This window comes from Mesorhizobium sp. M0244, assembly GCF_040321795.1.
Classification (GTDB): domain Bacteria; phylum Pseudomonadota; class Alphaproteobacteria; order Rhizobiales; family Rhizobiaceae; genus Mesorhizobium.
Genome location: NZ_JAMYSE010000005.1, coordinates 1 through 56,290 on the forward strand (window position 1 = coordinate 1; position 56,290 = coordinate 56,290).

Annotated in this window: 52 protein-coding genes, 1 tRNA gene and 2 pseudogenes; 31 read left to right on the forward strand and 24 right to left on the reverse strand. The window is 63.3% G+C overall.

The window, feature by feature from the left end:
• A partial coding sequence (locus NKJ08_RS05920; RefSeq protein WP_352781529.1) for a 3-hydroxyacyl-CoA dehydrogenase occupies window positions 1-1,522 on the forward strand: 1,522 nt, incomplete at its 5' end.
• A gap of 27 nt (window positions 1,523-1,549) precedes the next feature.
• Here NKJ08_RS05920 and NKJ08_RS05925 read toward each other — a convergent pair.
• Entirely contained in the window at window positions 1,550-2,362 is an 813-nt protein-coding gene (locus NKJ08_RS05925) for a response regulator transcription factor (RefSeq protein WP_352523036.1), read from the reverse strand.
• 113 nt (window positions 2,363-2,475) lie between these two features.
• Here NKJ08_RS05925 and NKJ08_RS05930 point away from each other — a divergent pair, with 113 nt between their 5' ends.
• The 10 genes from NKJ08_RS05930 to NKJ08_RS05975 all read left to right on the forward strand — a co-directional run bounded on the left by NKJ08_RS05930 (window position 2,476) and on the right by NKJ08_RS05975 (window position 13,519).
• Entirely contained in the window at window positions 2,476-3,612 is a 1,137-nt protein-coding gene (locus tag NKJ08_RS05930; RefSeq protein ID WP_352523035.1) for an ABC transporter ATP-binding protein, read from the forward strand.
• Window positions 3,593-4,756: an ABC transporter substrate-binding protein gene (locus tag NKJ08_RS05935; protein ID WP_352523034.1), complete on the forward strand. Its 1,164-nt coding sequence runs from the start codon at window positions 3,593-3,595 to the stop codon at window positions 4,754-4,756. Before NKJ08_RS05930 ends, NKJ08_RS05935 begins: the two co-directional genes overlap by 20 nt.
• Before the next feature lie 75 nt (window positions 4,757-4,831).
• The gene (locus tag NKJ08_RS05940) at window positions 4,832-5,695 is read left to right on the forward strand and encodes an ABC transporter permease (RefSeq protein WP_352523033.1); all 864 of its coding nucleotides are present in this window, start codon (window positions 4,832-4,834) and stop codon (window positions 5,693-5,695) included.
• Window positions 5,695-6,507 carry an ABC transporter permease gene (locus NKJ08_RS05945; RefSeq protein WP_352523032.1) on the forward strand — a complete coding sequence of 271 codons (813 nt, stop codon included), beginning with the start codon at window positions 5,695-5,697 and terminating at the stop codon, window positions 6,505-6,507. Before NKJ08_RS05940 ends, NKJ08_RS05945 begins: the two co-directional genes overlap by 1 nt.
• An 11-nt stretch (window positions 6,508-6,518) precedes the next feature.
• Window positions 6,519-7,280, forward strand: coding sequence for an SDR family NAD(P)-dependent oxidoreductase (locus NKJ08_RS05950; RefSeq protein ID WP_352523030.1), 762 nt, complete (start codon window positions 6,519-6,521; stop codon window positions 7,278-7,280).
• 141 nt (window positions 7,281-7,421) lie between these two features.
• Window positions 7,422-8,627: a 3-oxoadipyl-CoA thiolase gene (gene pcaF / locus NKJ08_RS05955; protein WP_352523029.1), complete on the forward strand. Its 1,206-nt coding sequence runs from the start codon at window positions 7,422-7,424 to the stop codon at window positions 8,625-8,627.
• A 176-nt stretch (window positions 8,628-8,803) separates the two neighbouring features.
• Window positions 8,804-9,835: a BMP family protein gene (locus tag NKJ08_RS05960; protein WP_352523028.1), complete on the forward strand. Its 1,032-nt coding sequence runs from the start codon at window positions 8,804-8,806 to the stop codon at window positions 9,833-9,835.
• A 182-nt stretch (window positions 9,836-10,017) separates the two neighbouring features.
• Entirely contained in the window at window positions 10,018-11,523 is a 1,506-nt protein-coding gene (locus NKJ08_RS05965) for an ABC transporter ATP-binding protein (protein WP_352523027.1), read from the forward strand.
• The gene (locus NKJ08_RS05970; protein ID WP_352781530.1) at window positions 11,523-12,578 is read left to right on the forward strand and encodes an ABC transporter permease; all 1,056 of its coding nucleotides are present in this window, start codon (window positions 11,523-11,525) and stop codon (window positions 12,576-12,578) included. The genes NKJ08_RS05965 and NKJ08_RS05970 overlap by 1 nt, the downstream gene beginning before the upstream one ends.
• Entirely contained in the window at window positions 12,575-13,519 is a 945-nt protein-coding gene (locus NKJ08_RS05975) for an ABC transporter permease (protein WP_352523025.1), read from the forward strand. Before NKJ08_RS05970 ends, NKJ08_RS05975 begins: the two co-directional genes overlap by 4 nt.
• A gap of 14 nt (window positions 13,520-13,533) precedes the next feature.
• Here NKJ08_RS05975 and NKJ08_RS05980 read toward each other — a convergent pair whose 3' ends face one another.
• The gene (locus NKJ08_RS05980; RefSeq protein WP_352523024.1) at window positions 13,534-14,301 is read right to left on the reverse strand and encodes an SDR family NAD(P)-dependent oxidoreductase; all 768 of its coding nucleotides are present in this window, start codon (window positions 14,299-14,301) and stop codon (window positions 13,534-13,536) included.
• A 268-nt stretch (window positions 14,302-14,569) separates the two neighbouring features.
• Here NKJ08_RS05980 and NKJ08_RS05985 point away from each other — a divergent pair, with 268 nt between their 5' ends.
• Together NKJ08_RS05985 and NKJ08_RS05990 are read left to right on the forward strand one after the other, a co-directional pair.
• Window positions 14,570-14,725: a hypothetical protein gene (locus NKJ08_RS05985; RefSeq protein WP_352523023.1), complete on the forward strand. Its 156-nt coding sequence runs from the start codon at window positions 14,570-14,572 to the stop codon at window positions 14,723-14,725.
• 139 nt (window positions 14,726-14,864) lie between these two features.
• Window positions 14,865-15,806 carry an LLM class flavin-dependent oxidoreductase gene (locus NKJ08_RS05990; RefSeq protein ID WP_352523022.1) on the forward strand — a complete coding sequence of 314 codons (942 nt, stop codon included), beginning with the start codon at window positions 14,865-14,867 and terminating at the stop codon, window positions 15,804-15,806.
• Between the two features lie 56 nt (window positions 15,807-15,862).
• Here the strand turns inward: NKJ08_RS05990 and NKJ08_RS05995 are convergent, their stop codons facing one another.
• From NKJ08_RS05995 to NKJ08_RS06005, 3 genes are read right to left on the reverse strand one after another with little or no spacing between them, the layout of a single operon-like run.
• Window positions 15,863-16,810 (reverse strand): dihydrodipicolinate synthase family protein, encoded by a 948-nt coding sequence (locus NKJ08_RS05995; protein ID WP_352523021.1) that lies wholly within the window; start codon window positions 16,808-16,810, stop codon window positions 15,863-15,865.
• On the reverse strand, window positions 16,800-17,795 hold the full coding sequence (locus tag NKJ08_RS06000) for a Gfo/Idh/MocA family protein (RefSeq protein WP_352523020.1): 996 nt from the start codon (window positions 17,793-17,795) through the stop codon (window positions 16,800-16,802). The genes NKJ08_RS05995 and NKJ08_RS06000 overlap by 11 nt, the downstream gene beginning before the upstream one ends.
• A complete protein-coding gene (locus NKJ08_RS06005) occupies window positions 17,792-18,763 on the reverse strand; it encodes a Gfo/Idh/MocA family protein (protein WP_352523019.1) in 972 nt (323 codons plus the stop codon). The genes NKJ08_RS06000 and NKJ08_RS06005 overlap by 4 nt, the downstream gene beginning before the upstream one ends.
• A 105-nt stretch (window positions 18,764-18,868) precedes the next feature.
• On the opposite strand from NKJ08_RS06005, the gene NKJ08_RS06010 reads away from it, so the two are divergent.
• From NKJ08_RS06010 to NKJ08_RS06040, 7 genes are all read left to right on the forward strand, one after another.
• Window positions 18,869-19,582 (forward strand): FadR/GntR family transcriptional regulator, encoded by a 714-nt coding sequence (locus tag NKJ08_RS06010; protein WP_352523018.1) that lies wholly within the window; start codon window positions 18,869-18,871, stop codon window positions 19,580-19,582.
• A 20-nt stretch (window positions 19,583-19,602) separates the two neighbouring features.
• Window positions 19,603-21,183, forward strand: coding sequence for an ABC transporter substrate-binding protein (locus tag NKJ08_RS06015; protein WP_352523017.1), 1,581 nt, complete (start codon window positions 19,603-19,605; stop codon window positions 21,181-21,183).
• A gap of 65 nt (window positions 21,184-21,248) precedes the next feature.
• Window positions 21,249-22,208 carry an ABC transporter permease gene (locus NKJ08_RS06020; protein ID WP_352523016.1) on the forward strand — a complete coding sequence of 320 codons (960 nt, stop codon included), beginning with the start codon at window positions 21,249-21,251 and terminating at the stop codon, window positions 22,206-22,208.
• Window positions 22,208-23,110 carry an ABC transporter permease gene (locus NKJ08_RS06025; protein ID WP_352523015.1) on the forward strand — a complete coding sequence of 301 codons (903 nt, stop codon included), beginning with the start codon at window positions 22,208-22,210 and terminating at the stop codon, window positions 23,108-23,110. Before NKJ08_RS06020 ends, NKJ08_RS06025 begins: the two co-directional genes overlap by 1 nt.
• A 17-nt stretch (window positions 23,111-23,127) precedes the next feature.
• Window positions 23,128-24,045, forward strand: a complete 918-nt coding sequence (locus tag NKJ08_RS06030; protein ID WP_352523014.1) for a dihydrodipicolinate synthase family protein — start codon at window positions 23,128-23,130, stop codon at window positions 24,043-24,045.
• A complete protein-coding gene (locus tag NKJ08_RS06035; RefSeq protein WP_352523074.1) occupies window positions 24,042-25,052 on the forward strand; it encodes an ABC transporter ATP-binding protein in 1,011 nt (336 codons plus the stop codon). The genes NKJ08_RS06030 and NKJ08_RS06035 overlap by 4 nt, the downstream gene beginning before the upstream one ends.
• Window positions 25,052-26,020: an ABC transporter ATP-binding protein gene (locus NKJ08_RS06040; protein ID WP_352523013.1), complete on the forward strand. Its 969-nt coding sequence runs from the start codon at window positions 25,052-25,054 to the stop codon at window positions 26,018-26,020. Before NKJ08_RS06035 ends, NKJ08_RS06040 begins: the two co-directional genes overlap by 1 nt.
• Window positions 26,021-26,346: 326 nt before the next feature.
• On the opposite strand, the gene NKJ08_RS06045 is transcribed toward NKJ08_RS06040, so the two are convergent.
• From NKJ08_RS06045 to NKJ08_RS06065, 5 genes are all read right to left on the reverse strand, one after another.
• On the reverse strand, window positions 26,347-27,078 hold the full coding sequence (locus NKJ08_RS06045) for an ATP-binding cassette domain-containing protein (protein WP_352781531.1): 732 nt from the start codon (window positions 27,076-27,078) through the stop codon (window positions 26,347-26,349).
• Window positions 27,075-28,052: an ABC transporter permease gene (locus NKJ08_RS06050; protein ID WP_352523011.1), complete on the reverse strand. Its 978-nt coding sequence runs from the start codon at window positions 28,050-28,052 to the stop codon at window positions 27,075-27,077. Before NKJ08_RS06050 ends, NKJ08_RS06045 begins: the two co-directional genes overlap by 4 nt.
• Window positions 28,053-28,127: 75 nt before the next feature.
• The gene (locus NKJ08_RS06055; protein ID WP_352781532.1) at window positions 28,128-29,105 is read right to left on the reverse strand and encodes a sugar ABC transporter substrate-binding protein; all 978 of its coding nucleotides are present in this window, start codon (window positions 29,103-29,105) and stop codon (window positions 28,128-28,130) included.
• 35 nt (window positions 29,106-29,140) lie between these two features.
• Window positions 29,141-30,337 carry a mandelate racemase/muconate lactonizing enzyme family protein gene (locus NKJ08_RS06060; RefSeq protein ID WP_352775098.1) on the reverse strand — a complete coding sequence of 399 codons (1,197 nt, stop codon included), beginning with the start codon at window positions 30,335-30,337 and terminating at the stop codon, window positions 29,141-29,143.
• Window positions 30,338-30,411: 74 nt separating this feature from the next.
• A complete protein-coding gene (locus NKJ08_RS06065; RefSeq protein ID WP_352523008.1) occupies window positions 30,412-31,143 on the reverse strand; it encodes a FadR/GntR family transcriptional regulator in 732 nt (243 codons plus the stop codon).
• 119 nt (window positions 31,144-31,262) lie between these two features.
• Between NKJ08_RS06065 and NKJ08_RS06070 the strand changes: the two genes are divergently transcribed.
• Window positions 31,263-32,378 carry a cellulase-like family protein gene (locus tag NKJ08_RS06070; RefSeq protein WP_352523007.1) on the forward strand — a complete coding sequence of 372 codons (1,116 nt, stop codon included), beginning with the start codon at window positions 31,263-31,265 and terminating at the stop codon, window positions 32,376-32,378.
• A gap of 56 nt (window positions 32,379-32,434) precedes the next feature.
• Here the strand turns inward: NKJ08_RS06070 and NKJ08_RS06075 are convergent, their stop codons facing one another.
• Window positions 32,435-32,746, reverse strand: a complete 312-nt coding sequence (locus NKJ08_RS06075) for a DUF167 family protein (RefSeq protein WP_352523006.1) — start codon at window positions 32,744-32,746, stop codon at window positions 32,435-32,437.
• 13 nt (window positions 32,747-32,759) lie between these two features.
• Entirely contained in the window at window positions 32,760-33,050 is a 291-nt protein-coding gene (locus tag NKJ08_RS06080) for a YggT family protein (RefSeq protein WP_023678162.1), read from the reverse strand.
• Between the two features lie 164 nt (window positions 33,051-33,214).
• Here NKJ08_RS06080 and NKJ08_RS06085 point away from each other — a divergent pair.
• Both NKJ08_RS06085 and NKJ08_RS06090 read left to right on the forward strand, forming a co-directional pair.
• A tRNA-Ala gene (locus NKJ08_RS06085) sits at window positions 33,215-33,290 on the forward strand.
• Window positions 33,291-33,863: 573 nt separating this feature from the next.
• Window positions 33,864-34,178: a hypothetical protein gene (locus NKJ08_RS06090; protein WP_352523005.1), complete on the forward strand. Its 315-nt coding sequence runs from the start codon at window positions 33,864-33,866 to the stop codon at window positions 34,176-34,178.
• Here the strand turns inward: NKJ08_RS06090 and NKJ08_RS06095 are convergent.
• Window positions 34,175-36,229: a M3 family metallopeptidase gene (locus tag NKJ08_RS06095; protein WP_352781565.1), complete on the reverse strand. Its 2,055-nt coding sequence runs from the start codon at window positions 36,227-36,229 to the stop codon at window positions 34,175-34,177. The two genes, NKJ08_RS06090 and NKJ08_RS06095, sit on opposite strands and share 4 nt — an antisense overlap.
• A 295-nt stretch (window positions 36,230-36,524) precedes the next feature.
• Here NKJ08_RS06095 and NKJ08_RS06100 point away from each other — a divergent pair, with 295 nt between their 5' ends.
• On the forward strand, window positions 36,525-36,950 hold the full coding sequence (locus tag NKJ08_RS06100) for a hypothetical protein (RefSeq protein ID WP_352781533.1): 426 nt from the start codon (window positions 36,525-36,527) through the stop codon (window positions 36,948-36,950).
• 90 nt (window positions 36,951-37,040) lie between these two features.
• Here NKJ08_RS06100 and NKJ08_RS06105 read toward each other — a convergent pair whose 3' ends face one another.
• The 5 genes from NKJ08_RS06105 to NKJ08_RS06125 all read right to left on the reverse strand — a co-directional run bounded on the left by NKJ08_RS06105 (window position 37,041) and on the right by NKJ08_RS06125 (window position 41,696).
• Window positions 37,041-37,451: a nuclear transport factor 2 family protein gene (locus NKJ08_RS06105; protein WP_352523003.1), complete on the reverse strand. Its 411-nt coding sequence runs from the start codon at window positions 37,449-37,451 to the stop codon at window positions 37,041-37,043.
• A 10-nt stretch (window positions 37,452-37,461) separates the two neighbouring features.
• Window positions 37,462-38,106 (reverse strand): carbonic anhydrase, encoded by a 645-nt coding sequence (locus NKJ08_RS06110; RefSeq protein WP_352523002.1) that lies wholly within the window; start codon window positions 38,104-38,106, stop codon window positions 37,462-37,464.
• Window positions 38,107-38,278: 172 nt separating this feature from the next.
• Window positions 38,279-39,304, reverse strand: coding sequence for a transporter (locus tag NKJ08_RS06115; protein ID WP_352523001.1), 1,026 nt, complete (start codon window positions 39,302-39,304; stop codon window positions 38,279-38,281).
• Window positions 39,305-39,390: 86 nt separating this feature from the next.
• A complete protein-coding gene (locus tag NKJ08_RS06120; RefSeq protein ID WP_352523000.1) occupies window positions 39,391-40,995 on the reverse strand; it encodes an inorganic phosphate transporter in 1,605 nt (534 codons plus the stop codon).
• Window positions 40,996-41,159: 164 nt separating this feature from the next.
• Window positions 41,160-41,696, reverse strand: a complete 537-nt coding sequence (locus tag NKJ08_RS06125; RefSeq protein WP_352522999.1) for a TetR/AcrR family transcriptional regulator — start codon at window positions 41,694-41,696, stop codon at window positions 41,160-41,162.
• A gap of 151 nt (window positions 41,697-41,847) precedes the next feature.
• Between NKJ08_RS06125 and NKJ08_RS06130 the strand changes: the two genes are divergently transcribed.
• Together NKJ08_RS06130 and NKJ08_RS06135 are read left to right on the forward strand one after the other, a co-directional pair.
• Window positions 41,848-43,107, forward strand: a complete 1,260-nt coding sequence (locus tag NKJ08_RS06130) for an efflux RND transporter periplasmic adaptor subunit (protein WP_502904153.1) — start codon at window positions 41,848-41,850, stop codon at window positions 43,105-43,107.
• Window positions 43,104-46,092 (forward strand): annotated as a pseudogene (locus NKJ08_RS06135) (efflux RND transporter permease subunit). The gene NKJ08_RS06130 and the pseudogene NKJ08_RS06135 overlap by 4 nt, the downstream one beginning before the upstream one ends.
• Before the next feature lie 73 nt (window positions 46,093-46,165).
• Here NKJ08_RS06135 and NKJ08_RS06140 read toward each other — a convergent pair.
• Window positions 46,166-46,630, reverse strand: coding sequence for a L,D-transpeptidase (locus tag NKJ08_RS06140; RefSeq protein WP_352522997.1), 465 nt, complete (start codon window positions 46,628-46,630; stop codon window positions 46,166-46,168).
• 800 nt (window positions 46,631-47,430) lie between these two features.
• Here NKJ08_RS06140 and NKJ08_RS06145 point away from each other — a divergent pair.
• On the forward strand, window positions 47,431-47,598 hold the full coding sequence (locus NKJ08_RS06145) for a hypothetical protein (RefSeq protein WP_352522996.1): 168 nt from the start codon (window positions 47,431-47,433) through the stop codon (window positions 47,596-47,598).
• Between the two features lie 81 nt (window positions 47,599-47,679).
• Here NKJ08_RS06145 and NKJ08_RS06150 read toward each other — a convergent pair whose 3' ends face one another.
• A complete protein-coding gene (locus NKJ08_RS06150) occupies window positions 47,680-48,366 on the reverse strand; it encodes a response regulator transcription factor (protein ID WP_023721317.1) in 687 nt (228 codons plus the stop codon).
• Between the two features lie 46 nt (window positions 48,367-48,412).
• Between NKJ08_RS06150 and NKJ08_RS06155 the strand changes: the two genes are divergently transcribed.
• Together NKJ08_RS06155 and NKJ08_RS06160 are read left to right on the forward strand one after the other, a co-directional pair.
• Window positions 48,413-49,192 (forward strand): response regulator, encoded by a 780-nt coding sequence (locus NKJ08_RS06155; protein ID WP_352492215.1) that lies wholly within the window; start codon window positions 48,413-48,415, stop codon window positions 49,190-49,192.
• Window positions 49,193-49,280: 88 nt separating this feature from the next.
• Window positions 49,281-51,314, forward strand: a pseudogene (locus NKJ08_RS06160) (PAS domain S-box protein).
• Window positions 51,315-51,406: 92 nt separating this feature from the next.
• On the opposite strand, the gene NKJ08_RS06165 reads toward NKJ08_RS06160, so the two are convergent.
• Window positions 51,407-51,811, reverse strand: a complete 405-nt coding sequence (locus tag NKJ08_RS06165; protein ID WP_352522994.1) for a hypothetical protein — start codon at window positions 51,809-51,811, stop codon at window positions 51,407-51,409.
• Window positions 51,812-52,231: 420 nt separating this feature from the next.
• On the opposite strand from NKJ08_RS06165, the gene NKJ08_RS06170 reads away from it, so the two are divergent.
• Window positions 52,232-53,434: an aromatic ring-hydroxylating oxygenase subunit alpha gene (locus tag NKJ08_RS06170; protein WP_352522993.1), complete on the forward strand. Its 1,203-nt coding sequence runs from the start codon at window positions 52,232-52,234 to the stop codon at window positions 53,432-53,434.
• A gap of 31 nt (window positions 53,435-53,465) precedes the next feature.
• Here the strand turns inward: NKJ08_RS06170 and NKJ08_RS06175 are convergent, their stop codons facing one another.
• From NKJ08_RS06175 to NKJ08_RS06185, 3 genes are read right to left on the reverse strand one after another with little or no spacing between them, the layout of a single operon-like run.
• A complete protein-coding gene (locus NKJ08_RS06175; RefSeq protein ID WP_352523071.1) occupies window positions 53,466-54,233 on the reverse strand; it encodes a DUF429 domain-containing protein in 768 nt (255 codons plus the stop codon).
• Window positions 54,234-54,280: 47 nt separating this feature from the next.
• Window positions 54,281-55,165: a pyridoxal kinase PdxY gene (pdxY, locus tag NKJ08_RS06180; RefSeq protein WP_352522992.1), complete on the reverse strand. Its 885-nt coding sequence runs from the start codon at window positions 55,163-55,165 to the stop codon at window positions 54,281-54,283.
• A gap of 8 nt (window positions 55,166-55,173) precedes the next feature.
• Window positions 55,174-55,425, reverse strand: coding sequence for a hypothetical protein (locus NKJ08_RS06185; protein WP_352522991.1), 252 nt, complete (start codon window positions 55,423-55,425; stop codon window positions 55,174-55,176).
• 163 nt (window positions 55,426-55,588) lie between these two features.
• Here NKJ08_RS06185 and NKJ08_RS06190 point away from each other — a divergent pair, with 163 nt between their 5' ends.
• Window positions 55,589-56,227, forward strand: a complete 639-nt coding sequence (locus NKJ08_RS06190) for a LemA family protein (protein ID WP_352523070.1) — start codon at window positions 55,589-55,591, stop codon at window positions 56,225-56,227.
• Window positions 56,228-56,290: the final 63 nt, after the last annotated feature.

The following is a 56,290-nucleotide window of genomic DNA, read 5'->3' on the forward strand; positions in this document are numbered from 1 at the left end:
GAGTTTCGCCAGCGAAACGGCCGCGAAAGGCGGTCCGTTCACACCGGTGCGCGACCGCAATGATCGCCTCGACCGGGCCGACTTGCCGGCTTTCGACAAGGAGATGGCAGCGCTTGCCGCCAAAGCGCGAGGCCTCGAAGCGCCGATCGCCGGCGCGCAGTCGGTCCGCAACGCTCTCATGCTGCCCTTCGACGAAGCGCTGGCGGCGGAACGTGCGCTGTTCGTGACGCTGGTCGGAGGCGACCAGTCGCGCGCCCAGCGACATTTGTTCTTTGCCGAACGTGAGGCGGCAAAGATCCCGGGCAAGGATTTCGGCAAGCGCAAGATCGCCCGGGTCGGTGTCATCGGCGCCGGCACGATGGGCGGCGGCATCGCCATGGCGTTCGCCAATGGCGGCTTTCCCGTGACCCTGCTGGAGACAACGCAGGAAGCGCTGCAACGCGGGCTGGCGACGATCGACAAGAATTATGGCGTTTCCGTTACCCGCGGATCGCTGAGCGAAGACGCCAGGCGTGAGCGGCTGGACTTGTTCAGGGGCAGCACCGACTATGCCGACCTCGCCGATTGCGATCTGGTCGTCGAGGCCGTGTTCGAGGAGATGGCGGTCAAGAAGGAAGTATTCGGCAGGCTCGACGCAGTGGCCAAGTCAGGCGCGATCCTTGCCACCAACACCTCCTATCTCGACGTCAACGAGATCGCCGCTTCGGCATCGCGTCCGCAAGATTTCCTCGGCATGCATTTCTTTTCGCCGGCTAACGTCATGAAGCTTCTGGAGATCGTCCGGGCCGACAAAACCTCGCCCGATGTGCTGGCGACCATCGTCGATCTGGCACGCCGGATCGGCAAGGTGCCGGTCGTCGTCGGCGTCTGCCACGGCTTTGTTGGCAACCGCATGCTGGCCGCGCGGGGTTCGGAACTAGAGACGCTTCTGCTCGAAGGCGCAACGCCGCGTCAGGTCGATCAGGCGTTCACCGATTTCGGCTGGCCGATGGGGCCGTTTCGGATGGGCGATCTCGCCGGCCTCGACATAGGCTGGCGCAACCGCAAGGCGCGCCGCCAGACGGCCGTGATCGCCGATGCGCTTTGCGAACAGGGGCATTTCGGCCAGAAGACCGGCAGCGGCTTCTATCGCTATGAGAACGGTTCGCGTGCGGCGCTGCCCAATCCCGAGGTCGAGGCACTGATCCGCGACAAGGCCGCCGAAAAGGGCGTCGCGCTGCGCGCGATCGGCACCGACGAGGTCATCGAACGCACGCTCTATCCGATGATCAATGAGGGCGCCAAAATTCTCGAAGAGGGGATTGCTGCCCGCGCCTCCGACATCGATGTCGTCTGGGTCAACGGCTATGGCTTCCCGGTGGGCAAGGGCGGGCCGATGTTCTGGGCCGGCCTCGAAGGCGTGGACAAGATCACCCGGCGGCTGGACCATTGGCACGGGCAGACCGGCAAGGACATTTTTCGGGTGGCATCCCGGCTCAGGCGGATGGCCGAAACCGGTTCCTGGGACGCCGTTGCCAGCTAGGCTGCTCGAGCGAGGCCAAATCGTGGACTACCGAATCCGCGCGTCCATGATCTCGACGAAACGCGCGAACAGACCGGCCTGCGACTTGATCTTGAGCTTGCGGTAAATATTGCGGCGATGAACCTTTACGGTTCCCGGCACGATGCGCATCGCCCTGGCTATCGATTCCGTGGAATGCCCCTGAAGCACCAGATCGACGACATGCTGTTCGCGCGGCGTGAGCGAAAGGCTCTTCCAGATATGAGCACGCTCGAACTCGTTGACTGGAGCAATCGCTTCGTCCCGCTTCGTCTCTGCCGGTTTGTCGGCCGGAAGGGCCGGCCAGCGCAGCCTGGCGAAGCCGATCACCGCCGGCGCCATGTCGCGCAGCAGCCTGGCATCGGCGGTTCCGAACGGGCCTGAAGCGCGCAATCGCATCAACGAGACGACCAGCGCGTCCTTGCCTGGCAGCGGCACGAAGAAGCCGACCTCCTCGGCCAACTTGGTCTGGCTATAGTACGAGCGATAATATTCGCTGGCATAGAAGCGGTCCGGCGCCAGTTCGCGCATGCGCCAGAAACCTTCCTTGCGCTCAACCGCCGCGTGGTGGAACGGGTCGAGCAGATAAGGCCCTTCCTGATAGAGCGCGACGAAGACGTGGCTTTCGGCCGGCGAGAATGTCTCGAACAGCAACGGCGGGCGGGATGCGCCGCGATAGCCGAAGATCACGCAGTGATCGAAGCTGACATGCTGCCGGAGCCAAGCGACCAGGGCCCTGCCGAAAAGCTCACCGCTCGTCTCCCGGGTCGCCGCGATGAGCGTCGCGAGCTGGCTGTATTCGTCGCTGCGCGATACGCCCAATTTGTACCCCTCCAGACGAGAAAATAGACGAAATATACCACCCGCGAGGTATATACTAGCCGTCATTGGCTCTGATAGCGTTCCGAGATCGTCTTGTTGCTGGAGCCGCAGCTTTGACCGCAGTGCCCGACATCGAGTTTCGCGGGGTCGCCAAACGCTACGGCAGCGTGACCGCGGTCAGCGGCATCGATCTTGCCATCCCGCCGTCTGCCTTTGTCGCCTTGCTCGGGCCGTCCGGCTGCGGCAAGACAACCTGCCTGCGCATGATCGGCGGCTTCGAACAGCCGAGCGAAGGTGCGGTGTTCATCCGTGGCCGCGACATGGCTGGCACGCCGCCTTACCGGCGCCCAGTCAACATGGTGTTCCAGCAATATGCGCTGTTTCCGCATCTGGATGTCGAGGACAACATCGCCTATGGGCTGCGCCAGGCGCGGCCGCGGCTGTCGTCGCGGGAGATCAGCCTGCGCGCCGGCGAGGCGCTCGCCATGGTGCGGCTTGCCGGCTATGGCCGCCGCAAGATCCACGAGCTTTCCGGCGGCCAGCAGCAGCGCGTCGCCTTGGCGCGCGCGCTGGTCAACAAGCCGGCGGTGCTGCTGCTCGACGAGCCCCTCGCGGCGCTCGACAAGAAGCTGCGCACCGACATGCAGATAGAGTTGCAGAACCTGCAGCGCGAGATCGGCATCACCTTCGTCCTCGTCACGCATGACCAGGAAGAAGCCCTGTCGATGAGCGATTTCGTCTGCGTCATGAATGGCGGGCGCATCGTTCAGCTTGGACAGCCGAGCGAAATCTATGACGAACCCGCCGACCTCTTCGTCGCCGATTTCGTCGGCAAGACCAATCTCTTGAGTGGCAAGGTCGCCGGGCATTCGGCCAACCTGGTCGAGGTGGCGCTTGCCGACGGCACAGTGATTGCCGCGCGCAAGCGGACTCCGCTAACTCAGGGCGAAGCCGTTTCGATCAGCCTGCGCCCTGAATCCCTGAGCCTTGGCGCGCCGGGAAGCGGCCGGCTGAACGGTATTGTGCGCAACCGGATATTTCTCGGTTCGACTGCGGAATATGCAATCGAGGTCCAGGGTATCGGGACGCTGCTCGCCAAGGCCGATCACCTGATCGGCGGTGGAAATCTCTTCAAGCCGGGTGAACCCGTTGCCATCGGCTTTACAACCGGAACGCCGCTGGCGTTTCTGGACCCCAAGAATAACGGGACCAACCAGAGGGAAAACAAACATGTCGAAATCATATCGTGACGGACTGCCGATAAGCCCTGAAAAATTCGTCGATCAATTGATGCGCCTCAAGCGCGGTTCCATCGGCCGCCGCGAGTTCCTTGGCCTCACCGGTCTTGGCATCGCAACGGCGGTAATGGCCCGCGAACTCGGCATCATGCCGTCGCCGGCCTTCGCCCAGGCGGGGCTTGGCGACCGGATGTCGATCGCCACCTGGCCCAATTATCACGACCCGGCGACATTCGAGAATTTCAAGGCCGAGACCGGCGTCGCCGTCGAGGTCAATGTGTTCGGGTCAAACGAGGAGATGCTGGCCAAGCTACAGGCCGGCGCCTCGGGCTGGAGCCTTTTCGTTCCGACCAACTACACGATCTCCACCTATAAGAAGCTCGGCATCATCGAGGCGCTCGATATGGCCAAGCTTGCCAATTACGACGGTTCGAAAGAAGACCCGCGCTTCACTGGGGAAGGCACGATCGATGGCGTGACCTACGCGGTGCCGAAAAATTGGGGCACCACCGGCTTTGCCGTAAACACCAAGAAACTGACCAAGCCGATGACGAGCTGGAAGGAATTCTGGGACACGGCCATGGCCGAGGGCGATGGCCGGACCATGGTCCATGACTACCAGCTCACCACGATCGGCAACGCGCTGAAATATTTCGGCTTCTCGTTCAACTCGCTGAAGCAGGACGAACTCGCCAAGGCGGAGGAATTGCTGCTGAAGGTCAAGCCGCACCTGTTCGCTGTTTCCAGCGACTATCAGCCGTCGATGCGTGCCGGTGACGCCTGGATGACGATGTGCTGGACCAATGACGGAGCGCAGCTCCACCGCGACATTCCCGAGATCGCCTATGTGCTTGGCAAGGAGGGCGGCGAGATCTGGACCGACTTCTACGCCATTCCGAAGGATGCGCCCAACAAGCCCGCCGGCTATGCCCTGCTCAATTACCTGATGGATCCGAAAGTCGCGGTCAAGGAGCACCTGGCCAACGGTGCGCCTTCCACCGATGCGCGGGTCAATGCGCTGCTGCCCAAGGAGGTGCTGGAAAATCCGATCCTCTATCCGGCGGCGGATCTGCTGAAGCCGCTCGAATTCGGTGCAGCTGCGACTTTGACCGACCCGGGCCGAGCCGAACTGATGGCACGCTTCAAGTCGGCTTGACCCGTGCGGACCGCAGGTCCGATGCAGGCAACTCACCCGGCGGGCAGATGTCCGCCGGCACCGGGGCGGTTTTCAATGCGCAGCAATGTCTTTCGTCACAATCTCCTGACCGCCTTGCTGCTCGGTCCGGCAACCGCGTGGCTGGTGGTGTTCCTGGTCTTGCCGTTCGTCGCGATCGCCGTCTTCAGCGTCGGCGAGCGGGCGCCGGAAGGTGGCTATCAGGCCGCTTTCACCTTGGCGCAATATGCCAATCTTCCGGCGCGTGCGACCGCCTTCTGGAACACGATGGTGCTGGCGCCGGCGGGCGCACTGGCCTGTCTTCTCGTTGCCTATCCGGTCGCCTACTACCTCGCCTTGCGCGCGCCGGAGCGCTGGCGGCTGATCCTGCTGGCGCTTGTCGTCATCCCGTTCTGGACCAGCCTGCTGATGCGAACCTATGCCTGGATGTATGTTCTTGGCGGGCGTGGCATCCCGGCTCTGCTGGCCTATGTCGGGATCGAGGATGTGCGGCTGATCAACACGCCGGGAGCGGTTCTGCTCGGCATCGTCTATGGCTATCTGCCGCTGATGATCCTGCCGATCTATGTCAGCCTCGAGCGGCTCGACCGCCGCTTGCTGGAGGCCTCCGCCGATCTTGGCGCGACGCCGATCTCGACATTCCTTGGCGTGACGCTGCGGCTGTCGCTGCCGGGTGTGATGACCGGCTTCTCGCTGGTCATGATCCTGCTGCTCGGCGAATATCTGATCCCGACACTGCTCGGCGGCGGCAAGGTGTTCTTCATCGGCAACGCGCTGGTCGATCTGTTCTTGCAATCACGCAACTGGCCGTTTGGATCGGCAATCGCCATCACGTTGGTTCTGGTTGCGGTGGTGGTTCTGCTTGCCGCGAACCGTGTTTCGACCCGGCTTTCGGGTGCCCGCCGGGTGGATCTGATCTGATGCGTGCCTTCGTCGTTTCGGTCTTTGCTTTTCTCTACCTGCCGATCGCGCTGGTGGTGCTGTTCTCTTTCAACGCCGGCCACCACGCCAGCGAGTTCACCGGCTTCTCGGTGCAATGGTACGGCAAGGCACTGGCGAACCCGTTCCTGGTCGAAGCGCTGAAGAACAGCCTGTTCATCGCCACGACCAGCGCCTTGCTCGCAGCGCTGTGCGGCACGGCGGCGGCGCTTGGCCTGGCGCGCGTCGGCGTGCGGACCCGGGCTATTTTCGATGCGCTGCTCGGTGCTGCGATCGTCGTTCCTGGCGTCGTCATCGGCATCTCGACGCTGGTCGCGCTCGTCCAGCTGTTCGCGGTGGTCAACCCGTTTGTCGCTTCATTGTGGCCGAGCGATCAGCCGCCGCGCCTGGCGCTCGGCTACGGGTCGATCATTGCCGCGCATGGCCTGTTTTCGATGGCGCTGGTGGCGATGATCGTCGGTACACGCCTCGGCAGCCTGGACCGCAATCTGGTCGAGGCCTCAAATGATCTCTATGCCACCCCGCTGACGACCTTTCGCAGCATCGTCTTGCCGCAGATCATGCCCGCGGTAATCGCCGGCTTCCTGCTCGCCTTCACATTTTCCTTTGATGATTTCATCGTCGCTTTCTTTGTTGCCGGAGCGCAGACGACATTGCCGATCTATGTCTTTGCCTCGATCCGGCGCGGGGTCACGCCGGAGATCAATGCCATCGCGACGATCGTGCTCGTCGCCTCCGTACTGCTCGTGGTGCTCGCCCAATGGCAGCTGCGCCAACGAAAACCATCACACTGAAAGACAAAAACATGATTCTGAGAGATCGCATCGCCGTGGTGACGGGTGCCGGGTCAGGGATCGGGCGTGCCGGCGCCATGATGATGGCCAGAGAGGGCGCGGTTCTGGTGATCGCCGACAGGGACCAGGCTGCCGGGGAAGCAACGGCGTCAGATATTCGTGCCGCGGGTGGTCGAGCTGAGGCGATCACTACCGATGTCGGCGACGACGCGGCGGTCGAGCGCCTCATTGCGGGAACGCTGGGCCGGCATGGGCGGATCGATATCCTGCACAACCATGCCGGAATCCAGATCGGCGGCACGCTGACCGAAGTCGGCGCCGACGGCATGGATGCCTCATGGCGGATCAATGTGCGGGCGCAATTCCTCGCGGCCAGGCTCGTCATGCCGTCGATGATGGAACAGGGCGGCGGTGTCATCCTGAACACCGCCTCGAATTCGGGTGTGTTCTACGACCGAGAGATGATCGCCTACGCTACCTCAAAACATGCCGTGGTTGCGATGACCCGGCAGATGTCGCTCGACTATGCCAAACACAATGTGCGCGTCAACGCGCTCTGTCCGGGCTGGGTCGACACGCCCTTCAACGAACCGTTCATCGCTCAGATGGGCGGGCGGGCAGCGATCGAAAGCTATGTCCGCACCAAGATTCCCATGCAGCGCTGGGCCAGCGCGGAGGAAATCGCCGAAGCGATCCTGTTCCTCGTCTCCGACCGCTCGTCCTTCATGACCGGTCAGGCGCTGGTGATCGACGGCGGCGAAAGCATCGGCTGATCCGCCGCTCCCGGCGGGCGGGAGCTGAAATTCTCTTTGGCCTAACGGCCGGCGGCGAGATGTGCTTTCGTCTCCCCGAGAATGCGGCCAACATGGCCGCGCCGGGAGCGGAAATCGTCAGTGCAAGAGAGAGGCTGCATAATGGCCGAGGCCTATATCTGCGACTATATCCGCACGCCGATCGGGCGCTTCGGCGGTTCGCTGTCGGCGGTCCGTGCCGACGATCTGGGCGCGACACCGCTGAAGGCGCTGGTCGAGCGCAATCCCGGCATCGACTGGGCTGCCATCGATGACGTCGTCTATGGCTGTGCCAATCAGGCCGGCGAGGACAATCGCAATGTGGCGCGCATGGCGCTGCTGCTCGCCGGCCTGCCCAAGGAGGTTTCCGGCTCGACCGTCAACCGTCTCTGCGGTTCGGGCATGGATGCGGTGATGATTGCTGCTCGCGCGATCAAGGCAGGCGAGGCGGAGTTGATGATTGCCGGCGGCGTCGAATCGATGAGCCGTGCTCCTTTCGTCATGCCGAAGGCCGAGACCGCCTTTTCGCGCAATGCCGAGATCCACGACACCACCATCGGCTGGCGCTTCATCAATCCGCTGATGAAGAAGCAATACGGCGTCGATTCGATGCCGGAGACCGGCGAGAACGTCGCCGAGGATTTTTCGATCTCGCGCGCCGACCAGGACGCCTTTGCCGCGCGTAGCCAGGACAAGGCGGTAGCCGCCCAGGCCAATGGCCGTCTGGCGAAGGAGATCACCCCAGTGACGATCGCGCAGCGTAAGGGCGATCCGGTGATCGTATCAAAGGACGAGCATCCCCGCGCGGGCACGACGGTCGAGGCGCTGGCCAAATTGCCGACGCCGTTCAGGCAAGGCGGTACGGTCACGGCCGGCAATGCGTCGGGCGTCAATGACGGCGCGGCGGCGCTGATCGTCGCCTCGGAAGCAGCCGTGAAAGAATACGGCTTGACGCCGATCGCCCGCATCCTCGGCGGTGCCGCCGCCGGCGTGGCGCCGCGCATCATGGGCATCGGCCCTGTGCCGGCCACGCAAAAGCTATGCGCCCGGCTCGGCCTGACGCCGCAAGAATTCGATGTCGTGGAGCTCAACGAAGCCTTTGCCTCCCAAGGCATCGCCGTGCTGCGCCAGCTCGGCATTGCCGAGGACGCGGAGCACGTCAATCCGAATGGCGGCGCCATCGCGCTAGGCCATCCGCTCGGCATGTCCGGCGCGCGCATCACCGGCACGGCGGCACTGGAACTGCGCGAACGCGGCGGCCGCTACGGCCTCGCCACCATGTGCATCGGTGTCGGCCAGGGCATCGCCGTGGCGCTGGAGAGGTTGTGAGGCAAGCATCATCGCGCCGATCGTTTGAAACGGCGCGATTGCGCGAACGTTTACAGCCGCCTTGCGCGGTCAAATTTGACCATGTGGACAAAAGCCGGGCACCGTTCCATAGTTCCTCCGCTGATATTCCAGAGAAAAGAGCCGGCTCGACACGGCGCCAATCAGAGGGGCATGCAATGGACAACAAAAAGAGCAAAATCCAGTCGAAACGCGAAGGGCTTTCGCGCCGCAATGTGCTGGAACTGGGCGCGCTCGGCTTGGCGGCAGCGATGCTGCCGGGCCGTGCCTTCGCCAAAACCAAGAAGCTGAAAGTGGCGGCGATCTTCGCCACGCCGATCGAGGAGCCGTGGGACAACCAGATCCACGTCGCCCTGCAGAAGGCCGAGAAGGAACTCGGCGTCGAGTACAAATGGTCGGAGAAGGTGCAGACCGCCGATTTCAGCCGGGTCATGCGCGAATATGCGCAAGGCGGCTATGAGCTGGTGCTGGGCGATGCCTTCGCCGCCGAGCGCGAATCCCGCAGGACGGCCAAGCAGTTCCCGAAAACCGCCTTCCTGTTCGGCTCCGGCGCCGGGCCGGCCGAGCCGAATTTCGGGGTCTTCGACAACTGGATCCACGAGCCGGCCTATCTCTCCGGCATGATCGCCGGAAAGATGTCGAAGTCAGGCACGATCGGCGCCGTCGCGGCGATGGGCATTCCGGAAGTGAACCGGCTGGTCAACGCCTTCTTTGCCGGCGCCAGGGAGGTCAATCCCAATATCAAGAAGAAGGTCGCCTTCATCGGCTCGTTCTTCGATCCGCCAAAGGCAAAGGAAGCGGCTATCGCCCAGATCGACGCCGGCGTCGACGTGATCTATGCCGAGCGCTTCGGCGTCATCGAAGCGGCGGCGGAGAAGAAGATCCTCGCCATCTCCAACATGTCCGACCAGTCGAGCCTCGGCCCCGACACGGTGATCACCGGGCCGGTCTGGGACATGTATCCGACGGTCGAGCAGGCGATCAAGCTGGTCAAGGCCGGCGTCTTCACCGCGCAGGACTACGGCGATTTCTCGCGCATGGCCAAGGGAGGCTCCTATCTCGCGCCATACCACAAATTCGACAAGACGCTGCCGGCCGAGGTCAAGGACCTGGTGGAGAAGAAGAAGGCCGAGATCCTCGACGGCAATTTCCGCGTCGATGTCGACGAGAATACGCCGGTTTCGGATTAGGTGCTTGCCCTCCCCCTTGAGGGGAGGGTGGCCCGCGGGGCCGCGTGGGGTCCGCGGCGACGCGCTCCATCTTTTTTCAGTCAGAGGTCGAGGCAGTTGAGGTGACCCCTCCCGCCTCGCTTCGCTCGGCACCCTCCCCTCGAGGGGGAGGGGTATCCGCGCCACTCTCACCAGGAGCACCCTTGCCTACCCCACTCATAGAAATGCGTGGCATCTCCAAGAGCTTCGGCGCTGTGAAGGCGAACGAAGCCGTCGATCTCAGCGTCGCGCCGGGCGAGATTCTCGGGCTGCTTGGCGAAAACGGCGCCGGCAAGACGACGCTGATGAACGTGCTGTTCGGCGCCTATGCGCCCGACGCCGGCGAGATCCTGGTCCAAGGCCGGCCGGTGACGATCAACAGCTCGGCCGACGCGCTTGCCGCCGGCATCGGCATGGTGCACCAGCACTTTCATCTCGCACCGCGGCTTTCGGTGCTGGAAAACCTTTTGATCGGCATCCCCGGCAGATCGGGCCGGATCAACCGCGCCGGCGGGCTGGCGCGGCTCGCCGAGATCGGCCGCCAGCACGGGCTGACGCTCGACCCAGACCTCTCCGTCTCGGCGCTGTCGGTCGGCGAGCAGCAGCGGCTCGAGATCGTCAAGGCGCTGTTTCGCGGCGCGAGGCTGCTGATCCTCGACGAGCCGACGGCGGTGCTGGCGCCGACCGAGGTCGACGGATTGTTTTCGGCGTTGCGCTCGATGGCGGCGCAGGGGCTCGGCATCATCTTCATCTCGCACAAGCTCAACGAGGTGCGGGCGCTGACGCATCGCTGCGTGGTGCTCAGGCATGGGCGCGTCGCCGGCCGCGTCGATGCGCCGGCCAGCACGACATCCTCGGAGATGGCGCGGCTGATGTGCGGCCACGAGATCGTGCCGCCGGCCAGGGGACCGTCGACCCCCGGTGCCGCAGTGCTGACCCTCGACGGCATTTCGACATCACGCCATTCCGGCATGGCGCTGCGCGACGTGTCGCTGTCGGTGCGTGGCGGAGAGATCCTCAGCATTGCCGGTGTCTCCGGCAATGGCCAGCGCGCGCTTGCCGAGGTGATCTCCGGCGTGCGTGCGCCCGATGCCGGACAGATGACCATAGCCGGCAAAGCGGTTTCCCGGTTCTCGCCGCGCGCCGTGCAGGCGCTCGGCCTCGGCCGCATTCCGGAAGACCGCATGACGACCGGGCTGGTCACCAATCTGCCGCTCGCCGATTCGATGGTGCTGCCGCGCATCGGCGCCTACGCATTCAGCCGCAATGGCCTGCTCAAGCCGGATGCGATCCGCGCCTTCACCGAGGCGCAGATCAAGGCCTATGACATACGCTGCCCCGGGCCGATGACGCGCGCCGGGGCGCTTTCCGGCGGCAATCTGCAGAAGGCGCTTTTGGCGCGCGAACTCGCCTTCGATCCGAAGGTGCTGATCGTTTCGCAGCCGACACGCGGCCTCGATATCGGCGCCGCGCGCTTCATCCACGAAAAGTTCCTCGACATGCGTGCCAAGGGCTGCGGCATCATCGTCATCGGCGAGGATCTCGAAGAACTGCTGATGCTCTGCGACCGCGTCGCGGTGATGTATGAGGGGCACATCGTCGGCACGCTGGACAGCGCCGATGCCACCGTCGCCAGACTTGGATTGATGATGACCGGGGCGGAGGCTTGATGTTCCGTCTCGAGGCCCGCACCTCAACGCCCGCCTGGTTCAATCTGGCGCTGCCGCTGCTCGCCATCGGCGCGACGCTGGTGCTGTGCAGCGGCCTCATCGCATTGGCTGGCGCCGGCGTGATCGAGGCCTATGGCGTGATGTTTTCGGCGTCCTTGGGAGACAGCTACGCCATCACCGAAACGCTGGTGCGTGCCGCGCCGATGATCTTCACCGGCCTTGCCGTGGCGGTCGCCTTCCGCGCCAAATTCTGGAACATCGGCGCCGAGGGGCAATTGCTGGCCGGTGCGGTGGCGAGCTGCGCGGTCGGTGCGATCCCGATGCCGGGGCCGCTCGCCATGTTGCTGATGGCGGTGGCGGGCGCTGCCGCCGGCGCTGCCGTCGCCCTGATCCCGGCGACGCTGCGGGTAAAATTCAAGGTCGACGACGTGGTCAGCTCGCTGCTGCTCAACTCGGTCATTTTCTATGCGTTGATGGCGCTGATCGAGGGACCCTGGAAGGACAGTTTCAGCGGCTACCCGATCTCGCCGCCGATCGAGGACACGGCGAATTTCCCGGTGCTGCTCGAAGGCACGCGGCTGCATCTCGGTGTCGTCGCGGGGCGGGTCGCCGCGCCGGTGATCTGGTTCCTGATCGCGCGCACCACGCTCGGCTTCCGGATCAAGGTGACTGGCGAAAATCCCGAGGCGGCGCGCTATGGCGGCATCAATGTCGAGCGGGTGCTGATTTCGACGGCGCTGCTGTCCGGCGCCTTGGCCGGCCTTGCCGGCGTCGGCGAGGTCGGCGGCGTGCATTTCCAGGTGATGAGCGACATCTCGCCGGGCTATGGCTATTCCGGCATCGTCGTTGCCATGCTGGCGAGGCTCAATCCGCTCGGCGTGGTGCCGGCGGCGATCTTCCTTGCCGCCGTCATGACCGGCGCCGAGGCGATGTCGAGGGCCACCGGCGTTCCGGCCTTCCTCAGCGATGTTATTCAGGGAACCGCATTGCTTGCCATGCTGGTGGCGCTGCTGTTCACCGCCTATCGCCTCCGCCGCGTGGGAACAGCCAAATGAGCGTGGTGCTGGAACAGATCTTCCAAGTCGGCTTCCTGGCCGCGATCATCCGGATCGCCACGCCGCTAGCGTTTGCGACGCTGGGCGAGATGTTTTCCGAACGCGCCGGCGTGCTCAATCTCGGCATCGAAGGCATCATGCTGCTGTCGGCGATGACCGGCTTCACCGCGGCGAGCCTCAGCGGCAGCCTGTGGCTCGGCGTGCTTGCGGCGGTGCTGACCGGGGCGCTGATGGGCGCCGTGCATGCGCTGTTCACCGTGGCGCTCGGCCTCAGCCAGCATGTCTGCGGCATCGGCGTGACGCTGTTCAGCTCCGGCCTCGCCTATTTCCTCTACCGGCTGATCTTCGGTCAGCAATCCGTGCCGCCGAACATTAGGGGATTCGAGACGCTGCCGATCCCGATCCTGTCCGACATACCGATGCTCGGGCCGGCGGTGTTCAACCAGTTCTCGCTGGTCTACATGGCGATTTCAGCCATTCCCCTGGCCGCCTTCGTGCTCTACCATACGCCCTGGGGCCTGTCGGTGCGCATGGTCGGCGAAAATCCGCGCGCCGCCGATTCTGCCGGCGTCAGCGTGATCGCGACGCGCCTCCAGGCGGTGATCCTCGGCGGTGCCTTGATGGGGCTGGCCGGCGCCTTCCTGTCGATGGCGCAGTTCAACGCCTTCACCTTCGGCGTCGTTTCGGGGCGCGGCTGGGTGGCGATCGCGCTCGTCGTCTTCGGCCGCTGGGACCCCTGGCGCTCGGCAGGCGCGGCACTGCTGTTCGCCTTCGTCGATGCCTTGCAATTGCGCATGCAGGCAAGCGGGCTCGGCCACATTCCTTATGAGGCGTTCCTGATGCTGCCCTTCATCTTCACCATCGTCGCCATGGCGGTGATGTCGCGCAATGCTGTTGCCCCTTCGGCGCTGCTCAAGCCGTTTCGGCGCGAAGAACGGTAACGGCGCTCCGCCGTTCACATCGCAGTGAAGCCGTTATCGACGAACAGATGGGCGCCGTTGACGAAGCTGGCCTCGTCGCTGGCCAGGAACAAGGCTGCCCTTGCCACCTCTTCCGGCTCGCCGATCCGCCCTTGCTGCGCGGCCATTGCCGCGTCTGAGACATCGATGCCGAGTTTGTCGAGATCGGCGACCTCGCGCAGGCCGTGCGGTGTCCTGATGAAGCCGGGACAGACCGCATTGCAGCGGATGTTGCGGTCGCGGAACTCGACGGCGATGGCGCGCGCGAACATGTGGCAGGCACCCTTGGTAGTGTCGTAAAGCACCTCCATCGGCGTCGCCGCCACCGCCGAGATCGAGGAGGTGCAGACGATGGAACCCCCGCCGGCGGCGATCATGCCGGGCAGCACGGCGCGCGTCATCAGGAACATCGAACGCACATTGACGGCATGCAGCCAGTCCCACTCCTGCAGCGTGGTCTCCAGGAAAGGTTTGATGACGATGGTGCCGGCGTGATTGAACAGCGTGGTGACCGGGCCGAATGTTTCCGTCACGCCCTTCACCCCCGCTTCGACGTGCGCCTCATCCGACACGTCGGCGACCCAGTGCTCGGCGACATGGCCGCGCTCCCTGATCGCCGCCGCGGTGGCGGCGGCCGCCTCGCCGTTGCGGTCGATGATCGCCACCTTGGCGCCCTCGGCCGCGAAAAGCTCCGAGGCCGCACCGCCCATTCCCGTCGCACCGCCGGAGATGATGGCGACCTTGCCGGCCAGTCTTGTGCCCATGTTTTTGCTCCCTGTTGCTCTGCCGTGACGTAGCGGCTTCCGCTCGAGCAGCGATGCTATCCTTCATCCCTTGGATGGCCAAGGAGCCGCAGGTGCATGGACCTGACGTTTTCTGCCGTCATCACGACAGGTCTCAAAAAGGCAGCTCTAAGCCACAAAGGAACCAATTTGTCTTCCGTTTTGAGAAAACTATTCTACGGAGCGCTCGAAAATAGCAATCGACAAAGTCTACTGATTTTATAGATTAATCCGCGAGACGGAGGTCGATATGTCCTACAGCCAGAACACTCAGACTGCCCGCAAAGGCCAAAGGTTGGGTTCCGACCAGGTATGGCGGCCAGCCTATGCCGGCGCTTTCGCCTATCTCGTCTTTGCCCTTGCATTCGTATTCACCGGGGCAGTCGTACTGGGGCTGATCCCCTGATCGTTAAGGCCCTGATTTCATCGAGATAGCGGCCTGCCGCTTGCGAATTCCGGAGTTGGATGAACCGAATGCCGGCGCTTTTGCGCGCCGTGATTGCGACGTGATGTCCATGATTCCGTACGTGAAGGAGGAGATGGCAATGCCGATCGAGTTCACGCATGTTCCCGGTAAAACCCGCCCTGCCGACGCCGGCTTTTTCTACGACTTTGTCGAGACCGCGACGAAGCTGTCGCTGATCGAGGATGCCGGATTCCAGAAGATCGTCGTCGACGACCAGGCCGGGCTGCTGACCAATATGGACCTTGCGGCCCAGGCACTGGATCGCACCTCGTCCCTGGAGGTCGTTCTCATCCATTGGGCGGGTGTGATCGAGCCGATCGTGGCAGCACGGCAGCTCGCCGCGCTTGATGCGAAAAGCGGCGGCCGGCTGTCGCTCAGGATGCTCAGCGAGCCGCTGAGCGACGATGATGCCGAGGCACGTCCGGTCGGCCACACGGTCGTCTGGCAACGCATCGACGAATATCTGGTGCTGCTGAAGCGGTTGTGGTCGAACGACAGACCGTTCGACCATGAAGGCGCCTTTTACAGCATCAAAGGCGGCTATGTGCCGCGCAAGGGGCCGCATGGTGTGACCATCCGCATGGGCGGACAGTCCGGCACGGCGCTCAGGGTCGCGGGCAGGCATGCGGATGTGTTCGAGCTGGCGCCGGGCTCGCTCACCGAAATCCGCCAGTCTATGCAGCGTGTACGCAGCGCCGCCGCCGAACACGGCCGGGCTGGCAAGCTGCGTTTCGCGCTTCCCGTCCGAATCCGTTCGGAAGACAAACCGGCCGTTTCCTGCTGGAAGGCGGTCGAACTTGCAGGGCCGCCAGCGCGGGTCGCGCTGTCGCTGCTACCCTATGCGGCTCTGGGAATCCAGGAATTCATGATCGTCGGCCTCGACAGGCCACGCGAAATCGCCACGGCTGGCCGCGAGGTGGTCGCGCTGCTGCGCAACTCGCTGGCGCGTCGCGAGGCCGATGCCCCGCAGCCCGGGACGTTTGCGTCACGCGCAACACAAGGCGTGCGTGCCGGCTGCTGAAGAAGGCGTGCCGGCAAATGGATTAACACTCCGCCGCAGCCACGTACGTTGGCGGCCTACCGCCATTCCGGGAAAGCCGCGTAAGCGGCCTTGGTCAGTGCCGGGATCTCTCCGTCGGGCACAGAGCTGTAGGGCCAGAGCAGTCGCGGGCCGAGCGGCGCCCAGCCGCCGGCGGCGGCCATCGCCTTGTCGAGTGCTGCATCGCTGACATTGTAGCGAGCGCGAAACGGCAGGACATATGCGGCGAGGAAGGCCTGTATGCGCGCCTCGACTTCGGCAGCGGCGGCCATGTCGGTGCGGATCATTTGCCACCATATCACCGCGCCCTTCGGGTTGAGGCAGGCGACATTGGAATAGCTGCCATGGGCTCCCCCAGCATATCCTGTTGCCAGCGTGTGGCCGGGGACGAAGACGGAGAATCCGTCCAGTTTGCGGCGCATGTCGGCATACCAGTCGGCGTCGCCGCCCGGCAGCTTGGCGCCGACCAGCGATGGCACGGCCGCGCGCAGCCGGGCAATGCCTTCGAGCGTCAGGCGGCGCTTGGCATGCGGCGGGTTGTAAAGCACCAGCGGCGCTTCGGTCGCGGCCTCGCACAGGCCGCCGACAAAGCGCATAACCTCGTCGTCGCTGGGCGGCCACCAGTCGGGCAAGGTGAATTGCACCGCCGCCGGGCGAAGTGCGGCCACCCGCGTCAGCCGCTCCAGCGCGACACGCGGATTGGACTGGCTGATGCCGATCTGGAAGGGAAGGCCCGCGCGACCGGCTATTTCGGCGACCATCTCACAAAGCCGGTCGAATTCGGGTTCGGTCTGGCAATGGAATTCGCAGGCCGTGCCGTTGGAATAGATGCCGTCGACACCCGATGCGCAGAGCCGTGCGATTGTCTCTTCCGTCGCCTCCCAGTCGATTGCTCCGCGATCGTCGATGGCCAGCATCACTGCGCCCCAGACACCGCGCGGTGCGTATGCGGGCAAGCGGGGCAGATGGTCGAGATCAGCGCGCACCGGCGATCTCGTGCTCGCGGCGGGTTTCGTTCGACGCAAAGGCAGCCTCGATGATGGCAATCATCTTGCGTCCATAGACACCGTCGAGCGGCACCGGCTTGTCGTCGGCAATGGCATCGCGCATCGCCGTCCATTCGCGCACCAGCGCGTTCTGCATCCAGTTCGGCTCGAACGAACCGGGCAGCTCGGTCCAGGCCGTGTCGCGGCCAAGCATGGTGCCGCGGTCCATGTCGATGCGCAGCGTTCCCTGTTCGCAGACCAGATCCATGGCGTAGCCGCTCGCGCCGGTGCGGTAGCCGACGCTCTGCACCTGGCCGATGCCGCCGCCGGCGAAGCGCAATCCAAGCAGGGCGCTGTCGTCGGCTTCCTGGTCATGGAACTTGGCGCCGAGCATGGCGCTCACCGACACGACATCGTCATCCATCAGCCAGACCAGACGGTCGAGCGCGTGGATGCCGGCCGTCAACAGCATGCCGCCGCCGGTCGCCTTGCGCAGATGCCAGTCGCGGCGATTGTGCTCCATCCACAGCTTGATGATCCAGCTCGATCCGATGAGTGGCCGGCCGAGCTCTCCTTCCTCCAGCTTCTGCCTGGCCGCCATGCAGGGCAGGGCGAAATGCATGAGATGGGCGACCATCAGCTTGACGCCGCTATCGGCCACGGCGGCATTGATCGCATCGCAGACGGCCGCCGTCGGCGCCATCGGCTTTTCGAGCAGGATGTGCTTGCCGGCGTTTGCCGCGCCGATGGCCATTTCGGCATGGAGATGGTGGGGGCTGGCAATGAGGACCGCGTCGACCTCCTTGTCGTCCAGCAGCTTGCGCCAGTCGGTGTAGCCGCGGCCGCCATGTTCGGCGGTGAATCGCTCCAACGCATCGGTATTTCCCCGGCAGGACGCGACGAGGCGAGTATTTCCAACCTCGCGGATTGCCCGCGCATGGGCCGCGCCGAAATCGCCGGCGCCGATAATTCCTATTCCAATCATGGTTCTGCCTTTTCATAAGCGGCGTCGATCAGCGACATCGCTGCAGCATAATCCTCGATGGACACCGACGGAGGCGCCTTTCTGGCGAGCCGGTCAAGCGTGTCGCGCATGAACAGACGATAGCGGGTTGCCGGCAGTTCGGCCGGCAAATCGACGATTGCCGCGTCGTCGAGCGTGGCGCACATGGCATGATCGCCGTGATCGACCAGGGTCGCATTGGCACTGACGATGCGCCATTCGAAGTCGCCGCCGGGGCGCATCGAGGCAAAGGTGTAACCGGCCTCGACGATGAAAAGCGCGCCGGCCTCGTCTTCCAGCACCAGCAGCGCATGGTCCTCGACCGGGCCGGGATGGATGCGGTTTGCTATCGACACGGTTTTCAGGTCAAGCCTGCCGGTTGCAAGGCTGAGTGCCGCGTCGACGCCGTGTATGCCGAGGTTCCTCAATGCACCTCCGCCACCAACCGCCGGGTCGACGATCCAGGCGACACCGTCGGCGATGTAGCGTTGCGGCGGACCATTGACCAGCCGGAAATGGCAATGCGCCACCGCACCGGCGCGGCCCTCCCGGCGCAGCCGGTCAAAGGCGGTAACGGCCGGCCCGAAACGGTTGGGCAGGGGCACAGCAACAAAGGCCTGGTGCTGCGTGGTAAGGTCGCGCAGCGCCATCAGTTCTCTCGTATGGCTGGCCGCCGGCTTCTCCAGGATCAGCGGTATCCCTGCCTCGATGATCGCACGTGCCCGGGCCGGTACCGCTGAGGGATGCCCCATCAACAGGATCACGTCCGGCGGGCTGGAGAGTATCTCCGTGAAATTCGCGATGAACGGCAGGTCATGACGCGCGGCGAAGGCATGCGCGTGGCGGGGATTCTCGTCCCAGACGCCGGCGATTTCGGCGCTATAGAAGCGTGCGGCATCGAGGTGCATTTCGGCGTGCCAGTGGCTCGATCCGGCAAGGGTAATCTTCATTCGGAGGCGGCACTTTTGCTATGGGCTTGCAGGATATCCTACAAGTGGCTATACGACAAGCGGTGGGCAACAACGGCCCATCCGACGGAAATGGAAACCAATGGAATGGCGGAACTGAAGTCGATCGAACCGTTGAGCAGACCGCCGCTGCTGCACGTCACCGTGCAGGAAAGCCTCAGGGCCTATATCGAAAGCAACAAGCTCAAGGCAGGCGATCCCCTGCCGCCGGAAACATTCCTGGCGCAGCGGCTCGGCGTCGGCCGCAACTCTGTACGGGAAGCGATCAAGGCGCTGGAATCGATCGGCATCCTGGAGACGCGGCGCGGCATCGGCGTGTTCGTCAAGGAGTTCTCGTTCAAGCCGCTGCTGGATAACCTCGCCTACGGCTTGCAGGATTCGCTGCGCGACGTCGAAGAGCTGCGCGAAATCCGCCGGGTACTGGAAACCGGCCTCATCGCCAAGACGATCGAGATGATCAGCGCCGAAGACATCGAGGCGCTGCGCCAGCTGACCGAGCGCATGCGGCAACGTGCCGAACGCCACGAGAGCTTCGCCGAAGAGGACCAGCAATTCCATCAGATGCTGTTTCGCTGCCAGAACAATCGCATGCTGAGTGCGTTGATCGACATCTTCTGGGTGGCGTTCAACAAGGCCTCGAACTTCACCAGCCTCGACAATCCGACGCCGCTGGCGACATGGCGCGACCATCACGAGATCGTCGAGGCGGTCGCCGCCAAGGATGTCGACCAGGCACGCCGGCGGCTCGACGACCATTACCGGGGGATCCAGCAAGTCATCGCCAAAAACCGAACACCCTGAACATGCCAAGGGAGGAAACCATGCGCATCAGGACTCTCGCATTCTCTATCGCCGGGCTGTTGCTCGCCGGCATTGGCCCAGTGACCAGCGTCCAGGCACAAAGCGCCAAGACCATCGCCGGCGGCTTCGACGTCGGCCCCGGCGGCTTTCCCAAGAACTTCAACCCGCTGGTCGCGACCGGCGGCTACACCTGGCTCAGCACCTATTTCGAACCGCTGGTCATCTTCAATGCCGGGTTGACCGAGATCGAAGGCGACCTCGCCAAGGACTACAAGATCAGCGACGACCAACTGAGCTACACGTTCAATCTGGTCAACGAGACTTGGCACGACGGCAAGCCTTTCACGTCGAAAGACGTCAAGTTCACGCTTGAGCTTGCCAAGAACAAGGCCTCCGGCAGTTTGTTTGCGGCGCGCCTCGCCAACGTCGCCTCGGTCGAAGCGCCGGATGACCACACAGTGGTGGTCAAGCTGTCGAAACCGAACGGCTCGTTGCTATCCATCCTCTCGCAGCTGATGATCCTGCCCGAGCATGCCCTGGCCGCTCTGCCGCCGGAATCGCTGGCGACAAGCACGTGGTGGTCGACAACTCCGGTCGGCACCGGCCCGTTCAAGTTCAATCGCTACGTGACCGACCAATATGTCGAGCTGGCAGCCGATGACGATTATCGCGGCGGCAAGCCGAAGGTAGACGTGCTCATCAACCGCTATTTCGAGTCGCCTGCGGCGGCCGTCGCTGCGCTCCGCGCCGGCGAAATCCAGTTCACTTATGTCGAGCCCGACGATGCGGGATCCTTCAAGACCGACAGCAATTTCAAGGTGATCGAAGGTGCCTCCTACGTGGTCAACTATATCGGCCTCAATCAGAAGGTCGACCTGTTCAAGGATATCCGCGTCCGCCAGGCGATCATGTACGCGATCGATCGCAACGCCATCATAGACAGCCTTTATGGCGGTGCCGCCAAGCCGGCCAATTGCGGCTATGTCGCGCCGCATCTCGTTCCCGAAGGCCTCGAACCCTATGCCTACGATCCGGCCAAGGCCAAGGCGCTGCTGACCGAGGCGGGCTGGGACAAGCTTAACGGCGACAAGCCCATTACCTTGCTGACCTATTACGGCTCGCCGCAAGCGGCCAATGTGATGGCCGCCATCCAGTCGATGCTGGCCGAGGTCGGCATCAATGTGGTGCCGCGCGTCGTCGATACGCCGACCTATAACGGCATCGTCTACAAGGAAGGCACGCCGGATTGGGCCGCATTTCCGATGGTCTATGCCGGCCTTCAGAACGGCCCCAATCCGGCCGGCCTCAACCCCGGCCTCAACAAGTCGCAGATCCCGCCGGCAGGCTTCAACACAATGCGCATCGAGTTCGACGATCTGAGCACTGCGTTGGACGCCGCGCTCGGCCAAACCGATCCGGCCAAGCTCGATCAATCCTGGCAGGAAGTCTGTAAGGTGATGAACAAGGACCTGCCCTGGGCGACGTTGTGGGTGGCCAACCGCTATGGCGTAGCTTCCAACAAGCTGCGTGACTTCGTCTGGACGCCGGCGCCGGGCGGCGGTCCTTATGCGGCTCACCCCGAGCGCTGGGACATCCAGTAAGAACCCTTCAACGAAGCGAGCAGGCGGACCACTTTGGCGCCGCCTGCCACCGCCACGGAAAGCCCATGTTGAGCTTCATCGCCCGCCGCAGCGCTACAGGATTGCTGATGCTGGTCGCGCTCAGCGTCCTCATCTTCATCCTGCTGCGGCTGGCCCCTGGCGATCCGATCGACGCCTATATCAACCCGTCGGTCCCCATGTCTGCTTCCGACCTCGAGGGCCTGCGCGAACGGCTCGGGCTCGACCGGCCGCTTCCCGTGCAATATCTGGCCTGGCTTGGCGCGGCGCTGAGCGGCGACTTCGGCTTTTCGATCCAGCGCAGCGGCGTCGCCGTGCTGCCGCTGGTCATGGAACGCATCGGCCCGACCGCGCTGTTGATGGGCACGGGCCTGGCGATCGCCATAGTGCTCGGTGTTTCTGCCGGCATTTTCAGCGCGGTGCGCCGCAACGCGCCGTCCGACATCGTGCTGTCGGTGCTGTCCTTCGTCGGCATTTCCAGCCCGGCTTTCCTGACCGCGCTGCTTGGACTCTATTTCTTCTCGGTGCTGCTGCGCTGGGCGCCGTCCGGCGGCATGCAGACGGCGGGCGCGCCGTTCTTGGCGACGGATGTGCTTGCGCATCTCATCCTGCCCGCCTGCCTGCTGTCAGTCGGCCATGCCGCGCTGATCATGCGCTACATGCGCGCCTCGCTATTGGAAGTGCTCAATCAGGACTACGTGCGGACGGCCCGTGCCAAGGGCGTGCGCGAGTTCTGGGTGATCATCAAACATGCCACCCGAAATGCGCTCTTGCCGGTCATCACCCTGATCGGGTCGACCGTTGGCATTGCCATCGGTGGCGCCATCTTCCTGGAAAGCGTGTTCAACTGGCCGGGCATGGGGCTGCTTCTGGTCAATGCTGTCGGCACCCGCGATTATCCGGTGATCATGGGTGCCACCCTGGTGATCGGCGTTTGCGTCATCCTGGTCAATCTCTTGACCGATGTCGTCTATGCCGTCGTAGACCCGCGCATTCAGGTGGCGTGATGGCAATCACCGCGCCAGATACGACAGCCAACGGGACAGCCGTGTCGCAGACCAAAGGTCCGCTCCGCCGTGCGCTCGACCGTTTTTTTGAAAACCGCGCGGCGCGTGCCGGGCTTTTGATCGTCATCCCCATCCTGCTGGCGGTTTCGACCTATCCTTTGTGGTGGCCGTTCGGCCCGAACGCCATCGACCTCAGGGCGATGAACAAGGCACCGTCGGCCATTCATTGGCTGGGCAGCGACGGCGTCGGGCGCGACGTCATGGCCCGGTTGCTGCAAGGCGGGCGGATCTCATTGCTGGTTGCCGTCTGCTCGGTCGCCATCTCGACCGTCATCGGCTTCCTGGTCGGTGCCGTCGCTAGCTTTGGCGGGCGTCTCGTCGACGGCACGGTGATGCGCTTCGTCGATCTGGCGATGACGCTGCCGCCGGTGATCTTCCTGCTGGTGCTGGCTTCGATTGCCGGCACCGGCATCGCCCCGACCATATTGGTGATCTCGCTACTCTCCTGGCCGGTGCTGTCGCGCATGGTACGCGCTAGGCTGCTCGAACTGCGCGAGCGCGACTTCGTCGTTGCCGCCCGCGGCATGGGAGCAGGGCTGCCGCATCTGCTGCTCCGGCACGGCCTGCCCAACTGCATCGATATCCTTGTCGTCTACGCCACCTTGCAGATAGCCAACGCCATCCTGCTCGAGGCCGGCCTGTCCTTCCTCGGCCTTGGCATCGCGCCGCCGGAAGCCAGCTGGGGCAACATGCTCAATCTCGCCCGTTCCACCGTCGTGCTGGAAAAATACCCGTGGCAATGGATGTTTCCAGGCGCCGCACTGGTGCTCACCGTGCTCGCGATCAATTTCATCGGCGACGGCCTGCGCGACGCATTCGACCCCCGCTCCGATCTCAACTGACCTGAAGGTTCCTCAAAATGCCTCTGTTTACCGGCGTCGTGCCACCTGTCGTCACCCCGCTCAATGCCGATTTCAGCGTCGACTTCCCATCGTTCACCCGCACCATCGAGAACCTGCTCGATGGCGGCGTTCACGGGCTCTTCGTGCTTGGCTCGACCAGCGAGGTAGTCTTCCACGACGAGGCAGCCCGCAGGGCCATCCTCGAGCACGCGGTTAAGGTCAATAACGGCCGGGTTCCGATCTTTGCTGGGGTCATCGATCCGACGACCGATCGCGTCATCAACCACGCCCGGATCGCCAGATCGGCCGGCGTCGACGCCATCGTCGTCACCGCGCCATTTTATACCCGCACCAGCCAGCCCGAGATCGGCGATCATTTCCGCTATATCAAGGACGCGATCGATGTTCCGGTCATCGCCTACGACATCCCGGTCTGCGTCCACGTCAAGCTGGAGCGCAAGACCACGGTCGGCCTCGCCAGGGAAGGCGCCATTGCGGGTATCAAGGATTCCAGCGGCGATGACGGCAATCTGCGCTACGTGCTCAAGGACATGGCCGACGACCCGGGTTTCTTCGGCATGACCGGCTCCGAGATCCTGGTCGACAGCGTGCTGGCCATGGGTGCGCATGGCGTCGTGCCAGGGCTCGCCAATGTCGACCCGCACGGCTATGTCAGGCTGTGGAACCTCATGCAGGCGGGCCAATATGCCGAAGCCCGCCTGGAGCAGGAGCGGCTGCTGAAGCTGTTCGAGATCGTCTGGATCTCGCTTGGCAGGACAAGCGCCGGCTCGGCCGGCGTCGGCGCCTTTAAGACCGCGATGAAGAGCCTCGGCATTATCGCCTCCAACACCATGGCGCGGCCGCAACGCAGCTTGAATGACGAGGAAACCGCGAAAATCGACGCGATCCTTCGCGATGTGGGGCTGCTCCGCTGAGCGTCGCGCCGATCCTTTCGATTTCCGGCCTGCGCGCGGTGTTCCGCATTGCAGGCCGCGACATCGCGGCGGTAAGGGACGTCGACCTGACGATCGGCTCAGGCGAGACGGTGGCGCTCGTCGGCGAATCCGGGTCAGGCAAGTCCGTCACCAGCCTGTCGATCATCGGCCTCTTGCCGAAAAGGGTCGGACATATCGCCGAGGGGTCGATCGCGCTGCGGCGCAAGAACGGCACGGTCACCGAATTGACCAGCCTCGATGCCGAGTCGCTGCGCAAGATACGCGGCAACGAGATCGGCATGGTGTTCCAGGAGCCGATGACCAGCCTCAACCCGGTCTACACGATCGGCGAGCAGATTGCCGAGCCGATCCGCATCCATCTTGGCAAGTCGCACCGCGAAGCAGCAGCAGACGCCGTGCGGCTGCTGGCTCAGGTCGGCATTCCCGATCCGCAACGGCGGGCGCGGCAATATCCGCACGAACTGTCGGGCGGGATGCGCCAGCGCGCCACCATCGCCATGGCCCTGTCCTGCGATCCCGGCTTGCTGATCGCCGACGAGCCGACGACAGCGTTAGATGTCACCATCCAGGCCCAGATCCTCGATCTGCTGGCCGAGCTGCAGGCGCAGCGCGGCATGGGCATCCTGTTCGTCACCCACAATCTCGGTGTCGTTGCCGAAATCGCCGACCGGGTGGCGGTGATGTATGCCGGGCGTATCGTGGAATCGGGTCCGGTGAGCGAAGTGTTCACCCGTCCGCGTCATCCCTACACCGCAGGATTGATGCGCTCGGTGCCGCGGCTCGGCGAGGCCACGGCGCTGAAGACGGCGGGGACGCCGCTTCCGACGATTGCCGGCAATGTTCCCTCGCTCGCCCTACTGCCCAAGGGCTGTTCGTTCGCGCCGCGTTGCCCGATGGCTATCGCGGCCTGCCGCGCCGTGGTGCCGCCATTGTTTGCGGCGACGCCGACCCAGCAAAGCCGCTGCCTGCGCTGGGAGGAGCTCTGATGGTGGACGCTCCCTTCCTTTCGGTCAGGAACCTGACCAAGCATTTCGCACCGACTGCATTCTCACGCGGCCCTATCGTCAGGGCGCTGGAGGATATTTCCTTTGATGTCAGGCGTGGCCAGGTGGTTGGCCTGGTCGGCGAATCCGGGTCCGGCAAGACCACGATCGGCCGCTCGGTGCTGCGTCTGATCGAGCCGACATCGGGCGAAATCAGCTATGGCGGCACTGACATCACCAGGCTGGGTGCCGCCCAGTTGCGCCGCCAGCGCCGCAAGATGCAATATATTTTCCAGGATCCCTTCGCCAGCCTGTCGCCGCGCATGACGATCGGGCAGATCCTGACCGAAGGCCTGGACATTCAAGGCATTGGCAAGAAGTCCGAGCGGCGGGCGAAGGCCGAAAAGGCGCTTGCCGCGGTCGAGTTGCCGGTCGACGCCTATGATCGCTACGCGCATGAATTTTCCGGCGGCCAGCGTCAGCGCATCGGCATCGCCCGGGCGCTGACGCTCGAGCCGGAATTCATCGTCGCCGACGAGCCGGTCTCCGCACTCGACGTCTCGATCCAGGCGCAAATCATCAATTTGTTGCGCGACCTGCAGCTCCGGCTCGGCCTGACCATGCTGTTCATTTCGCATGATCTGGCCGTGGTCGAATACATCTGCGACACGGTCATCGTGCTCTATCTCGGGCGCATCATGGAAGTTGCGCCGGCGGCCGAGCTCTATGCCCGGCCGCAGCATCCTTATACGCGCGCACTGCTGTCAGCCATTCCGTCGCTCGATCCGCTGGCCAGGCAAGAGCGGCAAGTGCTCAAGGGCGATATTCCAAGCCCGGCAAACCCGCCGTCGGGCTGTGTTTTTCGGACCCGTTGCCCGTTCGCGCTGGAGGCTTGCGCCGGGGCCGTGCCGCCACTGAGGGCGATAGCCGACGGCCATCTGAAGGCCTGCATTCGCGACGACATCGCCTAGGAATGATTGCCCACACAACGGCCAAATAGGTCCCCAATCCCAGGCGTTCATCACCATCCACAGCCTGGTTTCACGAAGCTGTTATAGCGGTCCCCCGTCATTGAAACGTCAGCGATGCCGACCCATATGCAGGCTGCGCCGGATGTTTCCTCCCATTCGTCCGGCGCGTTCCCCTCTGAAGGTTTTCGACCTTCACATCTGGCCGGGCTTTTCAGCCCGGCCCTTTTTTTGCCAGACATTGTCAACGGCAAAATTTGGGTCAACGGCAATTCTGGCTGGCGATCAGCCGCGAACGGTTGAAGGGACGAACAGGACAAAGCTGGCCATCACAGATAGCCATGGACCTCGTCGATCGAGGTCTCGATTGTCGGCTTGTCGAAGACGATCTCGCCGCGCGCCATTGCCACGATCCGGTCGCAGCATTGGAACACGTGGTGTATGTTGTGCGAGATGAAAATGCCGGTGACATTCTGCTGTCTCAGCTCGCGTACGAAGCCGATCACCTTGTCGGTCTCCTTGACCGAGAGGTGATTGGTCGGCTCGTCGAGGATCAGAACCTTCGACTTGAAGTGCATGGCGCGAGCGATGGCAACGCCCTGGCGCTGTCCGCCGGAAAGCTCGCCGACCAGCGCGTCGGGTGATCTGAGGTGCAGGTCGACATCGGCGATCGCCTGCACGCTGTCGGCGCGCATCCGCTTCTGGTCCATCATGCCGAAGCCGAGCAGCGACCATTTCAGCGGCTCGCGCCCGATGAAGACGTTGCGGGCGATCGTCATCGTCGGAACCATGGAATTGTACTGGTAGATCGTCTCCAGCCCGAGCTCCATCGCATGGCGCGGGTTGCGGATGCGCACCTCGCGGCCTTCGATCCTGATCGTGCCGGCATCGGCTTCGTGCACACCGGACAGGATCTTGATCAGCGTCGACTTGCCGGCGCCATTGTCGCCGACCAGCCCGACGGATTCGCCTTGACGGACGGTAAGGCTGACATTCTTCAGCGCATGGACGCCCGAATACCATTTCTCGAGCCCGCTGCATTCGATGATCGGCGTATTCATCGGGCGGTCTCCACCTTGATCCGGCGGGCGGTGCGGCCGAGCCAGGCATTGGCGATGACGGCGAGGATGATGAGCAGGCCGATGGCGAACTTGAACCAGCTGGCGTCGACCCGGCTCATGATCATGCCGGCATCAATGACGCGGATGATGGCCATGCCGACGATGACGCCGAGCACATTGCCGACACCGCCGGCGAGCGCGATGCCGCCGATGACCGCGGCGGCGATGGCTTGCAGCTCCATCGCCTCGCCGAGCGATGGCAGAGGCGAGGCGATGCGCACCACCTGGATGATGCCGGCGATGCCGGCAAACAGCGAGCAGATGACGAAGCAGACGGTCTTCACCAGCGCCGTGGGGATGCCCATCGCCTTGGCCGATTCCAGCGATCCGCCGGTCGCCCGCACCCAGTTGCCGAAATTGGTGCGCTCGAGCAGGAGGTAGACCAGCAGCCCCAGCACGATCATCCACACCACCGAGACCCGGATGATGCCGAGCGGCGCCGAGAAGGCCCAGACCGGCGCACCGTCCGGCAGGCTGGGTGCTGCACCGCGCGCGTAGAGCACCACGGCCAGGCTGCGCAGCATGAACAGCATGCCGAGCGTGGTGATGAAGCTTGGAATGCCGAAGCGGATGGTGATCACGCCGTTGAGGACGCCGACCATGCAGCAGCACAGAAGTGCCGCGACGAAAGCCGGCCAGAACGGCCATCCGGCCGTGGCGAGGCTGCACAGGATCATCGGAGCGAGGCCGAACATCGAACCGATCGAAAGGTCGAATTCGCCGGCGATCATCAGCAAGCCGAAGCCCAGTGCCAGAATGGCAAGTTCGGGGAACAGGCTCATGATGCCGCGCAGGTTCTGCGGATTGAGGAACAGGCCGTGGGTGGCGACGGCGAAGTAGGCGACAAGCACGATCAGCACCCACAGCGCGACCAGCTCGGGCTTGTCCATGTAGATTTTCAGCAAACGCTTCATCCAGCGTCACTCCTGTTGACGGCGAGACCATGGCGGCGGCAATCGCTTGCCGCCGCCCGCGACGTTCTGGATTGCCTAGCGGTAGCCGTCCTTGCTGAGCTGCAGGATATCGTCGACCATGTCGGGGGTGACCACGGCGCTGCCGGTGTTAACGTCATAGGCCGACAGCTTGAATTTCTTGATCAGCGGTGCCTGCAGCACCGGCGCATAGCCCTGGAGGTAAGGCTGCTGGTCGATGTGGAACTGGATGTAGCCCTGCTTCATGGTGTTGAGCACGTCGGGCACCAGGTCGAAGCCGCCCATGGTGATCTGGCCGGGCGCAATGCCGCGGTCCTTCAGCACCGTCACCGCGCCGACGTCCCAGAAGCCGGTGTCGGCATAGGCATTGAGGTCGGGATTGCCGGTCAGGTAATTGCCGAAGCGATCGCCGGTCGTACCATAGTCGAGGCCGGCGTCGATCTCGTCCCAGACGATCTTGCGGTCGGGATGCTCGGATTGCCATTCCTTGAAAGCCATGATGATGCCGTTGGCGCGGGCGCGCGACCAGTTGTCGGCCGGGGCATTGACGCCGATCAGCGCCTTGACGGGGCCGCTGGCCGGGAATTTCGAGGCGATGGCGCGGCCGAGCGCCTGGCCGGCGAGGATGAAGTCCTGGCCGACGAAGGCCAGACGGGCGTTGCCTTTCGCGCCCTCAAGGTCGTCGACATTGGAGGCGATCACCGGAATGCCTGCGTCGATTGCCTCCTTCACCACCTGGTCGAACGCCTTGTTGTCGGGGATCGAGGTGATGATCATGTCAGGGCTCTGGGCGATCGCCGCCTGGATATTGGCGATCTGCCCCTGGACGTCGCTGACCTTGGACACGAGCAGCATCTGGCAGTCGGCCTTGATGAGCGCGCAGGCGTCGTCCATGCCCTTCTTGACCGACAGCCAGAAAGTGTTGCCGCTGTCCGAATGCGTCGTGTAAATAATCCGCAACGGTGCATCCTCCGCCATTGCCGGCATGGTCAGCACGGCAAAACTTGCGGCCAGGATAGTAAGCAGTTTCATCATCGTCGTTCCTCCCGTTTGGTGGTGGTTGATTGGCTTTAGCTTGCCTCGGACACCCGTCGAGTGATCGTGAAGCGCCGGTCGAGATCGGGGCTCAGTTCGAGGCCGAGCCCGGGGCCGGGCGGTACCGTGATCCTGCCCTTGCCGACTTCAGGCAGTGCCGTGACGAGGTCGCGGTACCAGGTGCGGTAAAACGCGCGCACGCTCTCCTGGATCAGCGCATTGGGCGCGTTCAGCGACAGATGGGTAGAGGCGGTAAGCACCACCGGACCGGTGCAGTCATGCGGGGCGATCGGCAGGTGCCATGCCTCGGCCATCGAAGCGATTTTCTTGGCCTCCGAGATGCCGCCGCACCAGGACAGGTCGAGCATCACGATGCCCGCCGCTCCCGTCGCCAGCAGGTCGCGGAAGCGCCAGCGTGTCGCGAGTGTCTCCGAGGCGCAGAGCGGCGCTGTCGAGGCTTCGCTGTAACGCTTGAGGTCGTCCAGAGAATCCATGCGGATCGGATCCTCGTGCCAGTAGGTGTCGTAAGGCGCCAGCGCCCGCGCGATCCTGATCGCCGGCGTCAGCGCCCACATCGAGTGGAACTCGACCATGATGTCGATCTTGTCGCCGACGCGCTTCCTGATCTTTTCGAAAGGCCGAAGCGCCGATTTGAGCTCGGCGGCGCTGATGTGCAGCCCGCCATTGGCCTCGGCCGCCACGTCGAACGGCCAGATCTTCATGGCCGTGATGCCTTCACCCAGAAGTTCTTCCGCCAGATCGTCTGCCCGGTTGAGAAAGGCATCGAGGTCGGCATAGCGGTCGCGGTCGTCGGCGAGACCGTAATTGGCAACCGTCTGGCCGCCTTGCTTCATGTAGGCGGTGCCGGCGCAGGTGTTGTAGGTACGGATGTCGTTGCGGGTGAAGCCGCCCAGCAGTTGCGCGACCGGCTGATTTGTGAGTTTGCCGAAATGGTCCCACAAGGCGATGTCGATAGCCGAATTGCCGCGCATCTCGGCCCCGGTAGAGGCAAAGCCGACATAGCCGGTCAGCGTCTTCCCTATGCGGTCGATCTGGCGCGGATCCTGTCCGAGCAACAGAGGTGCTGCGGTCTCGTGCACATAGGCTTCCACCGCCTGAGCGCCGAAGAAGGTTTCACCGAGGCCGGCAAGACCCTCATCGGTATGGACCTGCACCCAGCAGAGGTTGGGATGCTCTGCGATGCGGATCGTCTCGATCTTGCCGATCTTCACCTGGCTGCGCTCCGCAAGAATGCTTCCTTGACCATGATCTTTTGCTACGCTGACCTTCGGTTCGCGATCACGGCCTAGTTGATGCCGCTGGCCAGCAGCACCTTGACGGTGTTGTCGAAATGCTCGGCCATCATCGCCTCCGCGGCGGCGCGATTGCCCTCTTCGATCGCCGCGGCGATCGCCTCGTGGCAGGCGACGCTTTCGTAGCGGTCGGCATCGGTCGCGCGTGCTGCCCAGCCGATCCGCCAGGTCTGCCGCGTCACCACATGGAACGAGCCGACGATCAGCGAGAACATCGGATTGCGCGAAGCGCGCGCAATGGTCTCGTGAAAGGCGATGTCGTGCTCCATCACTTTGTCGGAATTGCTGAAATCGGCGCGCATGGCGGCAGCCAACGCCTTGATCTCGCGCGCCTCCTTGTCGGTGCGCCTGAGCGCCGCAAGCACCACCGTGCGCATCTCGATGGTGCGGCGCACGTCAAGAATCTGCTGCACCGAAACCTGATCGGTCTGCACGCCGTGATCGATGACAAGGGCCAGCACTTCGGGAACGACCGCCGACACCCGGGCGCGGCGGCCATTGCCGACGTCGATCAGCCTCAGCGCCGCCATCGATCGATAGGCCTCGCGCACAACGGCGCGGGAAACACCGAGCTCAACGCCGATCGCCGCCTCGCTTGGCAGCGGGTCGCCGATCTTCAGGCCCTCCGTGCGAATCATCTGGCGAATGCCGTGGATGACCTTTGAGACAAGGCTGGTCGTGGCCTCCTCGTCCTCCGTCGCATCGCGCTGAAGCGGATTGTTCATTCGAACCTGTATGCTAGGTTTCGGCAAAAATGTAGAAAGCATTGAGCCAACCTATTGTCAATAGCGTCGTATCCGGACTACCAATGCCGCGAGGTTTGCCGAGGAGCGAGAGACGAACGATGAAACCAGCGATTCAGAGACCCTACGCCATCACCATGTGGGACTTTTCCTGGTTGGAGCGCCGCTGGCCGGGCGCCGGCTACGAGGATTGGGACGAGGCGCTGGGCGAGCTCGCCGAACGCGGCTACAACGCCGTGCGCATCGATGCCTACCCGCATCTGGTCTCGGCCGATCCGATGAAAAGCTGGGAGATCCTGCCGGTCTGGGACCAGCTGAATTGGGGCGCCCAATCGCTGATCCATGTCCAGGTGCTGCCGGCGCTGGTCGAGTTCATCGCCAAGGCTAAGGCGCATGGCATCGCAGTTGCGCTTTCGACCTGGTACCGGCAGGATCGCGACGACCTCAGGCTGAGGATCAGGACTGCCGAGGATCAGGCGCGGGTATGGATCGACACGCTGCGCGAGATCGACAAGGCCGGCCTCATCAACCACATCCTCTATGTCGACCTCTGCAACGAATACCCGCTTCCGATATGGACGCCCTATCTCTACGGCGGCACGACAGGCGAGGAATTGAGCCGTGCCGAGCCAAGGGCGCGCGACTGGATGGCCGACTCGCTCAGGCTGATGCGGGCCGCCTATTCCGACATCGATTATACCTTCTCGTTCTGCAGCCAGTACAAGAACTGGAACGACCAGGATGTCTCGATGCTCGATTTCCTCGAGCCGCATATATGGATGGCGCACCGCGAGACCTCGGATTATTATTCCAAGATCGACTACAATCACGAGCAGTTCGATCCGCGCGGCTTCAACAACATCGTTGCCCGCGGCCACAGCGAGTACAAGGCCAACAAAGCCTATTACGACGGCAAGCTGCTCGGCGAGATCGACAACGTCGCGGCCTGGTCGCGCCATGCCGGCAAGCCGCTGGTCACCACCGAATGCTGGTCGCTGGTCGACTACAAGGACTGGCCCGGCCTCGACTGGGGCTGGATCAAGGATATGACCGCGATCGGCACGGAATACGCCGCCAAGAAGGGGCGCTGGAGCGGCATCGCGCCTTCGAATTTCTGCGGGCCGCAGTTCCGCGGCATGTGGCGCGACATCGCCTGGCACAAGCGGCTGACCGACCTGATCAAATCCTCCGCCATCGATGCCGATTTGAAGCGCTGACTAGGAAGGAGGCCGTCTGGCCGGCCGAACAGGAACTGGATGGCCGCTGGGTGGATTCATAGTGTGAGCGTATCGATGCGTTTCGTCAGCGCCACGGGATTGCCAAGCACGCGCAGCGTCTTCAGCCGAGCGGTGCCGCCGGCGACGACCGAGACGGCTGACGCCGGCACGCCAAATCCCTTGGCGACCAGCCTTTCCAGCGCTCGATTGGCGACCCCGTTTTCCGGCACGGCGCGGACGCGAGCCTTCAGATGGCTTCGCCCATCCGCCGTCGTTTCGGGGCCCTCGAGCCTGTCCATCGCTGATTTCGGCGTCAGCCGGACGAACAGGTCGATGCCGTCGGCGCGCGTGCGGAACGGCGCGCTCATGGGACGCCTGAACTCAGACGACCAGCGAAAGCACCGTGGTGAGCAGGAACTGCCGGATGAAGAACAGGATCAGCAGCAGGATGATCGGCGAGATGTCGATGCCGCCGAGATCGGGCATGAAGCGGCGGATCGGCCGCAGCGCCGGCTCGGTCAGCCGATAGAGCATGTTGCTGATGGTGTCGACGAACTGGTTGCGGGAATTGACGACGTTGAAGGCGTAGAGCCAGGAAAATATCGCCGAGGCGATGATGATCCACCAGTAAAGGTCAAGCGCCATGACAATGGTCTGAATGAGGGCGATCATGCCGGTCTCCGATTGTTGCCGACATGTAGCCACTGTAGGGGAAAGCGGCAAGAGCCGCCTTCTGCGGCATGGCGAAGCCGGACGAGCGGCCGAACGGCATTTCGGCGACACGCACAGCCTTGACAGGAAACCGCTGCGGCCGATAAAAGCCCCATCCGCTGGACGGGGCTGTAGCTCAGCTGGGAGAGCGCGTCGTTCGCAATGACGAGGTCAGGAGTTCGATCCTCCTCAGCTCCACCAGCGGATTTTCTCGACCCCTTGCCCAATGGATGCCGAGCACACCTCCTTGATAGCGGCGCTTTGTTGCTTGCGCACGCTGCCCGGCGATTTCGCGACGCTGAGAGAAGGCCACTTGCGACTTGCGGCCATCGAGGATTACCGGCGTGACCACGCGCTTTGGCGTCGGTCGGCTAGGGCCAGCCCCCAATTTGCTCGGCCGGCAGTTGCTGTAAGAATAGCCCAAGAGGATCGGCCTCCTTGTTCGCCTATTCTTTCTGTTTCCATTTTGCCGTGCTGACCTTCGCCGCTGGGGTCGTGACCACCTCGAAAATGCCCGTAAGCGATCCGTAAGCCGGGATCGCGGAACCTCTGCCCGTTGATAACAGCCGATTGCCGCAAGTCCTTCGACCTGCGGCCGTCGGGCCCGACGACGGGGATTGAAATGGCTGTCGCTCCAGCATTGCGCAATGAAGCCTGGGCGCTGTCGCGATTTGCGGCTGCCATCTGCTTCACGCAAGCGCAGCAAGGCGCGCGAACTGCCGGTGCCGCTCAAGCCACCCCTCTGGCCACCGCTCTGGCCCCCGTGGCAGTTACATGACCTGGACCGTTGACATGAAGGACCGCTTCGAAGCCATAGCGAACCCAAGCTGCCGGTTCGATATCTGGGACAATGAGAGTGGCGAGCCCGTGGTTCATCGCGGCCGATTGCTCTCCTTTGCCACGACGGAGACGGCGGAGCGGATTGCCGGCTTCCTCAACGAGACGGCCGCAGCCGGTGACGCCGAGCCGGCCCCGGAGGTACCGGATCAGGCGCCAGCACGTACCCGACGGGCGACGAAAAGGCATTACTCGGGATCGGGGTCTGTCATGACAGAACCTTCGGATTTCGCTGGGACGGGCAAGTCTTAGACCAGCCCGCGCTTGGCCATCATCGCTTCCGGTGAAGGCATCTTGCCGCGGAAGGCGGTGTAGAGTTCTTCCGGGTCCTTTGAGCCGCCGGCGGCGTAGATGTTCTTGCGCAGCCGCTCGGCCAGCGCCGGGTTGAAGGGATCGCCCGTCTCCTCGAAGGCGGCGAAGGCGTCGGCGTCAAGCACTTCCGACCACATGTATGAATAATAGCCGGCCGAATAGCCATCGCCGGCAAAGATGTGGCCGAAATGCGGGGTGCGGTGACGCATGGCGATGGTGTCGGGCATGTTGAGCTTTTCGAGCGTTTCGGCTTCGAAACGAAGCGGCTGATCCGCCGCGTCCGGCCGCGCGTGATAGGCCATGTCGACCAACGCCGAGGCCGTGAACTCGACCGTGGCGAAACCGGCACCGAAGGTGCGCGCCGCCAGCATTTTGTCGACCAGCGCCTTTGGCATCGGCATGCCGGTCTTGACATGCAGCGCATGTTTTTCCAGCACCGCCGGCACCGTCAGCCAGTGCTCGTAAAGCTGCGAGGGCAGTTCGACGAAATCGCGGCTGACCGACGTGCCCGCGACCGAGGGCCAAGTGACGTCGGTCAGCATGCCGTGCAGGGCATGACCGAATTCGTGGAACAGGGTCTTGGCTTCATCAACCGACAGCAAGGCTGCCTGGCCGGCCGGCGGCTTGGCGAAGTTCATGATGTTGTAGATGACCGGCTTCGACCCAGGGCCAAGCTTGTAGCCGGATTTCAGCGCACTCATCCAGGCGCCGGAGCGCTTTGACGGCCGCGCGAAATAATCGGCGAGGAACAGGCCGCGCTCGCTGCCGTCGGCATTCTTCACCACGAAAACGCGAGCGTCCGGGTGCCAGGCGGCAATGCCCTTCTTCTCCTCGAAAGAAATGCCGAACAATCGTGTCGCCACGTCGAAACAGGCGTCGATGATGTGATCGAGCTGCAGATACGGCTTCAGCTCGGCCTCGTCGAAGGCGAATTTCTCTGCGCGCAGCTTCTCCTGATAGAAGCGCCAGTCCCAGGCGGCGAATTTCTCGTTGCTGCCAGCCTCGGCCGCCAGCCGCCGCAATTCGGCCTGATCGCTTGCGGCCTTTTCCACCGCTTTTTCCCAGACCGGATCGAGCAGCGTGTGCACCGCCTCCGGCGTCTTTGCCATGGTGTCGTCGAGCTTCAATGCGGCGTAGGAAGCATAACCGAGCAGCTTCGCCTTCTCGGCGCGCAGGCGCAGCATGTCGCGCACCACTTCGGTGTTGTCGGTGGCGCCGCCATTCTGGCCGCGCATGATGAAGGCGCGGAACGCTGTCTCGCGCAGGTCGCGGCGTTCGGAGAAGGTCGAGAACGGCTCGTAGATCGAGCGCGACAGAGTGACGGCGTAGCGGCCTTTCTGGCCGCGCATCTCGGCGGCTTCGGCCATCGAGCTTTTCAGGAACTCCGGCAGGCCGGCTAGGTCTGCTTCGTCGAGGAACAGCGCCCAGTCGCGCTCATCGGCAAGCACGTTCTGGCCGAAGGTGGTGCCGAGCGACGATAATTCTTCGTTGATCGACGCAAGCCGCTTCTTGCCGTCGGCATCGAGCCTGGCGCCGGAGCGGACGAAGTTTTTCCAGGTCTTTTCCAGCACACGCAGCGTTTCGGCATCGAGCTTCAAAGCCTCGCGGCGCTGATAGAGACCGTCGATACGGGCAAACAGCCGCTCGTTCATCGAAATCGCCGAGAAATGCCGCGACATTTTTGGCGAGATGTCGCGCTCCAACGCCTGGATCGCCTCATTGGTGTGGGCGCCGGCGCGGCACCAGAAGATCGACGACACACGGTCAAGGGCCTCGCCGGCAAGCTCGAGCGCAGCAAGTGTATTCTCGATGGTCGGCGTCCCGGTGTTGCCGGCAATCGCCTCGATCTCGGCCTCATGCGCCTTCAGGGTCGCATCGAACACCGGAGAAAAATCACCGTCGCCGATGCGCGTGAAATCGGACAGGCCGAGCGGCCCTTGCCACGCAGTCAGCGGATGGGCGGCGAGGTCGATGGCGGACGGCATGGGCAAACTTTCGCTGAGTGGCGGGAGGAGGTGGATCGTCACCGATGTAAGGCGCCGGCCGGTTCCATGCAACAGCGCCCGGTTAGCGCTGAAAGCGTGCGCACATGGTGCCGTGAGTTATCATTCGAGCCGAATTCTATGCCCACCAAGATTATTATCTTGTAGCCTGCATTTTCCCTTGACTGAGGCTTCCACTCGTATGCGACCCTGAGGATGCCCACTCACGCGCCGTGCAGCAAAAGGTGCACTGTTCACCGGAATTCCTGGAATCCGACCTGACACCCGATCCAAGGGAACCTTAATGAGAGTAGAATTCCATGGCCTCACCTTCGACCTGCCTGCCGGATGGGTAGACATAGCCGGCGATCTTCCTGAGGGATCGCCACCTACCTTAGCCAAAGAAACGGACGGCTGCGGCGCGATTCAGTTCTCAATTGCGAAGTATCGTAGCGGGGAAAAACCAAACGCAGATGCTGATGTTCTGAGAACATTTATGATTCAGTTTTGTCATAATAATTCTATAGATGTAAGACATATCACGCAACATGAGTCTGAAGGCATAATCTCTGTTGGTGTATTGTCAGAAACCACCGACCAATTGTTATCTGCATGGTATATGTCAAACGGAATTGATTTTGTATTTATGACATATCTATGTCTTGGTGATGCATATTATCTAGAAGAATTGGACGTTGCTAGAGCAATCGTGTCGTCTATATCGTTTTAGGTAAGAATTACGGTGACAGTGCACTTTTTAGACGCGAAATAACACCGGCAATTCCAGCGCCCGTCCTCAATAACCTGGACGAAAATTTCGTCAGTAACCGTCGCAATTTTCGGCGATCGCGGCTTGCGAACTGGCGGTGATTTGGTCGTTGGCGACTGCAAAGGTCTCCTGCATCAGCATGTCGTTGCTGGGAAAATCATAGCAGGCGATCACAGTGGTGACGCCGCCCTCGGATTTCTCGATCCGGTGGCGGATTTCGGCCCCGGCGACGGCGCCTTGCCACTCGGCGATCGAGGCGATGAATTCCTGCTTGCTTTGCACGACGCCGAGGTCGTCAAGCTTGATGCGCACGTTATCGGCAAGCAGGTCCGACAATTCGGTGCGGTCGGCGACCAGCAGTGCCGAATACCAGCGGTCGATGATCGCGCTATCGTCGGCGCGGGCGACATTTGCTGAGCACAGCAGTGCCGCCGCCGCGAACGCGAACCGAGCTCGCACCATGCCTAGTCTCCTACTCCGTCTCCGGCCGCTCGAAATCGCCGGTGTCCTTGTTCATCACCCAAAGCTCGCCGGTCGAAATATCGAACCAGGCACCGTGCAGCGACAGCCGCCCCTTGCCTTCGAGGATCGAAACACAAGGGAAGGTGCGCAGATTGGCTATGGAATAGCGGATCGAGATGCGCTCCAGCGCCGTCTGGCGCTCGGTCGCGGTCATGAAGGTGCTGGACGATACGGTCTCGGCCGCCGGCGCGATCAGGCTCATCCATTTGCCGATGAAATCGCCCGGCGACAAGGGTGCCGCCGTGGTGTCGAGTGCCGCACGGATGCCGCCGCAGCGGCCGTGGCCCATCACCACGATGTTCTTGACCTTGAGGCTCTGCACGGCAAATTCGAGCGCCGCCGATGTCGAGTGGAACTGATCGTCGGGCGCATAGGGCGGCACCAGATTGCCGACATTGCGCAGCACGAACAGCTCGCCGGGCCCGGCATCGAAGATCGCTTCGGGCGCGGCCCGGGAATCGCAGCAGGCGACGATCATCGTTTCCGGTGCCTGGCCCTCCCGCGCCAGCGAGCGATAACGCCCGCTTTCGGTGAGATAGCGGCCGCTCATGAAACTGCGGTAGCCGGCGAGAAGATGGTCGGGAAGATGGGGCATGGGCGGCGTCTGGAGCCTTTCCGGATTAGAGGCGGCAGCTCGGTTCAATCTCATAGGCTCTAGCGCATCAGTCCGAAAATCGGAAACCGATTTTCGGAAAGCGCGATGCGTGGTTTCAACATGTCAGCCTGTACTTTGCATGCAATCGAACGAACGCCACTGTTAATCGGGCTCAGAACCGCAGATTGGCGCCGGCGCGCAGCAAAAGCCAGTAGAACAGGCCGGTCGCACCGACTGCGAGGAGCATCGCCAGGATGAAGCCGCTGGGAGCCTCGGAGAATGGCAGCCCACCAGTGTTCATGCCGAATATGCCGACGATCAGCGTGCCCGGCAGAAGCAGCGCACTCATCACTGCCAGCGCCTTCAAGCTGCGATTGGATTCGTCGGCGAGCTCGGCTGCAAGCTCCTCCTGCAGCAGCCTTGCCCGGTCGTTGATCATGACGACCTCGCGGTCGAGCCGCTCCAGGCGGACGGCAAGCCGGCGCAAAACGGCATGTGCGCCGGCGGAGAGGTTCCAGGCGGAGCGGTCCTCGTCCTGGAAAAGCGCTGCCAAGGCCGAGATCGGCCGATGCAGGGACACGGCAAGCCGGCGCACATCCTTTAGTTGCCGCCTTTCATCGGCAAGCCGCTCGGTCACGAGATGGTCCTCGACCGCATCGAGCCGCTTCGTCGCCGCGGCGAGCCGCAGGCTGGCGGTTTTGCAAAGGGCCATGACCAGCGTCTCGAACAGCTCGAATGCTGTGGCCGGCCGCAGCCCTGCGGCAAGCGCGGTGTGCACTTCCTCCACCGCCGCCAGCGGATGGCGCCGGCCGGTTACCAGCAGCCGCTCCGAGACCGCAAAATGCAATCTGCCGATCGTCGTCGACTGATGGGCGATCTCGCCATGCAGGTCGGCCGAAATGCCGTGGACGACGCCGTTCTCATGGGCCAGCACCAGGCTGTCCTCGTGCCCTTCGAGGATTGCATGAGCCGACGCCGGCAGCGCGCAGGCATGGCTGACCCAGGAATGGGCGCGCCGGTCGACAAGGTCGACATGCAGCCAGACCCAGCCGTCCGGTGATGCCAGTGCGGCCTCTATGTCTCTGGGCGCCAGCGGTTCGGGAGCTTTGCCGGGAGCGGCATGATAAGCCCAGACCAACCCGGGAGCATGATGCTGGTCGTCCGCGGCAAGCAATGTCAGATGCGATGCGTCATTCATGGCCGCCGCCGAAACAAAGCGCGTTCAGGTGATCCGGGAGGCGCCGGAGCCGGCGCCGCGACATTCTGGTCAAGCCCTGTCCCCGCTCAGAACACCTGGCGGAAGATGGCGAACAACACGAAGGCAAGACAGATGGAGACCGGAAGGGTCAGCATCCAGGCCATCAGCATGTTGCGCACCGTCGCCCATTGCAGGCCCGAGCCGTTCGCCGCCATGGTGCCGGCAACGCCCGAGGACAGGACATGGGTGGTCGAGACCGGCAGGCCGAGATAGTCGGCCGATGCGATCGTCGCCATGGCGACAAGCTCGGCGGACGCACCCTGACCGTAGGTCAGATGGCTTTTGCCGATCTTCTCGCCGACAGTGACGACGATGCGCTTCCAGCCGACCATCGTGCCGAGGCCGAGCGCCAGCGCGATGGCGACCTTGACCCAGAGCGGGATGAACTTCGTCGCGTTGTCGACCGCCTTGTGATAGATCGTCACCGCCTTCAGGTCGTCTGCCTCCATCGGCAACAGCTTCTTCTTGTCGATCAGCTTCAGCGCTTCACCGATAAGATAGATGTTGTTGCGGGCGTTGCTGACCAGAGTTGTCGGCAGCTTTTCCACGGACGGATAGGGCGACAACATGGCGCTGGTGTCATGGATGAAGCTCTGCAGGGCAGGCGTGGTCTCGTCCTTCCAGGTCTTGGTACGGACGGCGTCGCCGACCGCTGTGGCAGCGTCGGTCACGGCGACGCCGGGCTTGACGTATTTGCCGAGCACGGTCTCGACCTCAGTCGCCGCCGACTTATAGGCTTCGAGATAGTTGATATCGGGCGTGCGGTTCAGCGCGAAGGCGGTCGGCACTACGCCGATCAGGATGAGCATGATGAGGCCCATGCCCTTTTGCCCGTCATTGGAGCCGTGGGCAAAGCTGACGCCGGTGCAGGTGAAGATAAGCAACGCCCGGATCCACAGCGGCGGCGGGGCTCTCGACTTAGGCGCCTCGTAGAGCTCGCGGTTCCTGACCAGCAGCTTCATCACCAGAAGCAGCAGCGCAGCCAGGCCGAACCCGACCAGCGGTGAGATCAGAAGCGACAGGCCGACATTGAACGCCTGCGACCAGTCGATGCCGCTGGTGATGGAGCCGGCCGGAGCCGTGAACTGGTTGGCGAGGCCGACGCCGATGATCGAGCCGATCAGTGTGTGCGAGCTCGAGGCAGGCAGGCCGAGATACCAGGTTCCGAGATTCCAGATGATCGCGGCGACCAGCAGCGCGAAGACCATGGCCAGTCCCGAGCTCGATCCGACCTGAAGGATCAACTCGACCGGCAGCAGCGAAATGATGCCGAAGGCGACCGCCCCGCTGGCGGTGAGCACGCCGAGGAAGTTGAAGAAGCCGGACCACATCACCGCAAGCTCGGCCGGCATGGAATGCGTGTAGATCACCGTTGCCACCGCATTGGCGGTGTCGTGAAAACCGTTGACGAATTCGAAGCCGAGCGCGATCAGCAGCGCCAGGCCAAGCAGGATCCACGGCACCGCGACGGTGCTGGTCAGGTCCTGGCCGAGTGCGTAGCCGACATAGGCAAGGCCGCCCAGGACGATGACGGCAAAGGCCGGCAGAAACCATTTGCCGGTGCTGTTCGGCCGGTCGAGCGGATGCTCCGGCCTTGGAATTCCTGCTTCGCTTGAAACAATATCGACCATACCCCACTCCTCGTGCATTGCAGCAAAGAATGGGAGGACGCTATGTCCGCACAATGAAGCCTGTGTGACGGCAGGGCAGGTTGAGGTGACGCAAACGGGGCAATCGAAGCAAACTGACGTCCCGACAGTCGGAGCAACTGAACCCCGGCGAAGGCAACCCTCGCCTATCCCGCGATCTCCAGCAGGGACGATATCAGCAGCCGGCGCTCATCGGCGGAGAGAACATCCGAACCGAACAGGTTCATGCTGCGAAGCCCTTCGATGGCGAGATAGCAGACCAGCAGCGCCTTGAGGTCCGGCGTCTCGCCCTTCAGCCGCTCGAAAACCTGCCGCCTGAACGATTTTATCGGCGTCAGGAAATCAGGATCTTCGGCGATCGCCGAAAAGATCCAGGAGGCCGACGGTTTCGACTCCTCGGCACGATCGGCCGAAAGCCTGATATAGGCTGCAAGCGGGCTTTCGCCGCTGACGCCGCTCGTGCGAGCGGACTCCAGCGCCTGTTGGAACTCGCGCAGGTAGTCCTCGACCAGCGCCTGCATCAGCTTCGCCTTGGTCGGAAAATTGTAGAGGAGGCCGCCTTTCGACACGCCGGCACGGCTGGCGACCGCATCCAACGACAGGCTGCCAGGACCCGTCTCGCGCGCCACGTCGGCGGCGGCGGCGAGAATTTTCTCGCGCGAATTTGCTCTGCGGACCTTCATCAATCGTTCCCCCATTCATTAGCTTAGGCGGAATTGACAAGACCGTCCAGACGGTACAGTAAGATCGCCGTCATTTGAAATTGGGACCAGTCACAGGTATGTGTTCCGGTCATCCGACGGTTATGCTGGGCCGTGGCCGAGGGGACTGTTCGTGATCAAGCGCTTCATCATCGCCTTCATTCTGCTCGTGCTGGTGTGCGGCGGCATCGTCGGCTGGCAGCTTTTCCGTGACAAGATGGCCCAACAGTTCTTTGCCACCATGAAGCCGCCGGCCACGACAGTGTCGACGGTCGTTGTTAAACCGACGTCCTGGACGCCCGGCATCGAGGCGATCGGTACGGTCAGTGCCGTACGCGGCGTCGACCTGACGGTGGAGACCGCCGGCATCGTCAAGGACATCCTGTTTCACGCCAATCAGAAGGTCGCCGCCAACGCCGTGCTGCTGCAGCTCGACGATGCCGTCGAGCGAGCCGACCTCGTGGCGTCGAAGGCGCAAGCCACATCCGACCAGACGACGTTGACGCGCGCTCTTGAGCTGCAGAAGCGCGGCGTCGGCACCGACGCTACGCTCGACACGGCGCAGGCAGCGGCGTCGGTCTCCGCCGCGCAGGTAAACAAGCTGCAAGCGGTGCTCGACCAAAAACAGTTGACGGCCCCTTTCAAAGGCACCGTGGGTATTCCGAAAATCGACCTTGGCCAGTATCTCACACCCGGCACCGCCGTGGTGACCTTGCAGGACATGGACACGATGCGTGTCGATTTCACGGTTCCGGAGCAGCAGCTTCCGCAGCTGAAGATCGGCCAGACGGTGCGGCTGGGCATTGGCGGCGGCGACATGCCGTTCGCCGGCAGCATTCGCGGTATCGATCCGAAGATCGATCCGACGAGCCGGCTGGTGACGGTGAGGGCGGAGGTCGCCAATCCGGAAGGCAAGCTGACGCCCGGCCAGTTCGTCCAGGTGCGCGTCGAACTGCCCGAGGACAAGAACGTGCTGGCGCTGCCGCAGACCGCCCTGACCTCCAGCCTGTACGGTGACTTCGTCTTCGTGGTGCGCCCGGCCACATCCGCCGAAACCAACGGCGCGGCTCCCGAGGCAAAGCCGGAAGAAAAGCCCGCCGCGGATGCTGCCAAGCCCGCTGCCGAAGCGCCCGAGGCAAAGCCGGAAGAAAAGCCGACTGCTACCCCGGCCAAACCGACAGCGGAAGAACAGAAGCCGCAGCTCGTGCTCGCTCAGGTGTTCGTCAAACCGGGCCGCCGCAACGCCGGTCTGGTCGAGATCCTGCAAGGCATCGCGCCCGGCGACGAAGTCGTCACCGCCGGTCAGAACCGGCTCTTCAACGGCATGTCGGTCGCCGTCGACAACACGATCGACCCGACCAAGCCGGGGAACCAGCAGGCAGCCCAGCAATGAGCTTTTCCGACATCTTCATCCGCCGCCCGGTCCTTTCGACTGTGCTCGCCTTGATGATCCTGCTTCTGGGTTTCCAGGGCATCTTCAACCTTTCGATCCGGCAGTATCCGGAGGTTGAAGAAACGGCGATCACGATCACCACGGCCTATCCCGGCGCCAGCGCCGACCTGATCCAGGGGTTCATTTCCGCGCCGATCGCGCGTGCCGTCGCTTCGACCGAAAACATCGATTATGTCACGTCGGCGAGCCGGCCGTCCTCCAGCACCGTGACGGTGCAGATGAAACTCGGCTCCAACCCCGACGTCGCTCTGAACGAAGTGTTGTCGAAGGTGCAAGGCGTGCGTGGTGACTTGCCGGACGAGGCCAAGGATCCGGTGATCATCAAGGGCACCGGCCAGCAGTTCGCGATGATGTACATCTCGATGCAGAATCCGAACATGACGCGGGAACAACTCACCGAATATATCGAACGCGTCGTGCGGCCGCGTATGTCGACGGTCGAAGGTGTCGCCGACGTGCAGATATTCGGCGCCGCCGACTATTCGATGCGCGTCTGGATCGACCCGATCAAGCTGGCCGCGCGCGGCGGTGCGCTCGACGTTGCAGACGCCGGAGGCCTTCGCCGCTCTGCCGCTCCGCTCGAAGGACGGCAATGTGGTGAGACTGCGCGATGTGGCGCGGGTGGAGCTCGCCGCCGAGAACACCGACGCTAGGGTGAGCTTCAACGGCAAGCCCGGCACATTTCTTGCCATCTTCCCGACGCCGGCCGCCAACCCGCTGACCACTGCGGCGGCAATCCACAAGATAGTGCCGACCATTCAGGAGACGCTGCCGCAAGGCATGACGATCGAGGTCGTCTACGATTCGACCGAGCAGATCAGCGCTTCGATCGAAGAGGTGTTCAAGACCATCGGCGAAGCCGTCGCCATCGTCATCGTCGTCATCCTGCTCTTCCTCGGCTCGTTCCGCTCGGTGATGATGCCGATCGTGACCATTCCGCTGTCGCTGATCGGCGTTTGCTTCCTGCTGCTTTCGCTGGGCTATTCGATCAATCTGTTGTCGTTGCTGGCCATGGTGCTGGCAATCGGCCTCGTCGTCGACGATGCCATTGTGGTGGTGGAAAACATTCACCGCCACATGGAAGAAGACGGTTTGTCGCCGATGCAGGCGGCCTTCAACGGCATGCGGGAGATTTCGTCCGCCGTCGTCGCCATGACGATAACACTGGCCGCCGTGTTCGCACCGCTGGCCTTCACCGGCGGCCTGACCGGTGCGCTGTTTCGCGAATTCGCGGTGACGCTGGCCGGCTCAGTGGTGCTGTCGGGTGTCGTCGCCCTCACCATCACACCGATGATGTCGGCACGCATCCTGAGGGCAGGTTCGCACAGCCGCTTCCAGCGCATTGTCGATAACACGTTCGGGCGCGTCGAAAACACCTATGAGCGGCTCGTCACCGGCTCGTTGAAATATCGCCCGGTGACGCTGATGATCGTCCTCGCGCTGGTCGCGACGACCGGCTTCATGTTCACCAAGACCCCGAGCGAGTTGGCGCCGGAAGAAGACCAGGGCTTCCTGCTTTCGATCGTGACGGCGCCGCGCTATGCAACGTCCGATTATACCGAGCGCTACGTCAACCAGATACTCGGCCTGGTCAAGGACCTGCCGGAAACCAGGGCGCAGTTTTCGGCTGTCGCCTTCGACGGCCAGACCAGCGGCGCCTTTGTCGGCTTTGCGTTCAAGGACTGGGCCGAGCGCGCCCGCAACTCCAAGGAGATTCAGGAGGATATCCAGGGCCGGCTGGGTAAGGTGGCGGGCGTCAAGGCTTTCGTCTTCGCGCCGCCGACGCTGCCCGGCTCCGGCGGCGGCCTGCCGATCACGATGGTGGTGCGCTCGACCGGCGAGGCCTCCGAAGTCTACGAGGCGGCGGAAAATATCAAGAACAAGGCGCAGGCCTCCGGCCGCTTCATCGTCGTGGAGAATTCGATGGCCTACGACGCGCCGCAAGTCACGGTGACGATCGATCGCGACCGCGCCGCCGCACTCAACCTGCCGATCGCCGATATCGGCCGAACGCTGACGCTCTTGGTCGGTGGCGCCGAAGTGGCGCAGTTCGACCGCGACTCCAACAGCTACGACATCATCCCGCAGGTGCCGCAGCAATTCCGCGACAACCCTGAAAAGCTGGGCGAGTATTTCGTGCGCAGCGTTTCAGGCGAGATGGTGCCGCTCTCGGCGGTGGTTAAGATCTCGACCAACGCCTCTCCGGCCGCGATCGAGCAGTTCAACCAGTTGAACTCCGCCACGATTTCCGCTCTGCCGCTGCCCACCGTCACCACCGGCGACGGGCTGAAGACCATCGAGGACATTGCCAGGCAAAGCCTGCCAGACACTTTCTTCATCGACTATACCGGTCAATCGCGGCAGGAGAAGGAACAGGGCTACACGATCATCATCGCTTTCGCGGCGGCGGTGCTGGTCATCTATCTGGTGCTGGCTGCGCAGTTCGAAAGCTTCCGCGATCCGCTGATCATCATGATGGCGGTGCCGCTGTCGATCTTCGGCGCGATCGTGCCGCTTAATATCGGGCTCGGCACGCTCAACATCTACACGCAGGTCGGCTTGATCACGCTGATCGGCCTGATCACCAAGCATGGCATCCTGCTGGTCGAGTTCGCCAACCAGCAGCGTGAAATGCACGGCATGCGGCGGCGCGACGCGATCATCGCCTCGGCCAAGGTGCGGCTGCGGCCGATCCTGATGACGACGGCGGCGATGGCGCTAGGCGTGGTGCCCCTGATCATCTCCAGCGGCGCCGGTGCCGCGGCACGCTATTCGATGGGCTTGGTGATCTTCACCGGCATCCTGGTCGGAACCATGTTCACGCTGTTCGTGGTGCCGATGTTCTACACCTTCATCGCCAGCAAGGACCTGCCACATCACGCCGAAAAGCCGGATCCGAAGCTGATGCCGGTGATGCCAGATTAGATTGTACTAATATTATGCTAATAAAGAAGGCCGGATTTCCGGCCTTTTTTGGGAGCGACGAGAGCAGCATCGCTCACTTGACGATGACGATGCTGGTGTTGGCCGGGCCGAAGACCTCGACGAGCTGGTAGAAATCGGCGGCGTTGTCCGGATGCAGACGCACGCAGCCATGCGAGGCCGGCTGGCCGAGGCGCTTGGTGGCGCTTGTCGCATGTACGGCGTAGCCGCCGCTGAAGAACACCGAATGCGGCATCGGGGCGTTATCGTATTTCTTCGAATACCACATTGCATGCATGCGGGTCGGCTTGAACGAACCGGTTGGCGTGACGTGCGTCCGGTCCCCGGTCGAGACCTTCCAGGCGAATGTCGGCCGGCCGTCGACTAGGATTTCCATGGTCTGCTGCGACAGCGACACACGCGCAACGATCTTGTTGGCGGCGGCGTGGGCTGTGCCGTTGCCGGCCCCGAAAAGCAAGGCAGCACCGGTGATGATTGCGGCGGTGACGTTGATGAGCTTGGCGGAAATGGCAGTGTACATGATGTCTCCCCTATTCTGCCGGTCGGGGCCGGCTCCAATTCGATGACCGGCTTATCGGGGCGTCATGTTTCGAGCCGATTTCGCTAGATGCGCGTTTCTGTTTCGATTGTGTTTCCTCTGGTTAACAAAAAGAGTCCGCGCAAAGCGGCTTCCAGTCGCGCGATACCATTAGGACGGTGCCATGTTTGCAAAAAGGGATCGGCTTTTCACAAGGAGATCGGCCGAGCCGCGGCACGAATACGCGGTTGCCTTTCGTTTGAGAGGAATTCACCTGACTCCGAAACCGAGCTGCAACAAACCGCGGCCTCGGCGGCATGATCCGGATACAGCACACGGGCAAAGTTGACCTAACGAAAACAGCCGGCACCGAACGATCGGAAGCCAACACTGTTTTCGCTACGGTCTAAATTGGTCTGGATAGTTTCCAGCCTGCGCATCGACCGGCTCAAGGCCCTCTGGCGGGGGCGGCTTCGGGCTGTTGAGGATGCGCGGCGCCTCCGGCAACTTGCTGCCGAGAGGACCGAAGGCCCGCGCCGCAACGGGGGGCTCCGCTGGCGGCGGGGGGGGGGGGGGGGGGGGGGGGGGGGGGGGCCGGCCGCCACCCCGAGTCTTGGGGGGCGCGCGAGAGGGACAATGTACGCTGGCGGGGGGGGGGTGGTTGCGGTGGGGGGGCGCCCCGGCAAACTTGCTGCCGTGAGCACCTACGGCCCGCGCCCCACGGGGGGCCCCGGGGGGCGGCGGGGGCGCTTCGGGGGTTCCCCTGAAGCGCCCGCAAATCCCAATTTTGAGGAACGAACAGGATGAAAACGAAATTCGCCGCTTCCGTGCTTTCTGCCCTGCTCTACGTGCAGGGCCTGCTCGGCATTGCCGGCCTCGCCACCGTGCTGCTGAAGGAACGTGCCCATGCCGGCGAGTTCAGCACGAACAGTGAAATGCCGTCAGGCCCGTCGCTTCTCGTGGTGCGCTGAGGAAAGAGCATCGGACCCCAAAAGTGGAAACCGGTTTTGGGAAAATCCGATGCTCAAAACAAAAGGGTGGCTGTCCTGCATTCAATCGGCGAATTGCGTCGGCGGATCGAACCGGTAACCCGCACCCCGTATGGTGGTGATGGTTTCGGTATCGAGCTTGCGGCGCAGCCGCACTATGCGCGAATCGATCGACCGGTCGAAGGCTTCGGCATTTTCGGCGGGCGCGGCGGCGATGATGTCGTCGCGCGTCAGCACCTTGCGCGGGCTGGCCAGGAACAGCCTGAGCAGCGCCACCTGCCCGGGCGAAAGCTGTTCTTCCGTGCCCGAGCGGTGCATGACGATGGCCGATCGAAGATCGACGGTCGCGTTCTCCAGCACGATCAATTCTCCGGCGCTCCTGCCGCGCCGCGCCAAAAGGCCGCCGACGCGGGCGGCGAGCTCCCTGACATTGAGCGGGCTTTCGACGACGTCGGCGGCGCCGAGCTCGAGCGCCAGCACCTTGTCGACCAGATCGGCCGGGCGGCAGATCAGGATGAAATCCGGTCCACCTTCGCCGCCATGGCGCCTGAGCAGGTCGCGCCCCTCCGCCTGGCTGACGCTGTCGCCGACAACCACGACATCGATGCCCTTTTCCGAAAGCAGCGATTCGGCTTCCCACGGCTGTCGCGCCGCGCGGACGTCATGACCGCGTCGCTTGAGATGATCGGCGAGATCGGTCGCAATTACTTCAGCGACGGAAACAAGCGCGATGACGGATCGTGCAGCCATGTTTTTCTACCCCGCATACGGCAACCCAAGAAGAGTGCTGGACATCATGTTTATACCCAATCTACTTTCCGCTGAAAGCGGGAGCGAAAGCATCGTGCGGGCACGAATTGTCATTGTCGAGGACGAGCCCGACCTGAGGGACGCGGTCGCCGAGTATCTCGGCGCCAGCGGCTATGATGTGGCCACGGCCGAAAGTGCGGCGGCGGCGCGAGACCTTTTGGAAACGCAGTCCTTCCATCTGGCCATTCTCGACATCGCCATGCCGGGCGAGGACGGCTTGTCGCTCGGCCGCTGGATGCGGTCGAAAATGCCGATCGGCATTATCTATGCGACCGCCGCCGGTACCGCGCTCGACCGCATCGTGGGACTGGAGCTCGGCGCCGACGACTACATCGTCAAGCCCTACGAATTGCGCGAAGTGCTGGCCAGGGTGCGCAGCGTGCTGCGCCGCGTTCCGGAGCCGACCGAGCCACAAAAGGCCAAGGCCGAAACATCTGGCGGACGCCGGTCCGTGAGCTTCGGACCCTTTCACGCCGATCTCGACGGCAGGCTCGTCACCGGTGCCAACGGCGCGGTCATCGACATGGCCAAGAGCGAGTTCGACGTGCTGGAGGTGTTCCTGACGCGCGCCAACCGGCTGTTGACGCGGGCGGCGATCTCCGAGGCGATCGGTTTCGTCGAGGACCCGGAATCGTCCCGCGCCGTCGACATCCGCATCATGCGGCTGAGAAAGAAGATCGAAGCGGACCCGGCCAATCCGAAATTCCTGCGCACGGTGCGCGGCGAAGGCTATATCTTCTCGCTGCCGGCCGGCGAAAATAACTAAGGCCCGGCGGCTTGAGCAAGCCACGGCCAGGAAATGACGGCTGACCATGACCGCTGAAACAGCACGGGCGGAAATGCAGGGCGCGGCGATGGCGGCCGTGCATGTGGTTCGCCGGCTGCGCCAAGCCGGCGACTGGCAGCACGAGATGGAGGGTATCCTCCAAACGCTCTGCGAAGCCATGGATTGTCACCGCGGCATCCTGTTTCGCCTGCGCGAGCTGCCCGGCCAGGGCTTCGCCCAGTCGGTCGCCGCTTATTGGATCGCCCCCCGGTTTGGCGGCGAACTGGCGTCACCTACGGTGATCATGCAGTCGGTCGTCGATTCGGACCCGTTGCTGGAACAGCTGGCGGAAGACGAACGCCAAGGCAAGATCTTCGCCGGGCACACACGCGATCTCGAAGGCTTTCTGCGGACCGATTTCGAAAAGCAGAATATCAAGTCGTTCCTGTCGGTGTCGGTCTTTTCGCACGGTAACCTGTGGGGCACGCTGGCGGTCAACGACTGCGTCAACGAACGCGAATGGACGGATGAGGAAGAGGCGGCGCTGCACATCGTGGCACTCGCCATCGGTGATGCCATCGAACGGTCGCCCTCCGACGCGCATGCCAGCGAAGTCATTCGCCGCACCATGCTGCAGGCCTCGCTCGACGCCATCATCGTCATCGACGAGACCGGCTCGATTATCGAATTCAATCCGGCTGCCGAGAAGATGTTCGGCTATCAGCGCAGCGACATCCTCGGCAAGGACCTGCTCGATACGGTCGTGCCGGAATATTACCGCAAGGGCTATGCGTCGGGCGCCGAATACATGTCGGGCCGCGGCGCGCCGATGGTCGGCCAACGGCTCGAAACGGTCACCCAGAACGCCGCCGGCGAGGTTTTTCCGATCGAACTGACGGCAACCGAGATGCGGGTCGCGGATCGCCATCTGATCTTCGGCTCCATCCGCGACCTGCGCGACAGATTGCGCGCCGAGGAGGAAATCAACCGCCAGCGCGAAAAACTGCACCAGAACGAGAAGATGGCGGCGATGGGCTCGCTGCTTGCCGGCGTTTCGCACGAGCTCAACAACCCGCTGGCCGTGGTCGTCGCCCAGTCGACGCTGCTGCATGAATTCGCCGCCGATCCGCAGCCCAAGGTGCGCGCCTAAAAGGTGCGCGCCGCTGCCGAGCGCTGCGGCCGTATCGTCAAAAGCTTCCTGTCGATGGTCCGCCTGCACCCGACGGCACAGGCCGAGACCGACCTCAATCAGGTGATCCGCGCGGCACTCGAAGTGACCGCCTATGGCGCGCGATCGAGCGGCATCATCATCGACACCGATTTCGCCAGCGGCCCGTTGCTGGCCATGGCGGATGCCGACCACGTGACGCAGGTGGCCGCCAACTTCCTCATCAACAGCCAGCACGCCTTGGCCGGCATTGCCGGCGATCGGCGGATCAAGGTCCGGACGTTTCGCAGCGACCGCGGCAACCCCGGATTCTCGGTCGAGGACAACGGGCCGGGCGTGCCGGAAGCGATACGCTCACGCATATTCGAATCCTATTTCACCACCAAGCCGGTCGGCGTCGGCACCGGCATCGGCCTGTCGATCTCCAAATCGATCATCGAGCGGCACAATGGCAATATCTGGTTCGAGGAGGTTTTGCCGAGGGGCGCGCGTTTTGTCGTGCAGCTGCCGGCGATCTCCGCCGGCGCGGCCGCCGCCGGCGACAGTCCGTCGCGGTCGAGCGGCTTGCGTCACGCGCTGATCATAGACGATGAGCCGGATGTCGCGGCGTCGCTCTCCGACATCCTGGAGCTGATGGGCATCAAGTCGCGGATCGTGCCGGCCTGGGTCTCGGCCGCCGCGACCCTGAGCGGCCACATACAGCCTGACATCGTGTTTTCCGATTTGCGCATGCCCGGCACCAGCGGCATAGCCGCCTATCGCGAGCTGCTTGCCGAAATGCCGGATCTGGCGCGGCGCTTCGTGCTGGTCACCGGCGACCTGATCGGCGCGAAAGGCGAGATCGAGGCGCTGCCGGCGCCGCAGCGGCCGCAAATCCTGGAAAAACCGTTCAGCACGCTGGACGTGCGCGGCGTGCTTTCGGCCATTGCCGAGCAGGCGGCTTCGGGCGGCTAGACTCTCAGAGAGACAAAAAGGAAGAAAAAAGACTCCCGGCCGACATTGCGGCGGGAGCCTGACTGGAGTGCTGGAGGGCGCTCGCGAAAAGATCAAAAAACGTTCGGCGTGTCGGCCAGCGGGGCTGCATTGGCGATCATACGGACCGGCCGGGCCCTGCCTGACTGGGCAGCGATGGCGCGCAGGCAGTCCAGGCTCTCGGCGCCCCAGGCCTGACCCTTGCAGGCAAAATCGATGTCCGGGATCGGCAGGCGCGCCGTCTTGGTCGTGGTCGTCGCGCCGTCGATGAGGTTGGCCGGCGGGTTCAGCGAGGCGAAGGCCGGACCGACCGTCGGCGTGAACGCCATGCCGGCAAATGCGGTGGCGGCCAGCAGCATGAACATCGCCATCGGATGATCACTGGCGCGCTGGCGCAGCGCCAGCTTCGGGCGCCGGTCGTTGCGCTGCGGGCCCTGCAGGCGATGGTCGTTATCGGTGATCTGGGTTTTCGTATGCATCGTCGGTTCCTTCGGTGTTCTTCTTTTCCCTGTTGAAACGAACTTAATCGCACCTTGTAACGGGCCAACGATGATGGATTAACGATTGTGTAACCGGCATGAAACCAGGCCCGCGGCCATTCCGGGGCAAACTGATCATGGTAGCTGGCCGCACCGGTGGCATTCAGCGCTCGTTTCCCGCTATCCACGGCACCGGATTCACGTCGCCTTTTGCAGGTCCACGGAGGGCCGGGCGCTCAACAAGCGTAAGGGGATTAACGTCCGGATTTCCCGGGATTTTCCCAGCCTCGACCATTCGGGTTCGGCTCACACATACCGCGCGATTTCACGTCAGGAATTCGCCTTATTTTCGCAAGCCATTGCATTTCAATGGAAAATCTTTATTTATTGAACGAGTATTCAATAAATAACGAGTCTTTTATGAACCCGCATCTGCGCGACGTGGCAATCCCCAACGATTGGGATCGGCGGGGGCTGCCGGGCTGGAGTTATCATTCCGACGCCTTGCTCGAACTCGAGAAAGAGCACGTCTTCCGCAACCACTGGCAGATTGCTGGCCATGTCTCGGACGTGCCGAACGCCGGCGACTATCTGACGATGGATGTGGTTGGCGAGCGGGCGCTGATCGTGCGCGGCAAGGATGGCGTGGTGCGTGCCTTCAACAATATGTGCCGCCACCGCGGCAGTCGCGTCGTCGCCGACAGCCAGGGCACTTGCAAGAATGCGCTGGTCTGCCCTTTCCATGGCTGGGTCTACAATCTCGACGGCACGCTGCGCGGTGCTGCCCGCCCGCGTTCCTTCCCGGACCTCGACAAGACCGAATTCGGCCTGATGCCGCTCGAGCTCGAAATCTGGATGGGCTTCATCTTCATCCGTTTCCGCAAGGGTGGCCCTCAGCCATCCGTGGCCGAGCTGTTGAAGCCGATCGAAGCCGAGATTGCCCATTACGGTGTGGCCGAGATGGTGCCGTCCTGGGGCATCTGGACCCAAAAGACGCCGGTCAACTGGAAGTCGGTGCGCGACGTCGACAATGAAGGCTACCACGTCGCCATGGCGCATCCGGCGCTGCAGGATCTTTACGGCGCGACCTATTTCGACGAGCCGTTCGTCAACGGCGTGTCGCGCTCGTTTGCCACCTACAACCCGCATGCCGGACGGCGCTGGAGCGTCGCGCAATACATCAAGCTCGCACCCGAGGCGAAGCACTTGCCGGAGCACCTGCGCAAGGCCTGGATCTACTATGGCATCTTCCCGAACAACGCGCTGTCGATCATGCCCGAATCGGTGCAGTTCTATCAGGAGTTCCCGCTGTCGACGGGTGAGACGCTGCTGCGCGGCGCCATCTACCGCTATCGCGACGAGACCAGGGAGCAGGCGGCTGCCCGCTACCTATCCTACCGCATCGACCGCGACACGCTGGCCGAGGATGTGCAGCTTTCGATATGGTCTAACGAATCCATGCTGTCCGAAGCCTTTGGGGGTTTTTACCTTTCCGATCTCGAATATGGCGTGCGCACCCACCACGACCATTTGCGCAAGCAAATTCCCGTGCTCGGATTGGAGACCGCGCCCGAGGAGAAGGATATGTGGGCGCTCAACGAGGCGCTCAGATCACGCTCCTGACGCATGTCGCCCAAAACGTTGGCCGTGATTCTCAGGCCCAGATGGCGACGGGAATGCCGAAACGATCGGCGAGCGGCGGATCCGGAAACGGCATTGCCTCGCCTCTGGCGATGCGGCCGGCAATCAGCATCATCGCCGCGGCATCGAGGAAATCGTCGGCGGCTGCACCGCGCGGCGGCGGCCGGTCGAGAAAATCCTGACCATAACCATGCCCGACAAGCAGCGCCTTGCGTTCGGTCATGCCGGCTGGATTGACGCTGCCCCTAATCTTCTTCGGCAAGCGCATCGCCCGGTCGCCGTTCAGCCTGCAGAAGGCGACTTCCGGATGCGATTCGAAGACGCGGCTGCGCAATTCGGGCCGGCCGATCAGCAGCGAATCGATCTCGCGGATCTTGGCGAAGATGCCGAAGGCCTGGATCGAGACGCCACGCGGCGGATCGGAGGTTGTCTTGGCCACCTCGCTGGCCTTGCGATGTGCGGCGTACCAGGCTTCGACCGTGGTGAAGGCTTCCATCTCGGCGTAGAGCGCGGCGCGGGAGGGGATGGCAAAGACACTGGACTGCCGGGCACCGAGAAGCGGCCGCACCAGCGCCTCCGGGCCGCGACCGCCTCTTTGCGAGAAATCAGGCAGGCCGATCGGCATATCGACCGCCACGATCGCATTGGCGGGTAGCTGGTCGAGCAACGCTGCGAAACTTGGGAAAACGGCTGCCGATGGTACGGCACCGGGATCGCGACGGACGGCTATCCAGCCGGCCTTGCAACCGTCGACCCCGATAAGCGCAACATCCTTGGGCATAACATTCTGGGGCGCATCATCCTGGGGCACGGCGTCTTCGGCCAGCGTCACGCCCGGCGGTCCCGTCCCGGATGCAGGAGATGGCGAAGCTGCACCATCGCCATCGGGTGCGACAGGCTCTGGGCATCGGTCTCGAGCTGCAATTCGTCGCCGCCGCGCTTGGCGGTGCGCGCCAGAATCTCGTAGACAGCCGCCGTGGTCGATTGCAGCGCCTTGGCGGCCGGCTGGCCGGACAGGATGCGCGCTAGGTAGACGGCCGCCGTCAGGTCGCCGAGCCCATTCGGCGGCTTCTCGATCAGGCGGTGTTCGGCAAGCAGCGCCTCTCTGCCGTTGAGCAGCAAATTGCCGATGCCGCCGGCCATCATCGCCGGTGCCGAAGTGACCAGCATGGTCGGTGGCCCGGCTTGCAGGGCTGCAGCCATTGCCGATTTCAGGTCAGGCAGCGGCGCTCCGGCCATCCATTCCAGCTCGTAGCGGTTGGGCGTGGCGATATCGGCGATCGGCATCAGCCGGTCGCGCATGGCGATAGCGGTCGGCTCCGGTACGTAGAGCCCGCCCGAATCGCCCATCACGGGGTCGCAGATATAGAGGGCGTCCGGCGTCTTCGCCTTGACCGCACCGACCAGCGAAGCGACGGCTTCGGCCTGGCCAGCCTCGCCGAGATAGCCGGACAGCACGGCGCCGACCTCGCCAAGCCATGGCGCGCGCTCGAGGTCGGCCATCAGCGCCTCGAACTGGTCCAGCGGCGGCACGATGCGGGTCGCCCGGCCATGGCCCGGATGCCAGGGCAGGATGACGGTCGGCACCGCCCAAACCGGAAACCCCAGCGTCTCCAGCGCAAAGACGGCAGCGCGGTTGCCGACCGAGCCGCGGGCGACATGGCTGGAGACGACGATGACCGCGCGCGGCGCGTCGGTTTTTTCGGCGCTCATTGATTTTCCTAGCTGCCCCTGGTGACGAAAAGCACGAGCCAGATCAACAGGCCGATGGCAATAAGCAAGCCCGCCGCCCGACCAATACGGGTGCCCCAATATTCGATCGGATCCGACCGGTCGGTATCGGTTGCGGTGACGTGGTCTCGCGCGCCCCTGACGGTACGCGCGAGGAACGAGGTGCCGCCCGGGTCGGTCTCGCGCGCCACCCGTTCGATGATGCGGCGCGATTCGCTGTCGTTGTCGTGGCGTTGCGCCATGGTGCTGTCCCGTTTCATGCCGAGCTTAACCCGTTCGCCCCGTCTGTCACAGGGCCTGACGGCGAATGGTAGACAACCAGTAACGCTTCTCGGCCGAAGTCATTTTCTTACCCAAGGATTGTGGTAATGCTTCGCCTGCCAACGCTATCGAGGGGACCTTATGATGCTTGCCCAGCGCCTTTCTTCACCGCCCGCTTTCCGTAATTTAGCAGCGTTCCTGGTGATGGCCGGTATGCTGCCGCTGCTTGCCGGCTGCGGCTACAACACCATCCCGACTGCTGAGGAGAACGCCAAGGCCGCATGGAGCGAGGTGTTGAATCAATACCAGCGCCGCGCCGATCTCATCCCCAATCTGGTCAACACGGTCAAGGGCTACGCCGCGCACGAGAAGGATACGCTCGATGCCGTGGTGGAGGCGCGCGCCAAGGCGACGCAGGTGACCGTGACGCCGGAAACGCTGAACAATCCGGAAGCGTTCAAAAAATTCCAAGACAGCCAGGCCGGCCTGACCAGCGCGCTGTCGCGGCTGCTGGCGGTGGTGGAGAACTATCCCGATCTCAAAGCCAATCAGAACTTTCTGGCGCTGCAGGCACAACTCGAAGGCACCGAGAACCGCATCGCAGTTGCTCGCCGCGACTACATCCAGGCGGTGAGGGAGTACAATCTGACGCTGAGGACCTTCCCATCGGTGATCTGGGCGACCTTGTGGTTCCGCGGCAACCAGCCGTTTGCGAATTTCACCATCGAGGAAGACAAGATGCAGACGCCGAAGGTCGATTTCGGCACGCAGCAGGGCGGGTGAAGAACGCATAACGAGCCTGGTCCCTGCTGGCCTTGCACTCCGTCGCGCCCCCCTCTGTCCTGT

Excerpts from the sequence above, each read along its gene's own strand:
- NKJ08_RS05935 (WP_352523034.1), top strand. The coding sequence starts at position 3,593 with ATGTCGAAATCATATCGTGACGGACTGCCGATAAGCCCTGAAAAATTC.
- NKJ08_RS05940 (WP_352523033.1), top strand. The coding sequence starts at position 4,832 with ATGCGCAGCAATGTCTTTCGTCACAATCTCCTGACCGCCTTGCTGCTC.
- NKJ08_RS05945 (WP_352523032.1), top strand. The coding sequence starts at position 5,695 with ATGCGTGCCTTCGTCGTTTCGGTCTTTGCTTTTCTCTACCTGCCGATC.
- NKJ08_RS05950 (WP_352523030.1), top strand. The coding sequence starts at position 6,519 with ATGATTCTGAGAGATCGCATCGCCGTGGTGACGGGTGCCGGGTCAGGG.
- pcaF (WP_352523029.1), top strand. The coding sequence starts at position 7,422 with ATGGCCGAGGCCTATATCTGCGACTATATCCGCACGCCGATCGGGCGC.
- NKJ08_RS05960 (WP_352523028.1), top strand. The coding sequence starts at position 8,804 with ATGGACAACAAAAAGAGCAAAATCCAGTCGAAACGCGAAGGGCTTTCG.
- NKJ08_RS05970 (WP_352781530.1), top strand. The coding sequence starts at position 11,523 with ATGTTCCGTCTCGAGGCCCGCACCTCAACGCCCGCCTGGTTCAATCTG.
- NKJ08_RS05975 (WP_352523025.1), top strand. The coding sequence starts at position 12,575 with ATGAGCGTGGTGCTGGAACAGATCTTCCAAGTCGGCTTCCTGGCCGCG.
- NKJ08_RS05980 (WP_352523024.1), bottom strand. The coding sequence starts at position 14,301 with ATGGGCACAAGACTGGCCGGCAAGGTCGCCATCATCTCCGGCGGTGCG.
- NKJ08_RS05985 (WP_352523023.1), top strand. The coding sequence starts at position 14,570 with ATGTCCTACAGCCAGAACACTCAGACTGCCCGCAAAGGCCAAAGGTTG.
- NKJ08_RS05990 (WP_352523022.1), top strand. The coding sequence starts at position 14,865 with ATGCCGATCGAGTTCACGCATGTTCCCGGTAAAACCCGCCCTGCCGAC.
- NKJ08_RS06000 (WP_352523020.1), bottom strand. The coding sequence starts at position 17,795 with ATGATTGGAATAGGAATTATCGGCGCCGGCGATTTCGGCGCGGCCCAT.
- NKJ08_RS06005 (WP_352523019.1), bottom strand. The coding sequence starts at position 18,763 with ATGAAGATTACCCTTGCCGGATCGAGCCACTGGCACGCCGAAATGCAC.
- NKJ08_RS06010 (WP_352523018.1), top strand. The coding sequence starts at position 18,869 with ATGGCGGAACTGAAGTCGATCGAACCGTTGAGCAGACCGCCGCTGCTG.
- NKJ08_RS06015 (WP_352523017.1), top strand. The coding sequence starts at position 19,603 with ATGCGCATCAGGACTCTCGCATTCTCTATCGCCGGGCTGTTGCTCGCC.
- NKJ08_RS06020 (WP_352523016.1), top strand. The coding sequence starts at position 21,249 with ATGTTGAGCTTCATCGCCCGCCGCAGCGCTACAGGATTGCTGATGCTG.
- NKJ08_RS06025 (WP_352523015.1), top strand. The coding sequence starts at position 22,208 with ATGGCAATCACCGCGCCAGATACGACAGCCAACGGGACAGCCGTGTCG.
- NKJ08_RS06030 (WP_352523014.1), top strand. The coding sequence starts at position 23,128 with ATGCCTCTGTTTACCGGCGTCGTGCCACCTGTCGTCACCCCGCTCAAT.
- NKJ08_RS06040 (WP_352523013.1), top strand. The coding sequence starts at position 25,052 with ATGGTGGACGCTCCCTTCCTTTCGGTCAGGAACCTGACCAAGCATTTC.
- NKJ08_RS06045 (WP_352781531.1), bottom strand. The coding sequence starts at position 27,078 with ATGAATACGCCGATCATCGAATGCAGCGGGCTCGAGAAATGGTATTCG.
- NKJ08_RS06050 (WP_352523011.1), bottom strand. The coding sequence starts at position 28,052 with ATGAAGCGTTTGCTGAAAATCTACATGGACAAGCCCGAGCTGGTCGCG.
- NKJ08_RS06055 (WP_352781532.1), bottom strand. The coding sequence starts at position 29,105 with ATGATGAAACTGCTTACTATCCTGGCCGCAAGTTTTGCCGTGCTGACC.
- NKJ08_RS06065 (WP_352523008.1), bottom strand. The coding sequence starts at position 31,143 with ATGAACAATCCGCTTCAGCGCGATGCGACGGAGGACGAGGAGGCCACG.
- NKJ08_RS06070 (WP_352523007.1), top strand. The coding sequence starts at position 31,263 with ATGAAACCAGCGATTCAGAGACCCTACGCCATCACCATGTGGGACTTT.
- NKJ08_RS06075 (WP_352523006.1), bottom strand. The coding sequence starts at position 32,746 with ATGAGCGCGCCGTTCCGCACGCGCGCCGACGGCATCGACCTGTTCGTC.
- NKJ08_RS06080 (WP_023678162.1), bottom strand. The coding sequence starts at position 33,050 with ATGATCGCCCTCATTCAGACCATTGTCATGGCGCTTGACCTTTACTGG.
- NKJ08_RS06090 (WP_352523005.1), top strand. The coding sequence starts at position 33,864 with ATGACCTGGACCGTTGACATGAAGGACCGCTTCGAAGCCATAGCGAAC.
- NKJ08_RS06100 (WP_352781533.1), top strand. The coding sequence starts at position 36,525 with ATGAGAGTAGAATTCCATGGCCTCACCTTCGACCTGCCTGCCGGATGG.
- NKJ08_RS06105 (WP_352523003.1), bottom strand. The coding sequence starts at position 37,451 with ATGGTGCGAGCTCGGTTCGCGTTCGCGGCGGCGGCACTGCTGTGCTCA.
- NKJ08_RS06110 (WP_352523002.1), bottom strand. The coding sequence starts at position 38,106 with ATGCCCCATCTTCCCGACCATCTTCTCGCCGGCTACCGCAGTTTCATG.
- NKJ08_RS06115 (WP_352523001.1), bottom strand. The coding sequence starts at position 39,304 with ATGAATGACGCATCGCATCTGACATTGCTTGCCGCGGACGACCAGCAT.
- NKJ08_RS06120 (WP_352523000.1), bottom strand. The coding sequence starts at position 40,995 with ATGGTCGATATTGTTTCAAGCGAAGCAGGAATTCCAAGGCCGGAGCAT.
- NKJ08_RS06125 (WP_352522999.1), bottom strand. The coding sequence starts at position 41,696 with ATGAAGGTCCGCAGAGCAAATTCGCGCGAGAAAATTCTCGCCGCCGCC.
- NKJ08_RS06140 (WP_352522997.1), bottom strand. The coding sequence starts at position 46,630 with ATGTACACTGCCATTTCCGCCAAGCTCATCAACGTCACCGCCGCAATC.
- NKJ08_RS06145 (WP_352522996.1), top strand. The coding sequence starts at position 47,431 with ATGAAAACGAAATTCGCCGCTTCCGTGCTTTCTGCCCTGCTCTACGTG.
- NKJ08_RS06150 (WP_023721317.1), bottom strand. The coding sequence starts at position 48,366 with ATGGCTGCACGATCCGTCATCGCGCTTGTTTCCGTCGCTGAAGTAATT.
- NKJ08_RS06155 (WP_352492215.1), top strand. The coding sequence starts at position 48,413 with ATGTTTATACCCAATCTACTTTCCGCTGAAAGCGGGAGCGAAAGCATC.
- NKJ08_RS06165 (WP_352522994.1), bottom strand. The coding sequence starts at position 51,811 with ATGCATACGAAAACCCAGATCACCGATAACGACCATCGCCTGCAGGGC.
- NKJ08_RS06170 (WP_352522993.1), top strand. The coding sequence starts at position 52,232 with ATGAACCCGCATCTGCGCGACGTGGCAATCCCCAACGATTGGGATCGG.
- NKJ08_RS06175 (WP_352523071.1), bottom strand. The coding sequence starts at position 54,233 with ATGCCCAAGGATGTTGCGCTTATCGGGGTCGACGGTTGCAAGGCCGGC.
- pdxY (WP_352522992.1), bottom strand. The coding sequence starts at position 55,165 with ATGAGCGCCGAAAAAACCGACGCGCCGCGCGCGGTCATCGTCGTCTCC.
- NKJ08_RS06185 (WP_352522991.1), bottom strand. The coding sequence starts at position 55,425 with ATGGCGCAACGCCACGACAACGACAGCGAATCGCGCCGCATCATCGAA.
- NKJ08_RS06190 (WP_352523070.1), top strand. The coding sequence starts at position 55,589 with ATGCTTGCCCAGCGCCTTTCTTCACCGCCCGCTTTCCGTAATTTAGCA.